The sequence below is a fragment of the Mycobacterium sp. E3305 genome, assembly GCF_001666785.1.
Classification (GTDB): Bacteria; Actinomycetota; Actinomycetes; order Mycobacteriales; family Mycobacteriaceae; genus Mycobacterium.
Window position 1 is genome coordinate 1 of sequence record NZ_LZJA01000298.1, and the last position, 49,120, is coordinate 49,120.

A 49,120-nucleotide genomic window follows, 5' to 3' on the forward strand; every position below is an offset into this window, starting at 1 on the left:
GGGTGTACCGGCTGGCTTACCGCCTCTCGGGCAATCAGCATGACGCGGAAGACCTGACGCAGGAGACCTTCATCCGGGTTTTCCGATCGGTGCAGAACTACCAGCCGGGAACGTTCGAAGGCTGGCTGCACCGCATCACCACCAACCTTTTCCTCGACATGGTGCGCCGGCGCGCCCGCATCCGGATGAAGGTCTCCTGCGTCAGGTCTTCCGCGTCATGCTGATTGCCCGAGAGGCGGTAAGCCAGCCGGTACACCCGGTCGGCGTGCTGACGGACCAACTCGTCCCACGAGGGCATCGTGGACTTGTCCCCGGTCGCGTCGAAAACCGCGGTGCCCTGCAGGCCGTCGGAAGGCTCCACCCACTCGTCGGCGGGGCAGTCCTGCGGGTGCGACATGCTGGTCGGGCCCAAAAGCGTGGTGATGATCGAATCCTCCGAATCCGTCCTGTCACAAAGCGACAAGTCGTCATCGACGGCAACACGTGGCCGCCAATCCGTATTCCCGGTCCCACCCGCTCCGCGATCCATAGGGACACCGTCGCGTATGGGCGTATGTGCGATATATGAACAGTCTGAGCTCAGCCTGAGAAACCTTTTCGTTACCAGCGCTGTGCTGGACATATCCGTCGCGGGGTGAGGTTAAACGCACCGGCTTTCCCGGGCGTGTCGTGGCGGCGCGGCTTAGGCGTGCCATGCCGGGGCGCGCACCGGAGTGGAATACGCTGCGGGCATGGACGGCACCGACGCAGACACCCCCGGCCAGCCGGCGCCCAGTCGAGCCGAATCCCTCTTCGCGCACGCCGAGGGGTCGATCTCCGAGGACGCGCTGCTGGCGGCCGCCCGCGAGCGCGCCGTGGACATCGGTGCGGGCGCGGTCACGCCCGCGGTCGGCGCGCTGCTGAGCCTGCTGGTCAAGCTCAGCGGCGGCAAGGCCGTGGCGGAGGTGGGCACCGGCGCCGGTGTCAGCGGACTTTGGTTGCTATCCGGCATGAGCGACGACGGCGTCCTGACGACGATCGACATCGAACCCGAGTACCTGCGGCTCGCCAAGCAGGCCTTCTCCGAGGCCGGGATCGGCCCCTCGCGCACCCGGTTGATCAGCGGCCGGGCCCAGGAGGTCCTCACCCGCCTGGCCGACGAGTCCTACGACCTGGTGTTCGTCGACGCCGACCCGGTCGACCAGCCCGACTACGTCATGGAGGGCGTGCGGCTGCTGCGGTCCGGCGGCGTCATCGTGGTGCACCGGGCCGCTCTCGGCGGGCGCGCCGGCGACCCCGCCGCCCGCGACGCCGAGGTGGCCGCGGTGCGGGAAGCGGCACGGCTTATCGCCGAGGACGAGCGGCTCACGCCCGCCCTGGTGCCGCTGGGCGACGGCATCTTGGCCGCGGTTCGCGACTGACCCGCGCGGCGACCCGCCGCGCCCGGCCGCGCCGCGCTTGCGATCGCCACTGGTTCGACGGTGGCGACCCGCTACGCCCGGCCGCGCCGCGCTTGCGATCGCCACTGGTCCGATGTTTACGAATTCTTGACGCGATACCACCTTGACTCGCGACTGAACGGCCGTTTAACGTACTGAACATGCGTTCAGCCGACCTGACCGCAACCGCTCGAATCCGCGACGCGGCCATCGAGCAGTTCGGACAGCACGGCTTCGGCGTGGGACTGAGGGCCATCGCCGAAGCCGCGGGGGTGAGCGCCGCGCTCGTCATTCACCACTTCGGTTCCAAGGAAGGCCTGCGAAAGGCCTGCGACGACTACGTCGCCGAAGAGATCCGCAGTTCCAAATCGGAGGCGATGCGGTCCAACGACCCCGCCACCTGGTTCGCGCAGCTCGCCGAGATCGAGGAATTCGCGCCGCTGACGGCCTACCTCCTGCGCAGCATGCAGACGGGCGGCGACCTGGCGAAGATGTTGTGGCAGAGGATGATCGACAACGCCGAAGAGTACATGGAAGAGGGTGTGCGGGCCGGGACGATAAAGCCCAGCCGTGACCCGAAGGCCAGGGCCAAGTATCTCGGCATCACGGGAGGCGGCGGCCTCCTGCTCTATCTGCAAATGCACGACACGCCAACGGATTTGCGTGCGGTCCTGCGCGATTACGCCAGGGACATGATCCTGCCGGCTCTCGAGATCTACAGCGAGGGCCTGATGGTGGACCGCACCATGTACGACGCATTCCTGGCCGCCGAAGATCAAGGAGGATCACATGCCAGCTGACAGTGTCGCACCCATCGAAATACGCGGGCTGACCAAGAACTTCGGAGCTGTGCGTGCGCTGGACGGCCTCGACCTGGCGGTGCGCGAAGGTGAAGTCCACGGCTTCCTCGGCCCGAACGGCGCCGGGAAGTCGACGACCATCCGCATCCTGCTGGGCCTGGTCAAGGCGGACGGCGGTAGCGTTCGGATGCTGGGCGGCGACCCGTGGGCCGACGCGGTCGCACTGCACCGTCAGATCGCCTATGTGCCAGGCGATGTCACGCTGTGGCCGACATTGACCGGGGGCGAGACCATCGACATGCTGGCCCGCATGCGCGGTGGAATCGATGAAAGGCGGCGCGCCGAGTTGGTCGAGCGCTTCGACCTCGACCCACACAAGAAGGCGCGGACTTACTCGAAGGGCAACCGGCAGAAAGTCTCGCTGATCTCCGCGTTCTCGTCGCGCGCCCGCCTGCTGCTCCTGGACGAGCCAAGCAGCGGCCTGGACCCGTTGATGGAGAACGTCTTTCAGCAATGCGTCGCCGAGGCTCGCGATCGCGGCGCGACCATCCTGCTGTCCAGTCACATCCTGGCCGAAACCGAAGCGCTGTGCGAACGGGTGACCATCATCCGGGCCGGCAAGACCGTCGAGAGCGGCTCGCTGGACTCGATGCGGCATCTCAGCCGCACCTCGATCAGGGCCGAAATGACCGGCGACCCCGGCGACCTCACGCGCATCAAGGGCGTCGAGGACGTCAGCGTCGAAGGCAACACCGTGCGTGCCCAGGTCGACGGCGAAAGCCTCGGAGAACTGATCCGGGCACTTGGCGACGCGGGCGTGCGCACCCTCGTCAGCCAGCCGCCAACACTCGAGGAACTCTTCCTGCGCCACTACGACACGGCGGACAGGGTGTCCGCATCATGAGCACCGCAACCTTGGATCGGTCACGCCGCCCCGCCCACCCCGCACCGCAACGGCGGCCGAACTTCGCGGGGACGCTTGGCATGCTGCGGCTCTACCTACGGCGCGACCGGGTTTCGTTGCCGCTGTGGGTGTTGCTGCTGTCGGTGCCGCTGGCAACGGTGTACGTCGGCAGCATCGAGAAGGTCTACCCCACCGAGGCGGCGCGCGCCGGCTTCGCGGCTTCCATCATGGCGAGCCCGGCGCAGCGTGCCCTCTACGGGCAGGTCTACAACGACAGCCTTGGCGCGGTGGGCATTTGGAAGGCCGGGATGTTCCACCTGCTCATCTCGGTGGCCGTCATCCTGACCGTCATCCGGCACACCCGCGCTGACGAGGAGGCCGGCCGGACCGAGCTCGTGGACTCGACCGCGGTCGGGCGCTACGCCAGCCTCAGCGCCGCCCTGCTGTTGTCCTTCGGGGCCAGCCTCGCCACGGGCATGATCGGCGCGGCGGGTCTGCTCACCACCGATGTCGCCCCGGGCGGGTCCCTCGCCTTCGGTGCGGCGCTGGCCTGCTCCGGCCTGGTGTTCACCGCCGTCGCCGCGGTGGCCGCGCAGTTGTCGCCGAGCGCGCGGTCCGCCCGCGGCGCCGCGTTCGCGGTCCTGGCGGCGGCCTTCACACTGCGCGCCCTCGGCGACGCCGGTTCGGGCGCGCTGTCCTGGCTCTCGCCGCTGGGGTGGTCGCTGCAGGTCCGACCGTACGCGGGCGACCACTGGCCGGTTCTGCTGTTGCACCTGGCGACGACCATCGTCCTCACCGCGGTGGCCTATCGGCTCCTCGCGAGCCGCGACGTGGGTGCCGGGCTGTTCGCCGAACGCCCCGGCCCCGCCTCCGCCGCCCCGGCGCTGGGCAACGTGTTCGGGCTGGCATGGCGGCTGGACCGCGGTGCGCTCGTGTTGTGGACCGTGGGCCTGTGCCTCTACGGCATCTTGATGGGCAGCGTGGTGCACGGCATCGGCGACGAGCTCGGCGGCAGCAACGCGGCGCGCGACATCGTTCTCCGGATGGGCGGGACCAACGCCTTGGCGGAGGCTTTCATCGCCGTCGCGTTCACCATGCTGGGCATGGCCGCGGCCGCGTTCGCGATCTCGCTGACGCTGCGGCTACACCAGGAGGAATCGGCGCAACGGGCCGAGACGACGCTGGCCGGTGCGGTGTCGCGAACCCGTTGGCTCGCCAGCCACGTGCTGGCCGCACTGCTCGGATCCACGGTCGCGATGCTGCTCAGCGGGCTGACCGGGGGGCTGGTCTACGGAGCCGCGGCCGGTGACGTCGGCGGCAAGGTGGCCGTCGTGGTGGCAAGCGCGGCGGTACAGCTGCCCGCCGTCTGGTTGTTGTGCGCCGTGACCGTCGCCGTGTTCGGGCTTGCGCCGCGATTCACACCCGTGGCGTGGGGTGTTCTGGTCGGGTTCATCGCCCTGTACCTGATCGGCTCCCTGGCCGGGTTCTCCCAGTGGCTGCTCGACCTGGAGCCGTTCGCCCACATCCCGCGCGTCGGCGGCGATTTCACGGCCACACCACTGTTGTGGTTGCTCGCCATAGATGCCACACTGATCGCCCTGGGAGCCGTGGCTTTTCGACGACGCGATCTGCGAGTTTAGGAGCGTCATGAAGATCGGTGTTCGACTGGCGGCATCATCGATTCTCGGAATCGCCGCCTATGCTCTGGTCCTGTTCTTGCCGGCCGGCACCTTCCGCTATTGGCAGGGCTGGGTTTTCATCGCCCTGTTCACGGTGGTATCGATCGTCCCCACAATCTATCTGGCGCGCAAACATCCGGCGGCCCTGCAACGGCGCATGCATGCGGGACCGCAGGCGGAAACCCGCACGGCCCAGAAGGTCATCAGTGCCGGCGCCTTCGGAACCCTCTTCGTGGTCATGGCGTTCAGCGCGTTCGACCATCGGATGGGCTGGTCGACCGTGCCCGTGTGGCTGTGCGTGGTGGGTGACGTCCTGATGGCGACCGGCCTGGCCGTCGCCATGCGCGTGATCATCGAGAACAGTTATGCCGCTGCGACCGTGACGGTGGAGAGCGGCCAGAAGGTCGCCTCCGACGGGCTCTACAGGTTCGTCAGGCACCCGATGTACGCGGGGAACGTGATCATGATGGTGGGAATGCCCCTGGCGCTCGGCTCGTACTGGGCACTTCTCCTCGTCGTTCCCGGCGTCGCGATCCTGGTGCTGCGCATTCTCGACGAGGAGAAGCTGCTCAAGACGGAGCTCCCGGGATATCGCGAATATGCGCAACGCGTCCGCTATCGGCTGCTGCCGAGCGTGTGGTAGCCGTTTAATCTGATCCCGTGGTCCGCACTCCCGCGCCCACCAGGGATCGGCCGTGGCGTCGCCCGGGCGTCCTTCGCTACGCGCTGAGCCGGATACGCGGCTTCGCCAAGCCGCCGGTCACTGTGACCGACCCACCGGCCGAGATCGCCGTCGACCGTGACGTTGCCGTGCCCACCCGCGACGGAACGACGTTGCGGATCAACGTCTTCCGGCATGCCGGCGCCGGGGCCGGGCCGGTCATTCTGAGCATTCACCCGTACGGCAAGGACAATCTGCCGAAGCGCCGCGGCAACAGGTGGACGTTCTCCATCCAATACCGGGTACTGCGCCAGCCCCGGCCGGTGACCTTCTCGGCGCTGACCGGTTGGGAGGCGCCCGATCCCGCGTGGTGGAGCGTGCAGGGCTTCGTCGTGGTGAACGCCGACTCGCGGGGCTGTGGCCACTCCGGGGGCACCGGAAAGCTGTTGTCGCGGCGAGAGGCCGAGGACACCTACGACCTGGTGCAGTGGATCGCCAGTCAGCCGTGGAGTGACGGGCGGGTCGTCATGCTCGGGGTGTCGTACCTGGCCATCAGCCAGTACGCGGCCGCGGCCCTACGGCCGCCGGCACTGCGGGCGATCTGCCCATGGGAAGGGTTCACCGACGCCTACCGCGACCTCACCTATCCCGGCGGGGTCCGCGAACGAGGCTTCACCCGGGTGTGGTCGCGCAACGTGCGGCGCGACACCCGCCAGGCCTACGACCTGGAGCGGATGCAGGATGCCCATCCACTGCGTGACGAGTTCTGGCGCTCGCTGGTGCCGGACCTCGCCGCGATCGACGTGCCGATGCTGGTGTGCGGCAGCTTCTCCGACAACAACCTGCACGGCCGCGGCTCCATCCGCGCGTTCACGCACGCGAGTTCCGGCCACGCCCGCCTCTACACCCACCGGGCCGGTAAGTGGGCGACGTTCTACTCCGAGCCCGCGCTGGCCGAGCAGCTGAAATTCTTCCGGGCGGCGCTGGACGGGGCGCCCGGTTCCCGCAGCGTCCGCTTGGAGGTCCGCGAAGACCGCGACACCGTCGTCGCGGTGCGCGAAGAGGCCGACTGGCCGCTGGGGCGAACCCATTGGCGGCCAATGTATTTGGCCGCGGGCGGACTGCTGACCGCTTCGCGGCCGTCGGCAGAGGGTGGCATCTCGTTCGAAACCCGCTCCGGCGCAGCCGCTTTCAGCTGGACAGTGCCGGAGGATGTCGAGTTGACCGGCCCGATGGCGGCGCGGTTGTGGATCGAGCTGGCCGGCTGCGACGACGCCAACCTGTTCGTCGGCGTGGAGAAATGGCGCGACGGGCGGTTCGTCGGGTTCGAGGGTTCGTACGGTTACGGCCGCGACCGGGTGAGCACCGGGTGGCAACGGGTCTCGCTGCGGGCGCTGGATCGCGAGCTCTCGCGGCCGTGGGAACCCGTCGCGGCGTGCACCGACCCACAGCCCGTCCCCGCGCACGAGGCCGTCGAGGTCAATGTCGCGCTCGGCCCGTCGGCGACGCTGTTCCGCGCCGGCGAGCAGCTGCGGCTGGTGGTCGCCGGGCGCTGGTTGTGCCCGAGAAACCCGCTTACCGGCCAGCTCCCCGCGGCCTACACCGGCTCCCCCCGCGGGCGCATCAGGCTGCGTTGGGGGCCGCGCTACGACGCGCACCTGCTGATCCCGGAGATCCCCTAACCCGAGGGTGGCGACCCGCTTCGCCCGGCTACGCCGCGCTCGCGATCGCCACTAGATCCAAACGCCCTTGCCGACCGCGACGACGCCGCCGGCGCTGATCGCGAACCGCTCCCGGTCCTTCTCCAGGTCCACGCCCACCATCTCGCCGGGGCCGACGACCACGTTCTTGTCCAATATGGCGTGGCGCACCACGGCGCCCCGACCGACCCGGGCGCCCGGCATGATCACGCTGCCCTCCACGATCGCGCCGTCGTCGACCACGACGTTGGACGACAGCACCGAGTTGCGCACCGAGGCGGCCGAGATGATGCTGCCGGCGCCGACGACCGACTCCTGCGCCGATCCGCCATTGACGAACTTGGCCGGCGCCAGGTTCTCCGATTCCCCCCGGATCGGCCAGCGCTTGTTGTACAGGTTGAACACCGGGTGCACCGACACCAGGTCCATGTGGGCGTCGTAGAAGGCGTCCAGCGTCCCCACGTCCCGCCAGTAGGCCCGGTCGCGGTCGGTGGCACCGGGCACCTCGTTGTCGTTGAAGTCGTACACCGCAGCCATTCCGTCGCCGACCAGCCGCGGGATGATGTCACCGCCCATGTCGTGATCGGAGTGGTCGTCGTCGGCGTCCGCGCGGATGGCGTCGATGAGGACCTTGGTGGTGAAGATGTAGTTGCCCATCGACACGAACGTCGAATCGGGGTCGTCCGGGACGCTCGGCGGGTCCAGGGGCTTCTCCACGAAATCGCGGATGCGGCCGGAGTCGTCGGCGTCGATGCAGCCGAAAGCGCTGGCCTCGGCGCGCGGCACCCGGATGCCGGCCACGGTTGCCCCTGCCCCACTTTCTATGTGGAACTGGACCATCTGCTCGGGGTCCATCCGGTAGACGTGGTCGGCGCCGAAAACGACTATGTAATCGGGGTCTTCGTCGTAGATCAGATTGAGCGACTGGTAGATCGCGTCGGCGGAGCCGGTGTACCAGCGCGGGCCCAGGCGCTGCTGGGCGGGCACCGGCGTGATGTATTCACCGGCCAGACCGGACAACCGCCAGTTCTGCGAAATATGACGGTCAAGTGAATGCGACTTGTACTGAGTGAGAACGCAGATCCGCAAATAGCGGGCATTGACGAGGTTGGACAGCACGAAGTCGATCAGTCGGTAGGCGCCGCCGAAGGGGACCGCGGGCTTGGCCCGATCCGCGGTCAGCGGATACAGCCGCTTGCCCTCACCCCCGGCCAGGACAATGCCCAGCACGTGTGGCGCTTCCCTCATGGGTCAAACCTATCGGCCGTCGCGAACCGCTGCCAGAGGGATCGCTCTATTGGCGATCTGCTGCGCGGCTGTCCGTCAAGGTCTTTGGTTTCCTCTCCGATTGTCCAGCCCGACTCGCGGGCCTCGCCAACGCCGAACTACCGTGCGGGTATGCGGGTGGCGATGATGACTCGGGAGTACCCACCGGAGGTCTACGGGGGAGCCGGTGTACACGTCACCGAACTGGTCGCCCAACTGCGCCGGCTATGCGCGGTCGACGTGCACTGCATGGGCGCGCCGCGGCCGAACGCCTTCGTGCACCAGCCCGATCCGCGCCTGCAGGGCGCCAACGCGGCGCTGTCGACGTTGTCCTCGGACCTGTTGATGGCCAACGCCGCGTCGGCGGCCAGCGTCGTGCATTCGCACACCTGGTACACCGGCATGGCCGGTCATCTGGCCGCCCTGCTCTACGACATCCCCCACGTACTGACCGCCCACTCCCTCGAGCCGCTGCGGCCGTGGAAAGCCGAGCAGCTCGGCGGCGGCTACCGCGTGTCGACCTGGGTGGAGCACACCGCCGTACAGGCCTCGGACGCCGTCATCGCGGTGAGCTCCGCGATGCGCGAAGACATCCTGCGCGTCTATCCCGCCCTGGACCCCAGCGTGGTGCACGTCATCCGCAACGGGGTCGACACCGACGTCTGGCATCCGGCCGGGCCGACGCAAACCGGGTCGCTGCTGGCGGAGCTCGGGGTCGACCCGGACCGTCCCATCGTGGCGTTCGTCGGCCGGATCACCCGGCAGAAGGGCGTCGCCCACCTGGTGGCGGCGGCGCACCACTTCGACCCCGAAGCGCAGGTGGTGCTGTGCGCGGGCGCCCCCGACACCCCGGAGATCGCCGACGAGATGCGGTCCGCGGTGGCGCGGCTGTCCGACCACCGGCGGGGCGTGTTCTGGATCCGAGAGATGTTGCCCATCGGCGAATTGCGCGAAATTCTCTCGGCGGCAACCGTATTCGTGTGCCCCTCGGTGTACGAGCCACTGGGGATCGTGAACCTGGAGGCCATGGCATGCGCGACGGCGGTGGTGGCGTCCGACGTCGGCGGGATACCGGAGGTGGTCGCCGACGGGGTGACCGGCTCGCTGGTGCATTACGACCCCAGCGATCCGGCCGGTTACCAGGCCAGGCTGGCCGAAGCGGTCAATGCGCTCATCGCCGATCCCGAGAAGGCGAAGCGCTACGGCGAGGCGGGACGGCAGCGCTGCGTCGAGGACTTCTCCTGGGCCCACGTCGCCGAGCAGACCCTGGACATCTACCGAAAGGTGTGTGCGTAGCGCAGCCGTCCGTCGGCGCGCGTTCAGCTGGAGCTCGTGACACCCTTGAGTTCGTCACCGAGGGCGGCGGCTTCGTCGGGCGTCAGCTCAACGACCAGTCGACCGCCTCCCTCAAGTGGTACCCGCATCACGATGCCGCGCCCCTCCTTGGTTGCTTCCAGAGGACCGTCGCCGGTCCGGGGCTTCATCGCCGCCATCGAGTGCTCCCTCCAGGTTCGAGCTGGCCCGCCTTTGCGGACCTGGTCGGCGCCGAGCATGCCCCGCCAGCGATTTTCCAGCCATACCCGACATCGAACTGCCAAATCACGCCTCTATTGTTCCCTATCCAGGTCACGAGTTGAACAAAGACCCGGTTCTCCGGCCTTAGCGGGCCGGTCACGGCCCGCGCCGTCAACGGGGGGAAGGCACCCAACAACCCCGGATATGGTCGTCGACCATCCCGGTCGCCTGCATCAGCGCATAGGCGGTGGTCGGCCCGACGAACCGGAACCCGCGCCGCTTGAGGTCGCGCGCCATCGCCTTAGATTCCTCAGTGGCCGAGGGGATTTGGGAGCCGTCCGCGGGCCGGGGGCGCGGCTCTGGCGCGAACGACCACAGCAGCTTCGACAGGTCCGCGGGGGTTCCCAGCTCAGCGGCGGCGCGGGCGTTCGCGATCGTCGCGTCGATCTTGGCGCGGTTGCGCACGATTCCGGTGTCCGCCATCAGCCGCTGCACGTCGGCGTCGCTGTACCCGGCGACCTGCTCGAAGTCGAAGCCGGCGAAGGCCCGCCGGAAGTTCTCCCGTTTGCGGAGGATGATCAGCCACGACAGCCCGCTCTGGAAGGCCTCCAGGCTCATCCGCTCGAAGAGTGCCACCCCGTCGTGCACCGGGCGGCCCCACTCCTGGTCGTGGTAGTCGCGGTACATCTCGAAATCGGGTCCCGGCCGGATGGCCGCCCAGCTACACCGCACCAGCCCGTCATCGCTCACATCTAGTCCTGACGATCCTCGGCCTCCCCGGGTTCCACGTCCCCGGGGTCGTCGTGGGCCTCCGCGGGGGCGTGCACCGCGGCCAGCTGGCCGCGCAGCGCCTCGAGCTCGCGGGCGAGCCGGTCCAGCACCCAGTCCACCTCGCTGGTCTTGTATCCGCGCAGCACCTGGGTGAACTTGACGGCATCGACGTCCGCGCCGGTCATACCGTAGGCGGGCAAGACCGTCGCGGTCGTGCCCCGCGGCAGGGGCGGCAACTGCTCGCCCCGTCCGAACAGCAGGCTCGCCGCGCCGAACAGCACGACCGCCACCAGCACCAGCACCAGCAGGTAGAGCAACACCAACGCCACGTCGTCGATATTGCCCTATGCCACCGACACCGCGATGACGCAGCGGGGCCTTAGCGCGGCCGCAGCACCTTCATCGGCGGCCGGTCCGCCAGCGACACCGGCGACGTGTGCTGGGTGAAGTCCTGAAAGTCGGAACCTTCGGTGTCGTCGACGAAGAACTGCGTCAGCCCGATGCCGGAGTCGGGCACCCCGCACCGGGAGAGCAGGGTCGCGATGACCTGGCGGCTCATGGCGCCCAACTCGGCCAGCGGCCGGTTGCGATGCGCGCGCACACCGAGGTTGACCTGGGCGATCGCCCCCAATCCCAGCCGGTCGAAGGTGTCCAGCAGCAGGCCGATCTCCACGCCGTAGCCCGGCGCGAACGGCACCGACGTCAGCAGTTCGCGGGTGGCCGCGTACTCCCCGCCGAGCGGTTGCAGGATGCCGCCCAGCTCCGGGCGCAGCGCGGCGAGCAGCGGCCGGGCCACCAACTCGGTGACCCGTCCGCCTCCGGTCGCGCCCGCCACGTCGCCCACGCGCAGGGGGCGCCGGTAGAAGCTCTTGACCAGGTGGATGCCGTCGCCGGTGAGCAGCGGGCCGACCAGCCACGGCACGAACATCGGGTGCGGGTTGATCAGGTCGGAGTCGACGAACACGACGATGTCGCCGCTGCTCGCCGCGAGCGAGCGCCACAGCGCCTCGCCCTTGCCCGGCCGGATCGGCACCTCGGGCAACGCCTGCTCCCGGCTGACGACGCGGGCGCCGGCGGCGACGGCGCGGATCTCGGTGTCGTCGGTGGAGCCGGAGTCCAGCACGATCAGCTCGTCGACCAGCCCGTCGACCAGCGGTGAGATGCTGTCGATCACCGATTCGATGGTCTCTTCTTCGTCGAGGGCCGGCAGCACCACCGAGATGGTGCGGCCCGCCTTGGCGGCCTCGAGTTCGGCGACGGTCCAGCCCGGGCGGTTCCAGCTGCGGTCGGCCAGCCAGGTGTCGCCGGGGCGGGCGGCCAGCACCGCGTCGTGGGTGAGGTCGCCGGCGAACAGGTCGGATGCCGTCATGCCAGCCCCCTTACCGTGCGCGCGGGCGGGCGTATGCCCTGGATCGAGGCCACCATTTCGAGCACCCGGCGGGTCGCGGCGACCTCGTGGACGCGAAACATCCGCGCACCGGCGGCAGCCGCCAGCGCGGTGGCCGCCAACGTGCCCTCGAGCCGCTCGGTCAATTCCACCCCCAGAGTCTCCCCGACGAAGTCCTTGTTACTCAAAGCCATGAGCACGGGCCATCCGGTATTAACAAGATCGCTGAGGTGGCGCAACAGCAGCAGGCCGTGGAACGTGTTCTTGCCGAAGTCGTGGGCCGGGTCGATCAGCACGCGGTCGCGGGCCACCCCGCGGGCGACCGCGCGCTCGGCGGCGGCCGTGACCTGGCGAATGACGTCGTCGACCACCCCGCGGGTGGTGGTTCCGTAGCGCACCCGGAACGGACGCGTGCGGGGCAGCGCCCCGCCGGTGTGCGAGCACACCAGGCCCGCCCCGAACTCCGCGGCGACCCCGGCAAGGTCCGGGTCGATGCCGCCCCAGGTGTCGTTGATCAGGTCCGCCCCGGCGGCGCAGGCCACCCTGGCCACCTCGGAGCGCCAGGTGTCGACGCTGATCAGCTGGTCGGGGAACGCGTCGCGCAGCCATTCGATGAACGGGATCAACCGGGCGATCTCGGTGTCCGCGTCGACGTCCTGGCCCGGGCCGGCTTTGACGCCGCCGACGTCGATGACGTCGGCACCTTCGGCGACGGCCCGGTGTGCGGCGGACCGGGCGGCCTCGTCGCTGAAGGTCGCGCCCTTGTCGTAGAACGAATCGGGGGTGCGGTTGACGATCGCCATGATCAGCGGCCGATCGCCGGCGACCGGGCGGCCGCACCAGGTCGATCCGGCTGACGCCGACGGTGTCGATTGCACACGTCCATGGTGCCCGGTCGGGCCCGCGAGTGTGCGGCCAGCCGCACGGTGGACGCCGAATGTGCGGCTGGGCGCACACTCAGCGCGCAATCAGCCCTTCGGCCGCTTACCGTCGGCCACCTCGTCGGGGTACTCGTCGTAGTACGGCACGTAGCCCTCGTCGCGGCCGGCCAGCACGTAGAGCGGGTCCTTGATGTCCGGCCCGTAGGCCTGGTCGCGCAGTTCCACCTTGCGGCTCTTGAACGTCGTGGTGTGCTCGAGCGACTCGACCACCCGCACGAACAGCGGCAGCGCGTAGGCGGGCAGCTGGCCGTACACCGCGTTCGCCAGCGACTTGCCGTCGAACTCCGCGCCGTCGCGCAGCTTGACCGCGGCCATCCCGGCGCGGCCGCCGGTGCGCGGGATCTCGACTCCGAAGACCGTGCACTCCTCGACGTGCTCGTCGGACGCCAGCGCGGCCTCCACCTGGGTGGTGGCGACGTTCTCGCCCTTCCACCGGAACGTGTCGCCGAGACGGTCGACGAAGGCGGCGTGCCCCATGCCCTGCGGGCTCATCACGTCACCGGAGTTGAACCACACGTCACCCTCGCGGAAGGCGTTGCGCACCAACTTCTTCTCGCTCGACTCCTTGTCGGTGTAGCCGTCGAACGGCTGCAACCGGTTGACCGGGCTGAGCAGCAGGCCGGGCTCACCCGGCGGCACCCGGCGCACCCGCCCGTTGTCGTCCCGCAGCGGGGCACCGGTGTCGGGGTCGTACTCCACGTAGGCCAACGGCATGGGGAAGACGCCGGTGGTCCGCGGCACGTTGAAGATGTTGATGAACGCCGTGTTGCCCTCGCTCGAGGCGTAGAACTCGCAGACCCGGGCGATGTCGAACCGATTCGTGAACTCGTCCCAGATCTCCGGCCGCAACCCGTTGCCGGCGATCACCCGCACCCGGTGCGCACGATCGGTGACCTTGCGCGGCTGGTTGAGCAGATAGCGGCAGATCTCGCCGATGTAGATGAAGGCCGTCGCCTCCGCGGCGATGACCTCGTCCCAGAATTTCGACGCCGAGAACGACTTGCCCAGCGCCAGCGTGGCCCCGGAGTTGATCACCGACGACAACGCGACCGTCAGCGCGTTGTTGTGATACAGCGGCAGGCAGCTGTACAGCGTGTCGGAGCTCTTCAGCCGCAGCCCGATGCCGCCGAACGCCGCGAGTGCCTTCAGCCACCGCAGGTGGGTCATCACGCTGGCCTTGGGGAATCCCGTTGTGCCCGAGGTGAAGATGTAGAACGCGGTGTCCTTGGCCTGCACGGCCGACGCCGACGGCGGGTTGGTGGCCGGGGCGCTGACGGCGAACCGCTCCAGGTCCTCCACGGTCATCGTCTCGTTGTCGCCGGCGCCGCCGCACTCGGCCACCGCGCTGACCAGGTCGGTCTCCGCGATCAACACCTTGGCCTTGAGCAGGCCCAGGCTGTGCGCCAGCACCTCGCCGCGCTGGTGGTAGTTCAGCATCCCGGCGACGGCGCCGCACTTGACGGCGGCCAGCATCGTCAGCACCGCGTTGGGCGAGTTGCGCAGCATGATCGCGACGACGTCGCCGCGGCCGACACCGCGCGAGGCCAGCACCGCCGCGTACCTGTTGGCGGCGGCGTTGGCGTCGCGGTAGCTCAGTTGCTGGTCGCCGAACCGCAGGAAGATCCGGTCGCCGTAGCGGGCGGCGCGGTCGGCGAACACCGTGCCGATCGACTTCTTCGAACCCGGCTGGGCCAGCAGTCCGGTCATCGCCCCGCGAACGATCACCGGCATATCGGCCAGCAACCTGGGCGCCCGAGACGCGAGATCGGTCAGCTTGACCGCCGTGCGCGCTCCCCCGTCGTGATTCGACACGTCATCCCTCAATTCTTCGTGAACAACCCGGCGCACAGCCTAGTAGGGCTGGCCGGAGTGCCGGCGCCCTCAATCCGGCGCGCACGCCTCCACGGCGGCGCTCACCTTGTCGACCAGCAACAACCGGTCCATCGCCGGCTGCGAGATGTAGCCGCTGTCGAGCAGCCCGCACAGCCAGAGCCACAGGCCTTCGTAATGGCCCAGCGGGTCGAGCATCACGATGGGTTTGCCGTGCAGGCCGAGATAGCCCGTGGTCCACGAGTCGAGCAACTCGTCCAGGGTGCCGACGCCGCCGGGAAGCACGACGAACGCGTCGGCACGCTCCTCCATGACCTGCTTGCGCTCATGCATGGTGTCGGTGACGATCAGCTCGTCGGCGTCGGTGTCGGCAATCTCGCGGCGCATCAGGATTTGGGGGATGACGCCGACGGTCCGGCCCCCGCGGGCGCGCGCCGCGGTCGCCACCGCGCCCATCGCCGACACCCGGCCGCCGCCCCACACCAGGGTCCAGCCACGCTCGGCGATCGCCTCGCCGAGTTCGGCAGCGACCGCGAGCAATTCGGGATGTTCCGGGCCGGACGCGCAGTACACACAGATCGCCCAGTCGCGCATACAACGAAAGGTAGACCAAGCTTGCTGCGGGCCGCATACCGCGCGCAATAAAATCCGGCGATGCCGATTCGATGGAACGTCCCCCAGCACGCCTCGGCCCTGGAGCGGCTGGCCGCGGCGCTCGCGACGGGGAGGGGTGCGGTCGTCCTCGGCCCGGACGGTTGCGGCAAGTCCACCTTGGCCCAGATGGCCGCCGAGGACTTCGGCCGCGACCACCCGGACACCCGCGTCCGCTGGGTCACCGGCACCCCGACCGAGCGGGCGGTGCCGTTCGGCGCCTTCGGCCACCTGGTCGAGATCGCCGACATCGGCAAGCCGGCCGCGCTGTTGCGCGCCGCCCGGGCGTCACTGGACGGCACCGGGCACGGGGATCTTCTGCTCGTCGTCGATGACGCCCACGACCTGGACATCCTGTCGGCGACCCTGGTGTACCAGCTGGCGCTGGCCGGCAGGGCCAGGCTGATCGTCACCGGCCGCGCCGCGTCGTCTCCCGAGGCCATCGCGGCGCTGTGGACCGATCGCGTGCTTCCGAGAATCGACATCGAACCGACCGGCGGGATGACCACGGCTGCCGAGGTCGACGCGTTCCTCGCCGAAATCCCCGCGGCGGCCCGGGCGGTGCTGGACTACCTCGCCGTCTCGGAGCCGCTGTCGCTCGCCGACCTGGGCGCCCTGACCGGCGCGGACGCGGTCCGCGAGGCCACCGACTGCGGGGCGGTGGAGACGCGGGCGCGCGGCGGGGAGTCGGACGAGCCGGTGGTGTACACGGCCCACCCGCTGTTCGCCGAGCGGGCGCGCGCCGCGCCCGGCGGCGACGCCGCGCGGCAACGGCGCACCGAGTTGGTGCGGCTGCTGACGCAGCACTCGCCGGACCACCTCAGCGACCGGCTGCGGTTGGCGTCACTGGCCCTGGACAGCGACGCCCCCCAGCCGACCGCCGAGGTGGTGGCCGCCGCGCAGCAGGCGCTGCGGCTGGGCGACCTGGCCCTGGGCGAACGGCTGGCCTCCTCGGCGCTGGAGCGCTCCGGCGGGCTGGCCGCACGGCTGGCGCTGGCGCACGCCCTGGGGTGGCAGGGCCGCGGCCGCGAGGCCGACGCGGTGCTGGGCGGGCTGGACCCCGCCGCGCTGACCGAAGCCGCGCTCATGGACTGGGCGCTGCTGCGCGCGGCCAACCAGTTCTGGATGCTCGGTGAGCCCGAGCGGGCCACCGCGTTTCTGCGCACCGTCCGCAATCGCGTCGCGGACGCTGGCGCCCGTACCACCCTGGACGCGCTGAGCGCCACATTCGCGATGAACGCGGGCAACGTCGGGCACGCCGTGAAGGTCGCCGGCGAGGTGCTGGCCGCGCCGGACGCCGACGACCAGGCGGTGGCCTGGGCGGCCAGCGCGGCGGCGCTGTGCGCGGCGCGGCAGGGGCGTTTCGACGACGTCGAGCCGCTAGCCCAGCGCGCCCTGGCCGCCGAACATCCCGGGTTGCTGCGTTTCACCATCGGGTTGGGGCAGACCACCGCGCTGTTGATGGCGGGCCGGCTCGAGGCGGCCCGCGAACTCGCCCAGCAGTTCACCGATTTCGCCGAGTTGCAGCAGCCGGGCCGCGCGATCGGCGAGGTGCTGCTAGCCCATGTGTTGCTCGCCGACGGTGAATTCGCCCGGGCCGCCGCGCTATTGGGCCCGGCGGCCGCGACGCTGGAACGCACCGGCTATTCGTGGGGGCCGCTCTCGCTGACGTTGTTGGCCACCGCCCTGGCCCAGCAGGGTGATATCGCGGCCGCGGGAAAAACGTTGGGAAGGGCCGAATCCCGGCACGGTACCAAGTCGGCGCTGTTCGCGCCGGAGCTCGGCGTCGCCCGGGCGTGGCGGCTGGCCTCGATGCGTGACGCACACGGTGCGGTGGCCGCCGCCCGCGATGCCGCCCGCATGGCCGAGCGCGGCGGTCAGCGGGCGGTGGCGATGCGCGTGTGGCACGAGGCCGTGCGGCTCGGCGACACCCGCGCGGCCGATCCGTTGGGCCGGCTGTGTGACGAGATCGACTGCGCGGCAGGCAAACTCGCGCTCGCCCACGCGCAGGCGCTGGCGGCTGGCGATGGTGCGGCGCTGCTGGCGGCGTCGGACGACCTGGCCGCGGTGGGAATGCGCGCGGCGGCCGCCGACGCGGCCGCGCAGGCGCGGCGGTGCGCGGGCTGACTAGCCGCCGAGGTAGCCGCGCAGCATGTCCACCGCGGCGGTGATGTTGGCGACCGGGACGCTCTCGTCGCGCCGGTGCGCGAGGTTGGGATCGCCCGGGCCGAAGTTGACGGCCGGGATGCCCAGCGCGGCGAACCGCGCGACGTCGGTCCACCCGTACTTCGCCCGGACGTGTCCCCCGGCGGCCTCGACCAGCGCCTTGGCCGCGGGCTGCGACAGCCCGGGCAGCGCGCCCGCGGCGGCGTCGGTCTGCTCGATCCGCACGTCGAGCCCGTCGAACACCTCGTGCACGTGCTGCAGCGCCGCGGCCACCGACCGGTCGGGCGCAAAGCGGAAGTTGACCGTGACCGCGGCCGCGTCGGGGATGACGTTGCCCGCCACGCCGCCGTCGATGCGTACGGCGGACAGGCCCTCGCGGTATTCGCATCCGTCGATGTCCACGGTGCGCGCGGAGTAGGCAGCGAGCCGGTCCACGACGGCGCCGAGCTTGTGAATGGCGTTGTCGCCCAACCACGGCCGCGCCGAGTGGGCGCGCGTTCCGGTGGCGCTGATGACGACGCGCAGCGTGCCCTGGCAGCCGGCCTCGATGTAGCCGCCGGTGGGCTCGCCCAGGATGGCCACGTCCGCGGACAGCCAGTCGGGCAGCTCGCGCTCGATGCGGCCCAAACCGTTTGCCGCCGCTTCGATTTCCTCGCAGTCGTAGAACACCAGGGTCAGGTCGTGGACCGGTTCGGCCACCGTCGCGGCCAGATGAAGGAAGACCGCGTCACCCGACTTCATGTCGGCGGCGCCGCACCCGTACAGGTCGCCGTTCTCGAGGCGGCTGGGCAGGTTGCCCGCGACCGGGACGGTGTCGAGATGTCCGGCCAGCAGGACTCGCGACGGCCGCCGGCGGCGGGTGCGCGCCAGCACGGCGTTGCCGTTGCGGACGATCTCGAAACCGGACGTCTGGGCGCGCAGCGCGGCCTCCACCTCGTCGGCCAGGCGCGCCTCGTCTCGTGATTCGCTGGGGATGTCGACCAACGCCGCGGTCAGCTCGATCGGATCCCCACGCAAGTCCAGCACGGGTCCAAGGTTATCCGCTGCCGGGCGGCAAGTAACCTGACCGCCGTGACTGGAGCTGTGGGCATCGGACTGGCGACGCTGGCCGCCGACGGATCGATCCTCGACACGTGGTTTCCCGCACCGGAACTGACCGAATCGGGCACCGGCGGCACGTCTCGGCTGGCGTTGTCGGACATCCCGCCGGAGCTGGTGGCGCTGGTCGGCCGGGACGACGACCGCGGCACCGAGACCGTCGCGGTGCGGACGGTCATCGGCTCGCTCGACGACGTGGCCGCCGACGCCTACGACGCCTACCTGCGGCTGCATCTGTTGTCGCACCGGTTGGTGACGCCGCACGGGCTGAACACCGGCGGGCTGTTCGGGGTATTGACCAATGTCGTGTGGACTAACCGCGGTCCGTGTGCGGTCGACGGGTTCGAGGCCGTCCGGGCGCGGCTTCGCCGGCACGGGCCCGTGACCGTCTACGGCATCGACAAGTTCCCGCGGATGGTCGACTACGTCGTGCCGACCGGGGTGCGCATCGCCGACGCCGACCGGGTGCGCCTCGGCGCCCACCTGGCGCCCGGTACGACGGTGATGCACGAGGGCTTCGTCAACTACAACGCCGGCACCCTGGGCGCGTCGATGGTGGAGGGCCGCATCTCGGCCGGCGTGGTGGTGGGCGACGGTTCCGACATCGGCGGTGGGGCGTCCATCATGGGCACGCTGTCCGGCGGTGGTACCGAGGTCATCTCGATCGGCAAGCGGTGCCTGCTCGGCGCCAACGCGGGGCTGGGCATCTCGCTGGGCGACGACTGCGTCGTCGAAGCCGGCCTCTACGTGACCGCGGGCACCAAGGTCGCCACGCCCGACGGCCAGCTGCTGAAGGCCCTGGAGCTGTCCGGCGGCAACAACCTGCTGTTTCGGCGCAACTCGGTCAGCGGGGCCGTCGAGGTGGTGGCCCGCGGCGGTCAGGGCATCGCCCTCAACGAGGACCTGCACGCCAACTGAGCGCGGCTAGACGTCCGCGGCGACCTTCTCCGCGGCGGGGACGGCGCCCAGCGTCGTTCCCCTGGTTTCGGGCAGCAGATAGACGGACGCGAAACTGGCCACCACAAGCGTGGCCATCATGAGCCCGATCGCCCAGCTGCCGTAGGTCGCCAGCAGGGTGCCGGCCATCAGCGGCGGCACGGCCGCCCCGAGGACGCCGGCCAGGTTCATCGCCACCGCCGCGCCGCTGTAGCGGTAGCGGGTGGCGAACAGTTCGGGCACGAACGCCGCCGTGGGACCGTTGGCCACCGCCGCCGCGCCGAACATGCCGACGATGGCGACGACGTACAACACCGGCCTGCGGGTGTCCAGCAGCGGGACGACCGCGAACGCCCACGGCAGGCACGCCACCAGCCCGCACAGCATCACCCGACGCCGCCCGACCCGGTCGGAGATCCACGCCGAGAACGCGACGAACACCATGCTGGTGAGCCCGCCCAGCGCGCCGACGCCCCAGATGAAGCTCCGCGAGTAGCCCAGATGGTTGTGGGCGTACATGACGAGGAAGGTGTTGCCCAGGTAGACGAAGCCCATGCCGCCCAGGAAGCTGCCCGCGACGAGGACGATCTCCCGCCGCTGTAACCGCAGCAGCTCCGCGAGCGGCGCCTTGGGTATCAGGTCGCGGGCCTTCTCCTCGACGAAGAGCGGAGTCTCTTCGATGTTCAGCCGCACGTACAACGCGATGCCGATCAGCCCGCTGCTGATCAGGAACGGGACCCGCCATCCCCACGCCATGAACGCCGGGCTGTTCTCCCCCATGGTGACGTTTACGGCCAGAAACGTCAGGCTGGCGAGGATTCCGGCGGTGCCGCCGCCGAGCAGGGTGAACATGCCGTACCAGCCGCGCTTGCCGGTCGGGGCGTACTCGGCGCTCAGCAGGGCCGATCCCGCCCACTCGCCGCCGACCGCGAACCCCTGCAACAGCCGCAACACGATCAGGATCAGCGGCGCCGCGATGCCGATCGACGCCGTGCTGGGGACCATGCCGACGCTCACCGTCGAGGCGCCCATGATCAGCAGCGTGGCCACCAGCGTCTTCTTGCGGCCGAGCCGGTCCCCGAAGTAGCCGAAGACGGCCGCCCCCAGCGGGCGGGACAGGAACGCCGTTGCGAACGTCGCCATGGCGGCGACGGTGGCCAGCGTCGGACCGAGCGCCGGGAAGAACACCGTGGGAAACACCAGCGCCGCCGCGGTCCCGTAGATCAGGAAGTCGTAGAACTCGATGGCCGAGCCGACGAGGCAGGCGGCGGCAATCCGCCGCATGGGGGTGGTAGGCCGGTGCACGGTTACGACGGTAGGTGAAGCTTGCCGGTCACGCTCGGCGCTGAAGCTGGCAACTTGCTGCGTGTCAGCCGTCGGCCAGCAGCTGTTTTTTCAGCACCTTGCCCATCGCGTTGCGGGGCAGCGCGTCCACCAGCCGCACCTCGCGCGGCCGCTTGTGCACGGAAAGCTCTTGGGCGACGTGGTTGATCAGGTCGTCGGCGTCCAGACCTTCCGCGCCGACGATGAACGCGACGATCCGCTGGCCGAGGTCTTGGTCCGGCATTCCGACGACCGCGGCCTCCCGCACCCCGGGATGGCCGAGCAACGCGGTCTCGATCTCGCCGGCGCCGATCCGGTAGCCGCCGGACTTGATCAGGTCCACCGACTCGCGGCCCACGATGCGGTGCATGCCGCCGCCGTCGATGACGGCCACGTCACCGGTGCGGTACCAGCCGTCGGCGTCGAACGCCTCGGCGGTGGCCTCCGGTCGGTTCAGGTAGCCGTCGAACATCATTGGGCCCCGAACCTCAAGGCGCCCAACGGTTTCCCCGTCGTGCGGCACCGGGGCGCCATTCTCGTCGAGCAGTCTGGTCTGCACGCCGGTGATTGGCAGACCCACCCAGCCGGCGCGTCGCTCGCCGTCCGCGCGGGTGGACAGCGTGATCAGCGATTCGGAGGCTCCGTAGCGTTCGACCGGCTCATGGCCGGTCAGCCGGGCCAGCCGGTCGAACACCGGCACCGGCAGCGGTGCGCTCCCGGACACCAGCAGCCGCGCCGGGCGCAGCGCCCGGGCGGCGGCCTCGTCTCCGGCCACCCGCGACCACACCGTCGGCACCCCGAAAAACAGCGTGCCGCCCACGTCCGAACAGGCCCGCGCGTAATTCGCCGGTGTCGGTTTTCCGGTGTGCACGAAGCGGTTTCCCATCCGCAGCGATCCGAGCAATCCCAGTACCAGCCCGTGCACGTGAAACAACGGCAGGCCGTGCACCAGCACGTCGTCCGGTGTCCACTGCCAGGCCTCCGCCAGGGCGTCGAGGTCGGCGGCGATCGCGCGCCGGCTCAACACCACGCCCTTGGGCAGCCCGGTGGTCCCGGAGGTGTAGATGATCATCGCGGTGGCGTCGGGCGACGGCTCGGGGTAGCGGTGCCAGGACCGGGCGTGCAGCCGAACCGGGATGTGCGGCAGCCCCTCCGACTCGTCGGGGACGGGGCCGAGCCAGGCCCGCACCCCGGAATCGGTGAGCATGTGGCGGCGCTCGGACGCGCCGACGTCGGCGGGCACCGGGACGAACGGCACGCCGGCGATCAGGCAGCCGGTGACCGCCAGCACCGTCGACGCGGTCGGCGTGGCCAGGATCGCGACCCGCTGTGCCCCGGCGACCCGCTCGGCCACCGAGGTGGCGGCGCCGACCAGGTCGCTGCGGCTCAGCACGGCGCCGTCGATGCGCACCGCGTCGGCGATGTCGGTGGCGTTGACCGCCGCGGGATTCAGGGACGCCAGCAGCACTTCAGCAGGCTACCCGGCGGCGGGGAGGGTCAGCCTTGCTCGTCCCAGATCTTGGTCAGGGTGGACAGGATCTCCTCGCCGCGGCCCAGGCCGCCGAGGTGGCTCTCGCCCGGCAGCACGATCAGCTCGCAGTCGGGCAGCAGGGACACGACGTGCTCGCCGTGCGCGAACGGCACGATGTGGTCACTGTCGCCGTGCCACCAGCGGACCGGGACCTTGACCTCGTCGAGCCGGAATCCCCAGTCCTGGGTGAACAGGATGATGTCGTTGAACGGGGCCGCCAGTTGCTTGCGGCTGCCGTTGAGCAGGTCGTCGAGGAACATGGCGCCGAACTCGGGCCGGGTCAACAGGCGCCGGTCGCCCTCGGGCGATATCGCGGCGTAGAGAAGCAGCCCGGGGTTCGCGACCGGTCGAATCATCCGGATGACCAGGCTCGCGCCGATCCGCAGGGGATCGCCGCCCAGCTTCAGCAGGGGCGCCATCCGCTTGCCCAGGTTCATCAGCCCGCTGGTGATGCCCTCGTCGCCGAGGAAGGGCGCGACGCCGCCGAGGATGCCGGCCGCCACGACGCGATCGGAGAGCACGGCGGCGGCCGCCAGCGCGTAGGGGCCGCCGCCGGACAGGCCGATGACGGCCATCTTGTCGATGCCCAGCGTGTCGGCGATGGTGCCCAGGTCGTCGGCGAAGGCCCGGATATTCGGATAGCGGTGGGGCGTCGAGGAGCCGGTTCCGGGACGGTCCAAGCCGATCAGGCGGATGTGATGGTTCTCGGCGTAGACGCGCGCCTCTACCGGGATCTGCCGACGGGCGCCGGGCGTTCCGTGGAACCAGAACATCGCGCGCCCCTGCGGGTCGCCGAATTCGGCGAAGCCGATCTGGCGGTCCTCGCCGACGGCAATGTTTCCTTCGAGCTTCGGGCGGGCGATCTCGATGACCATGCCAGCAGCCTCGCATGTGTCGGGCCGTTTACGAAATGCTCACGGCTCCGGCGTTGAGCGGCCGCTAAGCGCGGCGGCCGGAGCGGGCGTCGATCCAGTCGGAGTATCGGGTGGCAAAGATCGTGGCGTTCTCGTCGGGTGCGAGGGTGCGATCGTCGATAAGGGCTCCGAAGTATGGCGCCCGGACGCCAGTCACGACCCTACGGTGATCACCAATTGCCGCAAGGCCCGCGCGGACGAAGTCGTCCATCCCCATCGCTTCTGGTCCCGCGATCTCCCGCACACCGTTGAGGGGTGGCCCGGCAGCGACGTCGGCCACGGCGGTGGCGACATCGTCGGCCGCGATAGGACGGAACAAGGCGGGTGGCAGCCTGACGATGTCTCCGTCCGTCGCGGAATCGGCTAAGCCAACCGCGAATTCGTAGAACGGCGTTGCCCGCACGATCGAATAGGGCCGGCCCGAATCCTTGATCAGATTTTCCTGAGCCGCTTTCGCGGTGTTGTAGCCGCTATCCGGCATGATCTGCGCGCCTACTACGGACAACGCGACATGGTGTTCCACTCCCGCGTCATGTTCAGCGGCAAGAAGATTCGTCGTCGTGGTTGTGAAGAAATGCATCACGGGCTCATCGTCGAACAGCGGTGAATCGGCGACGTCGACCACGACGTCCGCACCGGCGACCGCGTTGGCGAGGCCTTCACCGGTGAGCGAGTCGACACCCGATCGGCGTGAGGCGGCGAGCACGTCGTGCCCCTGCGCGCTGAGCTTCGACGCCACTTTCGAGCCGATCAGCCCACGCCCTCCAATGACTACGATCTTCATGATGAACCTTTCAGTCGTCTGACTTGTCGGGTGCTCGAGGGCGCAGAAGCGCCGGTGATGACTTTCTTGGCCTCAAATGCATTCGTGGCGCCTTGCTGGTTCTCCAGGGAGCGATAATCCCGCCCGGTTGTGGACGTACCTGATCATGAAGCGGTCCGGGGTGAGTTGTCATCGCCCCAACCACTCTTTCACCCGGGTGAGTAGCGCGCCGCCGTGAACCGACGCGTGGATTGCGTTGATCGGGTGGACGATTACTGAGGCGGAGGTGACTCGGTCGCGGCCGAGGGGCTACCGGGCAGCGCGGGTTGCACCCCCGGCCGGTCACGGCACAGCGCCGCGATGTCGCAGGGCACCGGTTGGCTTCCGGCAACGGGGTTGGTGATCCACAGTGCGGAGCACAACGCGCCCAGGGCGAACAGCGCTGCGCTCACCTGTAACACGTGGGCGAATCCGGAGGCGCTCGCCGTCCCGACGCTGATCAGACCGATAGTCCCGATCGACATCAGCGCGGCCAGCCGTGAGACGCCGTTGTTGATGGCTGACGCCAGGCCACTGTGTTCGATTGGCACCGAGGCCAGCGTCAGCGCCGTCAATGGCGTGATCGTCGCGACCAGCCCGAGGGCCAGCACGATCATCCCGGGAAGCAGGTCGGTAATCGCATGGAATCCATCAGGTTTCGGGCGGATCAGCAGCAGCCCGATCCCCGCCAGGGCGGGCCCTGCAATCAGGAATGCGCGTGGTCCCACCCGTGCGGCGATGCGGCCGACATGACGGGCGAATACGAACGACAACACCGGGATCGGCAGGGTGGCCAGGCCGGCGGCGGTGGCTGAGTAGCGGCCGATTTCTTGGGTGTAGAGCGTGATGGCCAGCGACCCCAGCGTCAACGCACCGTAAACGAACGCGGTGACGAGGTTGGCGGCGGCGAAGTTGCGAAAGGCGAACAGCGGCAACGGAAGCATCGGGCGCCTACTGCGGCGTTGCCAACCCACGAAGCCAGCCAGTGCGGTAATCCCGACCACGGTCGGTGCGATCACCGACGGGTCGGACCAGCCGTCACGTTGCGATTCGATCAACGCATAGACGGTGGCGCCCAACCCTAGCGACGATAGGACCACCCCGGCGGTATCTACCTGAGCGCCTTCGACGCGCCCCGACATCGGGCACAGCCAGAAGGTCAGCGCATACCCGACCGCCATGGGGATCGCTGACAACACGAAAATCCAACGCCAGCCCAGCCAATCGACGCACATTCCGCCCAGCAGCGGGCCCAACGCGAAGGCGATTCCCGTCCACCCGGTCCAGACACCGATCGCTGCGGACTGGTGTGCTTTGTCGAACACCGTGTTGATCAGCGCCACCGAGCCCGGAACGAGAAATGCCGCACCCAGACCCTGGATGAGGCGCGCGGTGATCAGCATCGCCGGTGAGGTGGCAGCCGCCGCCAACACCGAGCCCGCCCCGAACGCCAACAGCCCGAACCTCATCACCCGAACGCGGCCGAACATGTCCGAAATGGACCCGCCGGGGAGGATCGCGGCCGCCGTGGCCAATAGGTAGCCATCGACGATCCACTGCTGCAACACCAAGCCGCCGCCGAGGTCGTGTTCGATGGCCGGCAATGCCAGGTTTATCACCGTGGAGTCGAGGAAGGCGACCATCGAAACCATCACCGCGACCACCATCGCACGGCTGGTCGGTGCCGCGTCGCGCAACGTCACTGTCGGCGCCGTCCGGGTTGTGACGATGAGTGGTGATCCGGGATGTTAGTAAGGCTTGCACCGTCGTAATCGCCGTTCATGGTTGTCCTCCTTCACCTTTCGTTCCCGCCCATTCGTGCCGGTTCAACACGCGGGGGGAAGACGTTTGCGAAAGCGGGTGCTGGTCAGCAATGCGCCGGTGGAGAGGCCGGGTTATCGCTCACGCCGGCAGGATGGCGATGACTTCGACTTCCACGCGGATGTTGGGCCACACCAACCCGTCGATGATGGCGAACATGGCGGCGGGTTCGTGGCGAATGATCTCTTTGCTCACCGCCAGGTATGCAGACGCGTTGTCACGGCAGGTAATCCATTGGCGCATGTAGACGATGTCGGTGAGCTTGGCGCCGGCCTTGCCGAGCGCACTTTCGACGTTGGCCCAGCACTGCCGGGCTTCGTCGATGAAGTCCTCGGGCAGAGTGCCGTCTTCGCGCACCCCGGGCGTACCGGAGACGAAAATCTGCGTGCCGCCACCGGATACGGTGAGAGCATCGGCGTATTCGCCGATGTGATCGGCCACTCCGGTGCGGATCCGGGCAATGGTGGTCATCTCGCGACTCCTTCTTCGTGTGAGGTCTTTTCGGCTGACTGGTTAGACGTCGGGCGTGATGACCACTCCGCTGCACTCGCGCCCGGCGACAACATGTGCAAGTGCGTCCGCGGCCTGATCCAGGGGGATGGAACGCGGGCTCGGCATGTTCAACCGGTGGGAACCGAGCAACGCGGTCAGGCGATCGAGTTGAGCGCCGTCGGAACGGACGTAAACCGCGATGACCTTGATGCCACGGGTCGACGCGGGCGGGCCGGGGGTGATAGTGGCCAGCCGGCCACCGTCGGCAAGCGCGGACATCGCCGCAGCAGCACCCGCGGGGGCAGCGTTGGCGACGGCGGCGATGGAGCCTTTCGCCAATGCCCTGGCTCGCTCTGGCCACGTCGGGTCGCGGTAGTCGATCACTTCGCGGGCGCCGTACCCGCGAACGCGGTCCGCGCTGCCGGGGCCGGCGGTGGCTAGCACGTCGACCCCACGCAGGGCTGCCAGCTGGACGATGAGCCCGCCGGTGATTCCACCCGCGCCGTTGACGAGCAACGTCTCCCCACTGTGCACGGCCAACGCCTCGCTGACCACCTGTTCGGCCGTCAACGCCGGCACCGGAAAGATCGCCGCGGTCTCCCATGAAACCTCGGGCGGTTTGTGCGCGAGCGATCCAACGGGTGCGATCACAAGCGGCGCCCACGTGCCTTGGTCGCGTAGCGGCACGGGATGGCACAGCACCGCATCGCCCACACTGAATCCGCCCGGGTCCGCGCCAACGGCCTTGACGATTCCGGCAGCCTCGACGCCGAGCGCTAGCGGAGGACGCGTGGCAACGTCCCAGCCACCGGTGCGAACGATGTTGTCCCAGTTGCCAACACCGGCACCGCGAACGTAGATGAGTACTTCGTCGGCTGACAACGGCCGCGGCTCCTCCACCTCGAACGTCTCCACGTTGCCACCGAACGCGCGCACCCCGGCTACGAGCATGGTCACGGCGAAACGACCGGCCGGGCGTAGGTCATTGTGTCTCCCTCAACAATCGTCGTCTCAACCGCTCTGATGAATAAGGCGTCTCGCGTGGCCACTGTTCTGCATTCGTGGCGACCCACTTGCCGGTAACGGGGCAAGTTCGGACTCTTGGGCCAGCAACAGATCCCAGACCTGATTGATCGTCGGGTGTGGCGCGACGGCGTGGCGCAGCAGGCCTACCGGAATCTTCGCGACGATAGCCAGGGTGGCCGCTTGAACCAGTTCCGAGAATTCCGGGCCGACAAATGTCGCTCCGAGCAGTGTGTCGGTCTCGGCATCGATGACCAATTTCGCCCATCCTTGGAAGCCATCTCTGAATAGGGTCAGGAATGACAGTGCACCTGGGTACCGGGCAGTTCGCGTCCGCACCACGAATCCTTCTGCGAGGGATTGGCTTTCGGTGCGCCCCGCCTTGACCACTTGAGGCTCGGTGAAGATGACTTGTGCAAGGCTTCCCGCATCGCGGGAAGCCAGCTCGTCGGCCCCCAGTTCGCGGCCCGCGGCCCGGGCCGCGATGATCTCTGCCACGAGATGGCCGTGGTAGGTGGAGATGTGTGACAGCCGAGCGCGCCCGGTGGTGTCGCCCAGGGCGTAGAGCCAGTCGCCTGTGACGCCGACCGCCTGGAGATGGTCGTCAACGGATACGAATCCGCCCCGTGGCAGGCCAACGGTTTCCAGTCCGATGTCCTCGGTGTTGCTGCGCCGTCCGGCGGCCAGGACGACCTCGTCTACCTCGATGGTCTGGCGGCCGTAGGTTGCGGTGACGGGGCCACCGGACCGCGGGCGGGCTACCGCCGACAACTCCGTCTCAAAGTGAACCGTCACGCCTTTGCTTCGCAGTGACTGCGCAACCAAGTCGCGGGCTTCTGGTTCGCAGCCGGGCAGCAGAGCGTTTCCACGTACCAGAAGTGTTACCGCAGAGCCCAAACCGGTCAGGATAGTCGCGAACTCCACACCGACGGGCCCACCACCCACCACCAGTGCGCGGGGTGGCACTTCTGTCATGGTGGTCAAGTCCCGATTCGTCCATGGGCGTGCTTGGGTCAGCCCAGGTATCCCCGGCACGTTGGGACGAGTGCCGGTGGCCAGAACGACCGCGTGGCGTGCCTCCAAGACGGCTTCGGTGTTATCGGCACGCGCTACGCGCACAGTTCGTTGGCCGCTCAGCCGGCCGAATCCATGGAACACCGATACACCGGCTTGCCGCAGTGAGGCCACTCGGTCTTGGTCCGAGAGGTGCTCGATGATCGCGTCGCGTTTCGCGAAAACGGCAGCAACGTCCGGTCGATCGCCCGAAACAATCTCGCGCACGCCAGGAACCGCCTTTGCGAGGTTCAGCACCTCGATCGGGCGAAGCAGTGTTTTGCTCGGGTTGCACCCCCAGTAATGGCACTCCCCAGCGACCAGACGATCCTCGACGAGCGCTACCGAAAGGCCCGTGGAAGCAAGCTTCCGGACCGCGGCCACACCGCCGACCCCGCCACCCACCACGATCACGTCGAAGTCCGTGCCGGCCTTCATCTGCCGCCACTTCCGATGATCGGCGGCGTTGGCCGGCCGGGGCGCAACTCGTCGGCATGCTTCGAGTTGGCGGATTCGCTACGGCGCCCGCGGTGTGTGCGGTCGGTGCGTGGGCGCGAAGCCGGGCCAAGTATCGCGTAGGCTGCGGCAGCGCTCGCGGCGGAGAAGACACTGTAGCTGAGCGGTGATTCCAGGCCGAGGGAGATGGCCATCGTGGTTCCAAATATTACGAGCAGCAGGCACGTTGCGGCGCCGACGAGGTTCGGCCGCCAGCCGGCCAGAAGCAAGATTCCGAGCGCCGTTTCGGCGGCGGTTGCGGCCCACACGATCACGGTCAATAGCCAGCCGGATGCAAACGGAACAAGCTGATGGGCGTAGTCACCGAAAGCACTCATGCTTCCCCAGCTACCCTGCCCCAACGGCTCCCACCAACCGAATCGGTCGGCAACAGCGGACAGGAAGGCCGCGGCAAGCGACAAGCGCAGTGCCATCCGGACAACCCGGATAGCGCTTGGCGTGGGCACCGACGGCTCGCGTTCAATCGTAATCTGCTCCAAAATAATGTCTTTCAATTCGTCGGTGACATCGCTACCGCGGCGGCTCGCTTTCGGTGGTGTCATCCGTCGTGAGCGGGCCGTCTCCGGTATCGACCAGGAAAACTGCGAGCAATTCGGCAGGTTCGGTGGCGCTGGCATTTTCGCTGACCGTGTGGTGCGCGCCCGGGAGTTCCCGCCAGGTCTCACCGGCGTGATACACACGAGCGGGTTCACCTTCGACTTGGCTGCGGATCTCTCCGGAGATCACGTAGGCCATGATGAACGCCGATTTCGCGTGGTGGTGCGCGCCGCTTTTTGCGCCCGGCGGATAGCTGACGGTCACTGCTTCAAGAGACTTGCCGGGAACATTTGTAGGCTGGTTGAAAACTGTTTGCACAACCGGGTTCTGGCCCGAACTCTCCTGTCCAGGCCCGGCTTGGGCCGCAGGCGCGAGCGTCACCGCAACCGACAGTCCGGCGAGTGCTACCTTCAGAGCCATTCTTGGCCGCCTTCCTTTGGGATGTCCCAAGTGCATGCGAAGTCTGCTGTGCACCAACGGGTTGTACGAATCGAAGCGGTAGGCAAACCGTCCCCCGGTAGCCAGCGAAGATACGAGATGAAGTGCGCCTGCAGGTCGACCGATCACCGGAGGTTCCTCAGTCTTCCGCGACCCGCAGGACCGTCTTGCCAGGGATGCGCTTGTCGTTCGCGAATGCGGCGGCGGCTTCGGCGAGCGGTAGCACGGCACCCACTACGGGTTTGAGGCGTCCGTCCCGTACTCGCGCGGCAAGCGCGGCGAGCTGAGCTCGATCGGCTTCGACGAGGAAGAATACTCCCCGCCCATCGCGCGGCAGGATCTTTGGCGGCTCGGCGACGGTGACGAGCGTTCCGCCGGCCCGCACCAGAGCCGCCGAGCGGGCCAGAATGTCGCCACCGATCACGTCGAACACCACGTCGACTTCACCCGCGACCTCTAGGTTTTCGGAGTCCAGGTCGAGGAAGGTGTGGACTCCGAGATCCGCCGCGCGGCCTCGATCTGCGGTCCGGCCGGTGCCGATGACGCGGGCACCGACCTCGCGAGCGAGCTGAACCGCGATCGACCCGACCCCACCCGCTGCGCCGTGGATCAGAACCGTTTGGCCGGCGACCAGGCGGCCGTGGTCGAACAGGCCCTGCCAGGCGGCCAAGCCAGAGATCGGCAGCGCAGCGGCCACCGTATGGTCGATGTCGATGGGCAGCGGAGCGAGGTTGCGGGCTTCCACGGCGGTGTACTCGGCCAGCGAGCCGTTGCGGGCCCAGTCGGCAAGCCCGAAGACCCGCTGACCGACGCTCAAAAGAGTGGTGCCGTAGCCTAACTCGACCACTACGCCCGACAACTCGTGTCCCGGCACGCTTGGTGTCCGGTCATGACCCGCGCGGTCGATCCAAGTGTGCGGCCAGTCGAGCTCCCCGCGTGTGAAACCGGCTGCGTGCACCCGCACGACGACGTCGTTGTCGGCCGCCTGAGGGTAGGGAAGGTCCGTTAGCGCCAGACCCCCGACACCGGCATCACGATCTCGAACAGCGATGGCTTGCATTACATTTCCTTTCTGATTTCGGTTGGTGTCGTCAGGTCAGCCGCTGGTTGCGGTTGTACGCTCACGAGCTCAAGCCCTAGGTCACGGACCCGGTCGAGGAGCCCGAAAAGCTGTGACTGATCGTGGATTTCACCAGTGAACACGGAGTCGGTCGCGCCGGCCTCGAGGCGCATCCCGTCTAACGCGGACCCCAGTCGCTCGGTCACGCGACCGCGGATGCAGATCCGGTACATCGTCCGCTGCACTGAACCCTCCGCTCGTCAGCTGCTGAAGAATCAGCGTTCACCGACGCAGGGTGAGCCGTCATCACCCGGCGAGCTGATTCACCCGGGTGAGCACCGAGGCGTCATCGGGAGGCGGCGACACAGCTCTGGTCCTCGTCGGCGTCCCCGAGGGCAGCATCGCCGACACCGCGTAGCGCCCTAGTCGCCAACAGCTTCGATAACCTCGGCGTCGCCCGGTCATCCGGTCGCTGCGCGGACATAGTCGCCGATTTGGCGCAGCGAGCGCGTCGCTTCGGGAATCATCGGCGCGGCGAATTGGAACACGTGGATTTGGCCCGGCCATACCTTTACCTCCGCGGGCACGCCGGCGGTGGCTAGTCGTTGCGCAGCCACCTGCGCGTCGTGCAGCAACACCTCGGAACCGGATACATGGATCAACATGGGCGGCAGCCCGGGTTGGATGTGATCAAGCGGCTCGTATAGGCAGTCGGCACGCCCGTCGGCGTCGCGGCGTCCTGCGGCGCGGGTGATCAAACCATGGAAGGCGTCGAACGCTCTGGGGGGGAACATCGCATCCGAACCAATGTTGGGGTGGCGCGCTTTGGGCTTTGCGGTCAGCTGCAGCAGCGGTGACATCGTTACCAGCGCCGCCGGCCGCTCACCGCATTCCAGCAGGCGTTGAGCCAGCGTTAGCGCCAGATAGCCGCCGGCGGAATCGCCCGCCAGCACGATCTGGCTGGGCGCAAAACCTTTTCGGCGCAGCCAACGGTAGCCGTCGTGGCAGTCGTCGACCGCATCGCTGATCGAGTGCTTGGGAAGCTTCCGGTAGTTGGGCACCAGCATAGGCGCGTCGGCGAACCTCGACAGCGTGCTCACCAATCGGCCGTGCGAGTGGGCACCGCAGGTGAGGAACGCCCCTCCATGCAGATAGAGCACGACCCGGCGGGTGCCGTCGGCCGGGGGCACACCCCCGGCGCGGATAAGCTGCGCGGTGCAGTCCGCCAGCGCGACGCCGGCGCGCACCGTGCCAAGTGGCGGCGCGATGCCGCGAGCGGCGAATTCGACGGCGCCCCAGGGCCATGGCGCCGAGGGCAGATGGCTGCCCACGCTCAAGGTCGGCCGGATCGTCAGCCGGGCGCTCAACGAAGCGATGCGCGCGGGCACGCTAGGACCGTCCTGGATGACGTCCACGACGGCGTTCGCGCGGACCGGCAGCCGTCGAGCTTTGTGTGCCCGGGCTGCTCCCAGGCCGGGGGATGCTGGGTCTGACGCGGCGGCGGGTGCGCTCATGTGAATTGTTCCGCGCGCTCACCCGGTTGAACCGGCGCCGAGCCGGGTCCCGGGTTGGTCGTGCCGAGTCTGGTTGACGCTCGATGAGCATGTTGGGCATAAGTGCGCACCCTGGCGGTCAGCGAATCTGGGTGATTCGCTTAAGTTTTGGCCTGCGCCTCCGCATAACGGACATTGTTGGCCGGCGGTAGCCGCCTGATGGTCACGGCGCGCCCATACGGCCGCTCGTCCCAGCGCCAACGCCTTGCGGCGCCGCCTACCCCCGTAGGCGATCGTCGCGGCCGCGACCGAGGATCCCGCGCAAACCACGGCGGCGACGCCGAAATCCAGCAGCTGACCATTGATGAGCATGAGGACCGCGTAATCTCCGGCCGCAAAAGCCACAAACAGGGCGGCACTGCGTAATCGGGTCATGGCGCCAGCCCGTCGAGTCCGATCGAGCGGACGGCAAAGATGCTGCGCAGGTATCCGGTAGGACGCCCGCATGTGGTGCAAATCGGATGGGTGCCGCACCGGGATGCCACCTCGCGTTTGTCGCCGACGTACGTCGCCATCGCCCATTGCACGGTGGCCAGGCAGGCTTGACAAAGCGTCTCGATGAGGTCGCCGTCTGGGGTTAGCCCCAGCTGGTCACATCCATCGACGGCGTGTATCTCGGCGACTGCCACCGCCGGCGCACCGCACGCGATGCCGGTCGACACCCCCTGGGCACTGCAGATGGGCTGCAGCGCGTGAAGTTGATCTTCGATCGCCGGTACGGTGTCCATCGCGGCATCTGCCTTCCGATGCGCCCACCGCCGGGCGGACGCGGCGGCGTCCCGGATTCGGTGCGGCAGCCACGGTGCTCGCGCGGCGCCGGAGGCGTATTGAGCACGCGGCCGTTTGAATTGGCGATGGTTCATCTGGCTTTCTCCAATTCGGCGATGGGTTTCGCGGTGGCCAACGCAGCAAGGCGGTCGTCCGCCGTCGCGACCCGTTTCGCGCTTGTGCGGCTTCGAACGCAGATCGGATAAATTGCCTGTTCCACGGATCCCCGGCTGCGATCTGTTAGGCCAGCATTCATTGAGGTGGGATGAGTGGACATCACCCCGCAAACTGATTCACCCGGGCGATTCGGTGAGTATCGCGAGCGGCGAACGCATAATCGATTTCGCGATTGCGCCAGTGGTGATTACGAAAGAAGAGCCCGAAAACGGGTCGTGGCCGTTTCAGTCATTATCAGAAATACGAAATATGTTGCAGTGTAACACGATAATAACCGCGCGGGGGCGCTCGGCTGTGTGATCAGCGAGCGCTCGGGCGCGTCCGACTACCTGGGTGCGCGCCGTCCCACTGCGCATCGATGCGGGTCACCCGGCGGTCCTCAATGACGAGCCACAGCGCTCCGGCGGCCGCGCCGAGGACGGCGATGAGCACCGTGGTGGAAAGCCATTCGTAATGTCGATAGGCGGCCGCTGCCGCCGTGCCGATCAGACCGAACATCGCTACGACCAGCAGGATCAACCCCGGCCAGAAGAAGTTGTCCTTCATCGCGATACCCGCGTGCGGTTGTGTGGTCCGGGAGTGATCCGTCGGATCGTCATGCGTGTCTCCCATCACGGCTCCCTCCATAGTCGGACGAGATCGAAATATTTGGTCAGGTCGAAGCGGCGCCGTCGCGGATGAGCAGCTCGGGCAGCGTAATGGCCCCGATCGTTGTCACCAGCCACACCACGACCGTCGTGGCCAGCCAGGATGCCACGCCGGCAATGGTGAGCCCGTGCGTCACGACCGACCCGATGAACAACGCGAAGATCGTCAATGCCAATCCGGTGCCACCAAGAAACAGGGACGCATAAGGGTGGGGCAACTTCAACATCCACAGGGACAGGACCGCCTGCGATACCGCGAACACCACTACGGCGCCGACGAACCCCGATGCCGACAACGAAACCGCGGGAACGATCCAGGCCGCAATCAACAATCCGGTCGCCCACGATGCCAGCAGCACCACTGCCCGCAGCAGGACTTGCCTCATGGCGTTACTCGTAGGTCGAAAGGCTCTGACTGGGCGAACAACGACGATGACGCCGGCCGAACACACTGCCAGCAACCGGGATCGATATCGGGACCGTCGTCAACTCTTGTTGCCATGGGGCACATCCTGGCGATAGGCAGGGTGAGTTGTCATCGTCCGGGCCGCGATTCACCCGGGTGATCCCTATGCGATGCCGTAGTCGTTTATCTTGCGGTAGATCGTCGCCCGCGACATTCCCAGGGCGCGGGCCGCCTCCTGCTTGTTGTTGCCGTTGTCCTGCAGGCTACGGACGATCGCGTCGCGCTCGAGGGCTTCCATCTGGGTCAGCTTCCGCCGGGTGACCGAGCGGCACTCCGGCGGCAACTTGTCGGCGCCGACAACGCCCGAGCGCTGGCGGGCAACGGTCTCGGTCAGAACTCGTCGCAGCTGCGCGACATTGCCCGGCCACGGCAGCCTGCTGAGGTGGCGCATAGCGTCGGGGGCAAGCTCCACATCAGCGCCCCGGGTGATCTCGCGCAACAACAACGGCACGAGTTCTCCCAAGTCGTCAATCCTGTGTCGCAGTGCCGGCACCGAGACGCTCTGGGGGAACAGCGGCAGCAGCTGCTTGACGGGTGCCGAAGGCGGTGCGGAACTTCGGGTCGCCGCGATCCATCCCCGGCCTGCGCGCGTGGCCAGGATCGAGATGATCGATTCGAGTGTGTCAGTGTCGACCTCGTCCACATCGGCGATGACCACTGCGAAGTCCTCATCGCCGGACTCAGCCGCCAGCTCGGCGACGAAGCGCGCTGCGCTCCGAAATTCCCCCGCACGCATCACCCGGACGATTCGACCGGGTTTCACATGCTCTCCCACCGCCTGGGCCAGCCGCGCCCGGCCGGATCCTTTCTCGCCTTCGACCAACACCCAGTCTCCGTCGCGGCAGCACTGCTCCACCTGCTGGCAGCAGCGCAGCCAGGCGCCATCGTGCCCGGCCAACCCAGGGATGTGCGTGCCCGCCGAACGGGCGATCTGCGGGCGCTGGGCGCTTGTCTGGGACGAAAGGTCAACGTGGAAAACGACATTGGTCCGGCCACCGTGTACCGTCGAGCGGTCGGCGGCAGTGATTTTTGCGATGCGCCCGCTTGGCAGAACGGCCAGCGCCGTACCGGACAGCATGGAGCTGAGCATGTCCGACGCGTGTTCGAGTAGCGTCGTCTGCTCGTTGCCGTCCAGCGCCCGGCGCAGATACGGGTTCATCAACACCACATCGCCACCAATCGCGAGCACACCGCTCGAAGATCGCCGTGTCTGCTGCAGATACGCCTCCAACAGCGCGGTCTCACCCTCGTGAGCCACCACCCGCATGCGATCCTCGATTTGACGACCGGCACTGGTAGCCAGCGCGAGCAACAGTGGACGCGATTCGTCGGCCAGACAACTCAGATTGACGGCTCCGATTACCCTGCGCGTTATCGGATCCCGGATCGGCGACCCCGCGCACGCGAAACCGCTGAACATGGCGACGTAGTGCTCGCCACCGCGGATGAAGACGGGCCGCCCGGTCTCCAGCGCAGTGCCGATCCCGTTGGTGCCCGCCACCTCTTCCGCCAAGCTATAGCCCGGTATGAGGCTCACCGCGTCCAATGCGTTGAGGATGGACACTTCTGGGGCGGCCCGTTCGACCACCACCCCGTCGGTTGAAGTCAGGACGACGCTCACGGCTTGCGCAGCCAGGTCGTCGGTGACGCGCCGCAGAACCGGCGCGGCCGCACGCACCAACCGCGAGCCCGTATCGGGTTCACGCACATACGGGAGCTCGACCCGGTCGGGGTGCACGCGGAGGGTCTGCGACCGACGCCAGGAATCCAGAACGCTTGGGGGCAAGGTCTCCCCCTCCAAGGACCCCTCACACAAAAATCGTTCCCGCATCCGGCGAACGTCGGTTTGTACGTCGCCCCACAAGCTCATCGACGCATGGACCTCGCTCCCCGACCGAGAGGTACAGCCGCCCCCAATATCGGTGTCTCAGTTTGAGACGCGCAACCCTGCTCGGATTGAGACGCTCAGTATACGCCCGCGCCGGTGTCATGGATCACGTCAGCTAATGCATCGGACGGATCGGAAGAGTGACGGTGAAGCACCAACGGCACGCGGGCGTCGAACGCGACGGCGGCCCGGTCGTCAGGTGATCCACGCCTGCGATTCCCTCCCGATCCAGCGAAAAGGCGTGGAGAAATGACTATCTATCAGCTAACCGATCGCCTGCACGACGGCCGCACCGTACGCGTCCAGGCAGACCAAATCTCCGAGACGGTGGCCTCATGGCTGGCCGAGTTGGGCGCCTGCAGTCCATTGGTGGAGTTGCTCAGCGCAGCCGTGCACAACGGCGACTGGCCCGCAACGCACGAGATTGCCGATTACCTTTCGGTCGAAGTTCAGGTGGCAGCATGAGATCGGGCCGGGAGGCAGGGCGGGCTTTCGAGACCCACAATCCCGATCGCGGCCAGTCACAGCGGATGGCGCGCAATAACACGTCTACACTGGTTACCAGCGCTAATGGTGGCGACAACTGTGGATACAACGGGGAGGTCTTCCGCCCACCCGCTTCCCGCTGGGGGGCGGCGGTTGGTGTGAGCATCGCCAGGGCGTCGGGGAACGTGCGCATACCGCCGATTCGTGGTCGTGCGGGCGAGCTGAAGGTGATCGACGCCCTAGTCGCGGCGCTGGCCCGGGGGCGCGGGGGCGTTCTGGTCATCGAGGGGCCGCCGGGCATCGGGAAGAGCCGCTTGTTGACCGAGGTCCTGGCGCTCGGCGAAAAGGCCGGGGTTCGGGCACTATTCGGCGAAGCGTTTGAATACCAGCAGACGGTGCCGTTTTTCTCGCTGTTCATGGCGACCCTGCGCGCGGATCCACCTGTCGGTGATGCGGAGGCGTTGCGTCGCTTGGGCACGTCGGCCGATCTCCGCTACTGGGTGGTGCGCGATCTGCAAGCCGCCATACATACCGCGGCGTCCCGAATACCCTTGGCCATCGTCCTCGAGGACATCCACTGGGCAGACAACGCGACCCTGCTGGCGCTGCGGTCGCTGGCCGCGACACGACCCGATGCGCCCGTGCTGTGGGTGCTCACCGCGCGAACCGGCGCCGGCGGACCGGCCGTTCGCGAGACGCTGAGCGTGCTGGAACGCGAGGATGCCGCGTTCCTGCGGTTGACGCCCGTCACACCGAGCGCGGTAGCCGACATTGTGCAAGACGCCGTGCGAGCCAACGCGGATACGTCACTACTCAATCTGGCCGACAAGGCGCACGGCAATCCGTTCCTGCTCACGGAGCTGCTGCGGGGACTGGACGAGGACGGCCGGCTCGATGTCAGCGGCGGCCGCGCGGTTGCCGCCGGAGACACGCTGCCCCGCAGGCTCAGCGACACCATGCAGCAACGGCTCGACCAGCTCTCCACCGCTGCGAGCCAAGTGGTACAGGTAGCCGCGGCGCTGCCGGACCGGTTCTCGGCCCGGCTGCTCGCCGCGATGCTGGAACGCCGACCCACCGCCCTGGTATCGGCGATTGAAGAGGCCGTCCGGGCCGATCTACTCGTCGAAGACGGCGATCAGATGAGGTTTCGTCACGATCTGCTGCGCGAAGCGACACGGCAATCTTTGCCCCAGTCGCTGCGCCGGGCGATGGAGCGACAATCGGCAACCATCATGCTGGAGATGGGAGCGGCGCCCGAGGAGGTCGCAACCCAGCTCGCCCGCAGCGCCGAGGTGGGCGATCAAGCCGCGATCGTCGCCCTGCGCCAGGCCGCACAGTCGGTGGCCAACAGCGATCCGGGCGCCGCGTCGGATTTGAGCATGCGCGCGTTGGAGCTCCAGCCCCCCCAAGACCCCGAACGTGAGCCACTCGTGACAGAAACGATCGTGCTGCTTAATCGGGCCACCCGCTACGAGGAGGCACAACGGTTGGCCAGCACCACCCTGTCCGCCGCGCTGACGCCGGAAGAAGAGGCCAAGATTCGCCTCCGGCTCCCGACGGTAACCACAGAAGCGACAACGCGACACATCGAAGAGAATCTCCGCGCGCTTCAGCTGCCCGACCTCAGCGACGTCACCCAGGCACGACATCGGGGATGGCTGGCGTACAACCTGGCAATGTACGGCCAACACGGACAAGACACCGCGGCAGCCAACGACGCGGCGGCCGCCGCCGCGGCCGCCGGCGATCCCGAATCGAGCATTCTGTCCGGAGTGGCACTTGCCTGCCTCGAGTGCGCGAACGGATACGCGGGCCGCGCTTTACACCGCGTCGAGGAACTTCAAGCCCTGACCCCCGCCGGCGATATGACCGCTCATCACCTCGCGGCAATCCACCTGGCAAACCTGCTTGCCGTGGTCGGACGGTTGGATGATGCCTCGGCGCTGGTGGCGAGCCGCACGGAGAAATCCCGGAAGGAACGCGACGGCATGGGGCTGCACATCTGGGCCCTGACGGCGGGACAGGTACACGTCGCGGCGGGCCGGTTGTCGGATGCCCGCGCCGCCCTCGAGGGGCTGCCAGCGCCGGAGCGAACGGGGTCGACCTTCGTCGACGCGAGGCGCATGTTGATCCTTGCGGAAGTGGCGGCGCGCACCGATGACCGAACGTTGTTGCTGGAGACGGTGAGCTATGCGCGCGACGCGTACTCCAACGGTTCAGTCGCCGTACGTCGAGGGGCCGCGGGGGTGCTAGGGCTACTGGCGTGGCAGCGCGACGACGTTCATGAGGCGGTGCGCTGGCTCGGCGGCGATATCTCGATACTCGTGACACCGTTCTTGCCTACCGTCTTGGATCAGCTGGCCTTGACCGCGCGAGCAGCGTCAGCCGCCGGTGACGCCGGCCTGCGAGCGCGTCTCCTGGACGCTGTCGACGTGCTCGAACGCGAGCGGCCCGGGGTCCGGGTGTTCTCCATAGTCGCCCAACACATCCGGGGGATCCTCGAGCGCGATGCCGATGCCCTGGTGACGGCGGCCGGCGCGCTCCACTCCTGTTCGCGGCCGTTGCTTTACGCAAGCGCGGCCGAGGACGCCGGTGCCGAGCTGAGTCGCGCACAGCGTAACGCTGAGGCGCTCGACCAGCTGAACGCGGCATTCGACACCTACATCGCGTGCGAAGCGATTGTCGATGCCCGCCGGGTCGGCCGCGCGCTGCGCCGGCTGGGCGTGGAACGCCGCATCGTCGCCCAGACTCGGGCGAAAACGGGCTGGGACAGCCTCACCGACTCCGAACTCAAGGTCGTCAACCTCATCGCACAGGGCGCGACCAACCGCTCCGTCGCGCAGCAAATCCACCTGTCCCCCCACACGGTCAAGACCCACGTCCACAACGCATTCGCCAAACTGGGCATCACCTCGCGCGCCCAATTGGCGCAGCTCATGCGCGGCGCCGATTGATCGACAGCAAACCGGGCAGCTGATGCGCGGGCCTACAATGACGTGCACTGCAATGACAGTCCGGTAAACGGTAGACAGGACGCCCCATGGGGCCTTCAACCGGCCTTTCTGATGTCGGCGGTCAGCCGCTGGTCACTCCGCCGATCCGGGGGCGGGCGGCCGAGCTGGAACTGATCCGCGCGCTGGTCACCGCGGCGGCCCAGGGAACCGGGGGTGTGCTGGTCATCGAGGGACCGCCCGGCATCGGCAAGAGTCGGTTGCTCACCGAAGTGTTCGCGCTGGCCGACGGGTGCGGGGCGCGCACCTTGTTCGGGGAGGCGTTCGAGTATCAGCAGGCGGTGCCGTTTTTCTCGCTGTTCATGGCCACGTTGAACGCCGATCCCCCGGTCGGCGATCTAGAGGCGCTGCGCCGGCTGGGCAGCTCGGCCGACCTGCGCTACTGGGTGGTGCACGATCTGGCCGAAGCGATTCATGCGGCGGCCGCGGAGACCCCCCTGGTGATCGTGTTGGAGGACATCCACTGGGCCGACAACGGCACGGCGTTGGCGCTGCGGTCGCTCGCCACAGGACACCCGGAAATGCCCGTCTTGTGGGTATTGACCGCCCGCACCGGGGCGGGCGGGCCCGCGGTACAGGAAACCTTGTCGGTGCTGGGCCGCGCGAACGCCACATTCCTGCGATTGGCGGCCATGACGCCGGACGCCGTCGCCGACATGGTGTGTGATGCGGTGCGGGCGAGGGCGGCGGCGCCGCTATTGGAGCTGGCCGCCAAGGCGCACGGAAATCCGTTTCTGGTCACCGAGCTGGTCGGGGGACTGGGCGAGGAGGGCCGGCTCAATCTCTCCGGTGGCCGCGCGATGGTCACCGGCGACGGACTGCCGCGGCGTCTGGGCGCAACCATGCACCAGCGGCTGGAGATGCTCTCCGACGACGCTTCCGAGCTTGTGCGAGTGGCCGCGGTGCTGCCCGACCGGTTTTCGGCTGCCCTGCTGGCCGCGATGCTGGAACGGTCGCCGGCGTCGCTGCTGTCGGCGGTGGAGGAGGCGGTGCGCGCGGATCTGCTCGTGGAAGATGGTGAGCGGCTGAGGTTTCGGCATGACCTGCTGCGTGAGGCCACCCGGCAGTCGTTGCCGCAGTCGCTGCGGCGGGCAATGGAGCGCCAATCGGCGTCGGTCATGCTGGGCATGGGAGCGGCCCCCGCCGAGGTGGCCACCCAAATCGCGAGAAGCGCGGAGCCCGGGGACAAGGAGGCGGTTGGCGCGCTGCGCCAGGCCGCTCAGTCGGTGGGCCGCGGCGATGCGAGTGCGGCCGCGGACCTGTGCAAGCGTGCGTTGGAGCTGTTGTCCGCCGACGACTCTGAGCACGGGTCGCTGGTTGCCGAAACGGTGGAGCTGCTCAACCGGGCCAGCCGCTACGACGAGGCCGAAGAAGTGGCCGTGACGGCGCTCTCGGCGGCGGCGTCGCCGGAAGAGGAGGCCGAGATTCGCCTCCGCCTCCCGACGATCAATACGCACAGTGCCCAGCGGCGGGTGGAGGAGAATCGGCGAGCGCTGCAGCTCGGCGGCATCAGCGAGGTCACCAGGGCGCGACATCTGGCCTCGCTGGCCTACAACCTGCTGTTCGATCAGCGGGGGCAACAGCGCGCGGCCGCCGACGAGGCCGCCGCGGCCGCGGCGGCGACCGGTGATCTCGAGTCGAAGATCGTGGCCGATGTGACCCTCGCCTGTCTCGACTGTGGGGACGGGTATGCGGGCCGTGCCCTGCGCCACCTCGAGGAGGCGTGCACGCTCGCCCGCGCGAGTGATGCGACGGCGGCCCACGACTTGCTCGCAGCGCACCACGCCAACCTGCTGGCGGTGGCCGGTCGGTTGGACGACGCGGCAGCCAAGATCGCCGACGGAATAGAGCAAGCCACCCGGGAGCGCAACGCGATGGCCCTCGATATTTGGGCCGATATCGACGCGTGGGTCCATCTCGCCGCGGGCCGGTTGTCCGCAGCTCGCGCCGCGGCTGAATCCGTGCCGCGCCGACAGCCGACAGGCGCGACCGACCTGGGTATGGTCCGCGTGGCGCTTCTGGCCGCAGTGGCGGTGCATACCGATGACCGAAACTTGTTGCAACAGACGGCCAATGATGCGCGTGACGCGTACCCCACCGGCGCATCGATGGTTCGTCGGGCGGCGGCGCAGGTGCTCGCGCTCGCGGCGTGGCAGCGCGACGATGTCCACGACGCGATGCGTTGGCTCGGCGATATCGCGCTACTCGGGACGCCACTCACGCCTGAGGTCCTAGATCTGGTGATCTTGGGTGCGCGGGTGGCGTCGGCGGCCGGTGATGCCGGCTTGCGCGCGAGGGTCCTGCAAGCCACCGAGGCGCTGGAGCGTGAGCGACCACCGGTGCCGGTCTTCGCGGGGGTCGCCGGATACGTCCGCGGGATCCTCGAGCGTGATGCCGACGCACTGGTGGCTGCCGCGGAATTGCTTCGCTCGTCTTCGCGGCCGCTTCTCTACGCGGGCGCGGCCGAGGACGCCGGGGCCGAGCTGAGTCGCGCACAGCGCGACGCGGAGGCGCTCGACCAGCTGAACGCGGCATTCGACACCTACATCGCGTGCGAAGCGATTGTCGATGCCCGCCGGGTCGGCCGCGCGCTGCGCCGGCTGGGCGTGGAACGCCGCATCGTCGCCCAGACTCGGGCCAAAACGGGCTGGGACAGCCTCACCGACTCCGAACTCAAGGTCGTCAACCTCATCGCACAGGGCGCGACCAACCGCTCCGTCGCGCAGCAACTCCACCTGTCCCCCCACACGGTCAAGACCCACGTCCACAACGCATTCGCCAAACTGGGCATCACCTCGCGCGCCCAATTGGCGCAGCTCATGCGCGGCACTGATTGACCCATACGTCAAATACGGGCCCCGCCTGGCCTATTCGTCACCCGTCGCCTGCACCGGCCTAGTACTAGCCCCATCCGGCCCTAAACATCAATCCTCGGGCGATGGTTTTGCGCCGCCCCCGCGACGACCGTAGTAATCGACAACTATCAGGCTTCACCCGAGGGAAAGAGCGAACCATGTTGAACGCGGCGCTAGGAATCCTGGCGATGGTGCCAGTGGCGTTCGGCCTCGCTGGGTACGCGATGGTGTCCCGATGACCTATGGTCACGTGAGCTCGCCGAACAGCAAGCGGGACTCTACATCTCGATGCGCATGCAAGCCGCGCTAGCTGACGGGCGACGTCGATCGCCGGCCCCCAACCGCACAGTTACGACGAGCGATTGCACCGGCGCCATCAACTCCGCCATCGCCGTCGGCGGCCCGGCTCTCGCGGCTGGGAGCCAGGTGAGTCGGCTGGCAGCGTCCGACGCCGTTGCCGGGGGCACCGACCATGGCCGTTCTGGAGCGTGCGGCCCCGGCGCGTCGGCGCCGCCGGAAAATCCGCTGGGCGACGAGTTTCGCTTCGGCCGTAGCGATCCGGCTTCTCTCGCGTCACCCGTCGACATCGAGGAGCGAGCGTCGTGACCCGGCTTGGCACCGGAACCGCCCTGCCCAAAGGCTTCGCGGGCGGTTACGCGTCGTCGGCTATATGACCGTTCGGCGGGCTGGGGCTGCGCGAGGGCGTCCCGGCCCGCCGAATTCCATGTGCACACGATGTTCCTTTGACACCCGAGAGTTCCTGGCCGGCAATGACTCTGGCCGTGCCAACCGCTGCGATCTTGCTGCAACTCGTTCGCCAAGGCGGCATCCGCCCCCTGCCCAGTCGGCGCAGCTCATCCGCCGCCCGCATTGACCAGTCGGTCAATTATCACGGTCACTAGCTATACACCGACCCTGCCCTAAACATCACCCGCCGGGTGATGGTGACGGCGTCTTCGCGCTGCCAACGTAGTGATTGGAAACGGCAACGGAAAGCAATGACACAGAGGAATTGCGAAAAGCGGTGATGAGCAAGGTCTTGGCATGTTGATGGCGATCCCGGTGGTGTTCAACGTCGGTGGCTGGGTGTTGTGAACCGAGGGCCATGTGCGTGTGACCGACGTCGACGGGCCGCCACGGCGTCTCACTTTGAGACGCTCGATCACCTCACGTTGAGACGCTCACCATCCGCTCGCCGCGGTGTCATGAGTTGCGGGAGCCACCCGACCGATGGGAATAGAGGGGAAATACGGTGAGCGGGCAGAGCGTGAGCACGGCACATGCGAACATCCTTGAGCCGCTGGCGGCACGGGCATCCGCCAGCACAAACGGGCACCGCCGGCGTGCGCCGGAGGTAATCGAGGGGAGCGAATCTGATTCAATAAGGTCACCGCGAATGCCGGACCGAACGAGCCCGCCCGAACCTGCAGAGAACAACTGGGATGCCCAGACGCCAGCGCCCGGCCACGGCGCTTCACCGCCGAGTTTTCCTGCCCGGCTGCTGGGTTCAACGCATGCTCGGAGTTCGGGCGTGACCGGCTCAGCTGGACCCAGCGACAACAGCGTCGGAGAAGCCGCCGCGCGAGCGGTGCTGCTCGCCACCAAGCTGCACGTCCCCGCCATCGGAGCCCAGCTTGTTCACCGAGCCGCCCTGTTGGACATGCTGTCGACGGAACGCCGCAAGCTGACCCTATTGAGCGCGCCGGCCGGCTGGGGCAAGACGACAATTCTGGCGCAGTGGGCACTGGCTGCGGGTAAGGATCAGCGGTTCGGCTGGCTGTCGCTCGATGCCTCCGACAACGACCCGGTGTGGTTTTGGATGTACGTGATCGCCGCGCTGCAGAAGGTCAGTCCCGGCGTGGGGGTTCGCGCGGTCGAACTCCTCGCGATGGGCGCCGACCCAGTGCAGGTCGTACTGCCCACCCTGCTCAACGATCTCGACACGATTGACGGCTCGATGGTGCTCATTCTGGATGACTACCACCTGGTCGTGAGTCGACCGGTTCATGAGCAGCTGGCATTCTTCATCAGCCGGTTGCCGGCGAATCTGCACTTGGTGCTGGCCACCCGATCGGATCCCTTGCTGCCGTTGGCGCGTCTCAGGGCCTGCGGGGACCTTGCCGAGCTGCGAACCGAGGATTTACGTTTCGGCGCCAGTGAGGCGGACCATCTGCTGAACGACGTCCTGGGTCTGGGCTTGGCCCACGCCGATATTCAGCTGTTGCACCGGCGCACCGAGGGGTGGGCGGCCGGTCTATACCTCGCCGGCCTCTCGCTTGCCGGACGCGCCGATACCGCCGCGTTCATCAAGACGTTCGCCGGGGATAACCGTCATATCGTCGACTACTTGATGGCCGAGGTGCTCGATGGTCAGCCGCCGCAGATGCGCAGTTTTCTGCTACGCACCTCGGTCTTGGGACGGCTCAACGGTGCGCTGTGCGACGCGCTGCTCGAAACGTCCGGCTCGGCCTCGGTCTTGGAGACGATCGAACGCGAAAACCTCTTTTTGGTTCCGCTGGACACGGCGCGTCACTGGTATCGCTATCACCAGTTGTTCGCAGAGCTGCTGCGCACCGAGTTGCGGCGCAGCGAGCCCGATCTCGTCGCCGATCTGCACCGGCGAGCCGCGGCCTGGTTCGAGACCGAGGGACTCATCGATGAGGCGGTGCGCCACTTGGTCGCCGGCGGCGACATCGAGCGCAGCGCCGATCTCATCGCCGCGGACTGGGTCGACGAAATCAACGGGGGCGGCGTGTCGACCGTGTCCGGCTTGCTTGATCTGCTCCCTGAGGAGACCGTTTTGCGGGATCCGCGTCTGAGCCTGGCTCGCGCCTGGATCGCCCTGAGCGTTGGTCAACTCGATGACGCGGCCGAGTGGATCGAGGCCGTCGAAACCCGAGCCACGGTCGACACCACAGACCCTGGCGTGGTCGGCGCTCAAGTCGTCGTGTTGCGCGCGGTTCACGCCTTCAAGACGGCAGAGGTCGCCACGGCGCTCGAGATGTCTCGCCGGGCGATCACCCTCGATCTCGCCGAAGCGCCGATAGGCCGATCGAGCGCCTATTGCACTTATGGAGCGGCGCTGTATTTCTCGGGCAGCATCAAAGAAGCACAGGCCGCCTTCGAGCGGGCGGTGAAGCTGGCCGAGAAATTGGGCGATCGTCGCGCCCGTGTCGACGCGTTGGGCTACCTGGCGCTGATTTCGGCCGAACAGGGTCACATCGCAGACGCCGAACGGCAGATCCGCCGGGCTTCCGGCAGCTCACGCGACCTGGCGGATGCGGAACACCTCGTGAACGTGATGGTGTCGCTTGCGACGGCCGAGGTCCTCCGCATGCGCGGTGACGCGGTTGCGGCGGTGGCCGCCGCCGACATGGCCGTCATGTCGGCCCGCCAAGGCGGAGCAATCCTGGAGGTGGCCAAGGCACTGTTGGCCAGAGCGGAGATCTTCAGAGATCACGGCGACCACCAGATGGCAGAGGCCATCCTCGACGAGGTCGGTACCCTGCTGCGCGATTGCGCGGACGCCGGCGTCGGCTCGGCGTTGCTCGCGTCAGGCGGGCGAAGTGCCGGCGCCCCAGCGGCTTCGCGCAACGAGGGGCACACGGTCGACGAGGAACTGACCCCCAAGGAGCTCGAGGTTCTTCGGCTGCTCGCCACCCGGTTATCGCGACGTGAGATCGGTGCGCGGCTTTACGTTTCGCTCAATACCGTGAAGACCCACCAGCGCGCCCTGTACCGCAAGCTCCGCGTCGAGCACCGCAGCGCGGCGGTCAGCCGGGCGCGAGAACTCGGCCTCCTGTAGCACGAATCGTCGTATCTGAGAACGCCTCGCGTTAATCACCCGGGCGAACCGGCGGTTGGGTGATGACGGCTCACCCCACGCGGGCGCAGCCTCATAGAGGAGCAAAGGTCGGGTCAGATGGCCTTGCCGACCCGACGCGTTCGAAAGGTGGGCGATGACTGAGGCTTACGTTTTGGGGGGCGTACGAACGCCGTTCACCCGCTATGGCGGCACACTGTCGGGCATTCGCGCCGATGACTTGCTGGGTATGACCATGAAGGGCGCCTGCGAGCGGGTGGGTGTGCCGCTCGACGCGGTGGAAGACATCGTGGCGGGTTGCGTGAACCCCGCTCACGAGGGCATGGGCGACGTCGCCCGATGGGCGGCGTTGGCGGCCGGATTTCCCGACACCGCGGCCGGGTCCACCGTGAACAGATTTTGTGGATCGTCACTGAGCGCGGCGGTGACCATCAGCCACGCGATCAAGGCCGGCGACCTCGGGTTGGGTATCGCCTGTGGAGTCGAGTCGATGTCCCGATCGGGGTGGGCGCTGATGAAGGGCGATGCCGCGTTCAGTCCCCGAGGTCCGGTTCTGATGCTTGACACCATGTGGAGCGGCGCTGGAGGTCCGCCCAACCCGGTGCTGCTGGCCCGCAACGCCTACATCAGCATGATCGAGACCGCGCAGAATGTCGCCGACCGCTACTCGCTGAACCGCGAGGAGATCGACGCGTTCGCAGTGCGATCCCAGCAACGCGCGAAGGCCGCCCGGGATCGGGGTCGGCTGGCCAAAGAGATTATGCCCGTGACGATTCCGGCGACCAAGAAGACACCCGCCCGGCTGGCGGAACACGATGAGTTCATCCGCGACGACACGGCCGCCGCGGCGCTCGCGGCCTTACCGGCCCAGCCGGGCACGACCCAAATGACGGCGGCGAACTCCTCGCCGTTAAGTGATGGCGCCAGTGCCGTCGTCATCGCTTCCGGACAGCGAGCCAGCGAACTGGGCATCGAGCCCTTAGCCAGAGTGGCATCCAGTGCGGTCTACGGCATCGACCCCCTCATCATGGGCGTGGCACCTGCCTGGGCGATCCCGGCCGCGATCCGCCGGGCGGGACTTTCTCCCGACCAGATCGACGTGTGGGAGGTGCACGAGGCGTTTAGCGCCCAGGCGCTCGGCGTACTGCGCGAATTGCCAAACCAGCTGGATGGTTTCGTGGTCCCCGACGACAAGCTGACGCCCAATGGTGGCGCTGTCGCCATCGGACATCCCTTCGGGGCCACAGGAACTCGCTATTTGCTGACGCTGGCGATCGAATTGCGTGAGCGAGGCGCCCGTTATGGGGTTATCGGTGTCTGTATCGGCTCGGGCCAGGCGGTAGCAGTCGTTCTCGAAAATGTTGACGCGGAGTAGAAGACGGATTGCGCGTGACACAGCGGCGGTCAGCGTACGGAGCCGGTGCCGCACGCCGATTGTCCACAACAGATTTCTAGGCCACCCCAATCGCGAGAGCACGCCACCGCCACTCGGCGATATCGCCGGTCGTCTTCACCCGGGTGAATCGGTTTCGAGGGTGATGCCATCTCACCCGCCCCGGCAGCAGGCTCATAGTCGACGAAGCGTTGCGGATCCTTTCCGCGCAGACGCCCGCCCACCAGCAGAGCTGCTGCGTCTCGCCGGCGGGGTCGCAGGACACGTGGGCTAACCAGAACCACGACGGACAACCAAGAAGGGGCACTGACCGGTGAACCCCAGAACAGCACGGCTGCTTTGCGGTGGACAGTTGCCGCGTCCGCGGCTCGCGAGTCTGGCCGCCCTTCACGTCGACGCCAGGGCTCAAGCCCGATCATTTCTCGACTTCGATCGGGTACCGATCTCGCTGGGCCTATACCCGTTGGTTCGCGATCACGGGCACCGCATCATCCTCACCGGTATAGGCGCATCGCAATTGGCGGCCCTGGCGAGCTGGCGGCGGCTCGGTGCGGCCGGCAGGGCCGCGTGGTGGATCGATACGGAACATCTTCTAGAGAATCCGCGGCCGGTCACCTCCGACTCGCTGCTGGTCGTCACATCGCCGTCGGGGTCGAGCAGGCATGCACGCGCTTTGACCAACGAGCTCGGCCGGACCGTGAGACCAGCAGCGATGATCGCGATCACCGATGACCCGGCCAGTCCCCTTGCCGCGGTTGCCGACTGTGAGGTTCTGCTGCGTAGCGGTGCATCGAGCAGCCCGAAAGGGTTTCTGAACGCT

At 68.0% G+C, this 49,120-nt stretch carries 40 protein-coding genes and 2 pseudogenes; 16 read left to right on the forward strand and 26 right to left on the reverse strand.

Annotation, left to right across the window (positions count from 1 at the left end):
• Positions 1-191: pseudogene (locus A5701_RS27805) on the forward strand (sigma-70 family RNA polymerase sigma factor); the annotation flags it as partial.
• Here the strand turns inward: A5701_RS27805 and A5701_RS25870 are convergent.
• Positions 179-529 (reverse strand): annotated as a pseudogene (locus A5701_RS25870) (sigma factor); the annotation flags it as partial. The pseudogenes A5701_RS27805 and A5701_RS25870 overlap by 13 nt on opposite strands.
• A 202-nt stretch (positions 530-731) precedes the next feature.
• Here A5701_RS25870 and A5701_RS25875 point away from each other — a divergent pair.
• The 6 genes from A5701_RS25875 to A5701_RS25900 all read left to right on the forward strand — a co-directional run bounded on the left by A5701_RS25875 (position 732) and on the right by A5701_RS25900 (position 7,144).
• Positions 732-1,400 carry an O-methyltransferase gene (locus A5701_RS25875; protein WP_067760920.1) on the forward strand — a complete coding sequence of 223 codons (669 nt, stop codon included), beginning with the start codon at positions 732-734 and terminating at the stop codon, positions 1,398-1,400.
• Positions 1,401-1,579: 179 nt separating this feature from the next.
• Positions 1,580-2,218: a TetR/AcrR family transcriptional regulator gene (locus A5701_RS25880; RefSeq protein ID WP_067760922.1), complete on the forward strand. Its 639-nt coding sequence runs from the start codon at positions 1,580-1,582 to the stop codon at positions 2,216-2,218.
• The gene (locus A5701_RS25885; protein WP_067760924.1) at positions 2,208-3,122 is read left to right on the forward strand and encodes an ABC transporter ATP-binding protein; all 915 of its coding nucleotides are present in this window, start codon (positions 2,208-2,210) and stop codon (positions 3,120-3,122) included. The genes A5701_RS25880 and A5701_RS25885 overlap by 11 nt, the downstream gene beginning before the upstream one ends.
• A complete protein-coding gene (locus A5701_RS25890) occupies positions 3,119-4,762 on the forward strand; it encodes an ABC transporter permease (RefSeq protein ID WP_156670270.1) in 1,644 nt (547 codons plus the stop codon). Before A5701_RS25885 ends, A5701_RS25890 begins: the two co-directional genes overlap by 4 nt.
• A gap of 7 nt (positions 4,763-4,769) precedes the next feature.
• The gene (locus A5701_RS25895; protein ID WP_067760928.1) at positions 4,770-5,444 is read left to right on the forward strand and encodes an isoprenylcysteine carboxylmethyltransferase family protein; all 675 of its coding nucleotides are present in this window, start codon (positions 4,770-4,772) and stop codon (positions 5,442-5,444) included.
• A gap of 17 nt (positions 5,445-5,461) precedes the next feature.
• Positions 5,462-7,144 (forward strand): CocE/NonD family hydrolase, encoded by a 1,683-nt coding sequence (locus A5701_RS25900; protein WP_067760930.1) that lies wholly within the window; start codon positions 5,462-5,464, stop codon positions 7,142-7,144.
• Between the two features lie 51 nt (positions 7,145-7,195).
• On the opposite strand, the gene glgC is transcribed toward A5701_RS25900, so the two are convergent.
• Positions 7,196-8,410, reverse strand: a complete 1,215-nt coding sequence (glgC, locus tag A5701_RS25905) for a glucose-1-phosphate adenylyltransferase (RefSeq protein WP_067760932.1) — start codon at positions 8,408-8,410, stop codon at positions 7,196-7,198.
• 150 nt (positions 8,411-8,560) lie between these two features.
• Here glgC and glgA point away from each other — a divergent pair, with 150 nt between their 5' ends.
• Positions 8,561-9,724: a glycogen synthase gene (glgA, locus tag A5701_RS25910; RefSeq protein WP_067760934.1), complete on the forward strand. Its 1,164-nt coding sequence runs from the start codon at positions 8,561-8,563 to the stop codon at positions 9,722-9,724.
• Positions 9,725-9,747: 23 nt separating this feature from the next.
• On the opposite strand, the gene A5701_RS25915 is transcribed toward glgA, so the two are convergent.
• From A5701_RS25915 to A5701_RS25945, 7 genes are all read right to left on the reverse strand, one after another.
• Positions 9,748-9,921: a DUF3117 domain-containing protein gene (locus A5701_RS25915; RefSeq protein WP_003878471.1), complete on the reverse strand. Its 174-nt coding sequence runs from the start codon at positions 9,919-9,921 to the stop codon at positions 9,748-9,750.
• A 193-nt stretch (positions 9,922-10,114) separates the two neighbouring features.
• On the reverse strand, positions 10,115-10,693 hold the full coding sequence (locus tag A5701_RS25920; RefSeq protein WP_067760936.1) for a DNA-3-methyladenine glycosylase I: 579 nt from the start codon (positions 10,691-10,693) through the stop codon (positions 10,115-10,117).
• Between the two features lie 2 nt (positions 10,694-10,695).
• Complete coding sequence (locus A5701_RS25925; protein WP_067760939.1) at positions 10,696-11,043, reverse strand: DivIVA domain-containing protein; 348 nt, start codon at positions 11,041-11,043, stop codon at positions 10,696-10,698.
• Between the two features lie 50 nt (positions 11,044-11,093).
• Entirely contained in the window at positions 11,094-12,083 is a 990-nt protein-coding gene (locus A5701_RS25930) for a glucosyl-3-phosphoglycerate synthase (protein WP_067760941.1), read from the reverse strand.
• On the reverse strand, positions 12,080-12,904 hold the full coding sequence (folP, locus tag A5701_RS25935) for a dihydropteroate synthase (protein WP_067760996.1): 825 nt from the start codon (positions 12,902-12,904) through the stop codon (positions 12,080-12,082). The genes A5701_RS25930 and folP overlap by 4 nt, the downstream gene beginning before the upstream one ends.
• Positions 12,905-13,069: 165 nt before the next feature.
• Complete coding sequence (fadD6, locus tag A5701_RS25940; RefSeq protein ID WP_067760943.1) at positions 13,070-14,854, reverse strand: long-chain-acyl-CoA synthetase FadD6; 1,785 nt, start codon at positions 14,852-14,854, stop codon at positions 13,070-13,072.
• A 69-nt stretch (positions 14,855-14,923) separates the two neighbouring features.
• A complete protein-coding gene (locus A5701_RS25945) occupies positions 14,924-15,466 on the reverse strand; it encodes a TIGR00730 family Rossman fold protein (protein WP_067760945.1) in 543 nt (180 codons plus the stop codon).
• Positions 15,467-15,526: 60 nt separating this feature from the next.
• Here A5701_RS25945 and A5701_RS25950 point away from each other — a divergent pair, with 60 nt between their 5' ends.
• Positions 15,527-17,650: an AAA family ATPase gene (locus tag A5701_RS25950; RefSeq protein WP_067760947.1), complete on the forward strand. Its 2,124-nt coding sequence runs from the start codon at positions 15,527-15,529 to the stop codon at positions 17,648-17,650.
• Here A5701_RS25950 and dapE read toward each other — a convergent pair whose 3' ends face one another.
• A complete protein-coding gene (gene dapE / locus A5701_RS25955; protein ID WP_067760949.1) occupies positions 17,651-18,715 on the reverse strand; it encodes a succinyl-diaminopimelate desuccinylase in 1,065 nt (354 codons plus the stop codon). It lies immediately after the preceding gene.
• A 36-nt stretch (positions 18,716-18,751) separates the two neighbouring features.
• Between dapE and dapD the strand changes: the two genes are divergently transcribed.
• On the forward strand, positions 18,752-19,705 hold the full coding sequence (gene dapD, locus A5701_RS25960; RefSeq protein ID WP_156670272.1) for a 2,3,4,5-tetrahydropyridine-2,6-dicarboxylate N-succinyltransferase: 954 nt from the start codon (positions 18,752-18,754) through the stop codon (positions 19,703-19,705).
• Between the two features lie 6 nt (positions 19,706-19,711).
• Here dapD and A5701_RS25965 read toward each other — a convergent pair whose 3' ends face one another.
• The 16 genes from A5701_RS25965 to A5701_RS26045 all read right to left on the reverse strand — a co-directional run bounded on the left by A5701_RS25965 (position 19,712) and on the right by A5701_RS26045 (position 36,582).
• A complete protein-coding gene (locus A5701_RS25965) occupies positions 19,712-21,007 on the reverse strand; it encodes an MFS transporter (RefSeq protein ID WP_067760953.1) in 1,296 nt (431 codons plus the stop codon).
• 85 nt (positions 21,008-21,092) lie between these two features.
• A complete protein-coding gene (locus tag A5701_RS25970) occupies positions 21,093-22,514 on the reverse strand; it encodes an acyl-CoA synthetase (RefSeq protein WP_067760955.1) in 1,422 nt (473 codons plus the stop codon).
• A gap of 29 nt (positions 22,515-22,543) precedes the next feature.
• Positions 22,544-23,452: an alpha/beta fold hydrolase gene (locus A5701_RS25975; RefSeq protein WP_067760957.1), complete on the reverse strand. Its 909-nt coding sequence runs from the start codon at positions 23,450-23,452 to the stop codon at positions 22,544-22,546.
• A gap of 64 nt (positions 23,453-23,516) precedes the next feature.
• Positions 23,517-24,275 (reverse strand): SDR family oxidoreductase, encoded by a 759-nt coding sequence (locus A5701_RS25980; RefSeq protein WP_067760959.1) that lies wholly within the window; start codon positions 24,273-24,275, stop codon positions 23,517-23,519.
• A gap of 251 nt (positions 24,276-24,526) precedes the next feature.
• The gene (locus A5701_RS25985; RefSeq protein WP_231972883.1) at positions 24,527-25,996 is read right to left on the reverse strand and encodes an MFS transporter; all 1,470 of its coding nucleotides are present in this window, start codon (positions 25,994-25,996) and stop codon (positions 24,527-24,529) included.
• Positions 25,997-26,195: 199 nt separating this feature from the next.
• Positions 26,196-26,585: a RidA family protein gene (locus A5701_RS25990; protein ID WP_067760961.1), complete on the reverse strand. Its 390-nt coding sequence runs from the start codon at positions 26,583-26,585 to the stop codon at positions 26,196-26,198.
• Between the two features lie 42 nt (positions 26,586-26,627).
• Positions 26,628-27,557: an NADP-dependent oxidoreductase gene (locus tag A5701_RS25995; RefSeq protein ID WP_231972885.1), complete on the reverse strand. Its 930-nt coding sequence runs from the start codon at positions 27,555-27,557 to the stop codon at positions 26,628-26,630.
• Positions 27,558-27,617: 60 nt separating this feature from the next.
• Positions 27,618-29,120: an NAD(P)/FAD-dependent oxidoreductase gene (locus A5701_RS26000; RefSeq protein WP_067760966.1), complete on the reverse strand. Its 1,503-nt coding sequence runs from the start codon at positions 29,118-29,120 to the stop codon at positions 27,618-27,620.
• Positions 29,117-29,611, reverse strand: coding sequence for a hypothetical protein (locus A5701_RS26005; protein WP_231972886.1), 495 nt, complete (start codon positions 29,609-29,611; stop codon positions 29,117-29,119). The genes A5701_RS26000 and A5701_RS26005 overlap by 4 nt, the downstream gene beginning before the upstream one ends.
• 97 nt (positions 29,612-29,708) lie before the next feature.
• On the reverse strand, positions 29,709-30,155 hold the full coding sequence (locus A5701_RS26010; RefSeq protein ID WP_067760968.1) for a cupin domain-containing protein: 447 nt from the start codon (positions 30,153-30,155) through the stop codon (positions 29,709-29,711).
• 157 nt (positions 30,156-30,312) lie between these two features.
• Positions 30,313-31,233 carry an NADP-dependent oxidoreductase gene (locus A5701_RS26015; protein WP_067760970.1) on the reverse strand — a complete coding sequence of 307 codons (921 nt, stop codon included), beginning with the start codon at positions 31,231-31,233 and terminating at the stop codon, positions 30,313-30,315.
• Between the two features lie 461 nt (positions 31,234-31,694).
• Positions 31,695-32,747: an alpha/beta hydrolase gene (locus A5701_RS26025; protein ID WP_067760976.1), complete on the reverse strand. Its 1,053-nt coding sequence runs from the start codon at positions 32,745-32,747 to the stop codon at positions 31,695-31,697.
• Between the two features lie 410 nt (positions 32,748-33,157).
• Positions 33,158-33,514: a phosphoenolpyruvate carboxylase gene (locus A5701_RS26030; RefSeq protein ID WP_231968947.1), complete on the reverse strand. Its 357-nt coding sequence runs from the start codon at positions 33,512-33,514 to the stop codon at positions 33,158-33,160.
• Between the two features lie 517 nt (positions 33,515-34,031).
• Complete coding sequence (usfY, locus tag A5701_RS26035; protein ID WP_369807452.1) at positions 34,032-34,358, reverse strand: protein UsfY; 327 nt, start codon at positions 34,356-34,358, stop codon at positions 34,032-34,034.
• 25 nt (positions 34,359-34,383) lie between these two features.
• A complete protein-coding gene (locus tag A5701_RS26040) occupies positions 34,384-34,764 on the reverse strand; it encodes a hypothetical protein (RefSeq protein ID WP_067760981.1) in 381 nt (126 codons plus the stop codon).
• A 183-nt stretch (positions 34,765-34,947) separates the two neighbouring features.
• A complete protein-coding gene (locus A5701_RS26045; RefSeq protein WP_304442278.1) occupies positions 34,948-36,582 on the reverse strand; it encodes a sigma-54-dependent Fis family transcriptional regulator in 1,635 nt (544 codons plus the stop codon).
• Positions 36,583-36,981: 399 nt separating this feature from the next.
• On the opposite strand from A5701_RS26045, the gene A5701_RS26050 reads away from it, so the two are divergent.
• From A5701_RS26050 to A5701_RS27810, 6 genes are all read left to right on the forward strand, one after another.
• Positions 36,982-37,197 (forward strand): hypothetical protein, encoded by a 216-nt coding sequence (locus A5701_RS26050; protein WP_067760986.1) that lies wholly within the window; start codon positions 36,982-36,984, stop codon positions 37,195-37,197.
• Positions 37,198-37,376: 179 nt separating this feature from the next.
• A complete protein-coding gene (locus A5701_RS26055) occupies positions 37,377-40,172 on the forward strand; it encodes an AAA family ATPase (protein ID WP_067760988.1) in 2,796 nt (931 codons plus the stop codon).
• A gap of 86 nt (positions 40,173-40,258) precedes the next feature.
• Positions 40,259-43,066, forward strand: coding sequence for a LuxR family transcriptional regulator (locus A5701_RS26060; protein WP_067760990.1), 2,808 nt, complete (start codon positions 40,259-40,261; stop codon positions 43,064-43,066).
• 1,549 nt (positions 43,067-44,615) lie between these two features.
• Positions 44,616-46,889 (forward strand): LuxR C-terminal-related transcriptional regulator, encoded by a 2,274-nt coding sequence (locus A5701_RS26065; protein ID WP_067760992.1) that lies wholly within the window; start codon positions 44,616-44,618, stop codon positions 46,887-46,889.
• Between the two features lie 154 nt (positions 46,890-47,043).
• On the forward strand, positions 47,044-48,282 hold the full coding sequence (locus A5701_RS26070) for a thiolase family protein (RefSeq protein WP_067760994.1): 1,239 nt from the start codon (positions 47,044-47,046) through the stop codon (positions 48,280-48,282).
• A gap of 331 nt (positions 48,283-48,613) precedes the next feature.
• Positions 48,614-49,120, forward strand: a 507-nt coding sequence (locus tag A5701_RS27810) for an SIS domain-containing protein (protein WP_156670274.1), incomplete at its 3' end; no start/stop codon positions are given.

Excerpts from the sequence above, each read along its gene's own strand:
- A5701_RS25875 (WP_067760920.1), top strand. The coding sequence starts at position 732 with ATGGACGGCACCGACGCAGACACCCCCGGCCAGCCGGCGCCCAGTCGA.
- A5701_RS25880 (WP_067760922.1), top strand. The coding sequence starts at position 1,580 with ATGCGTTCAGCCGACCTGACCGCAACCGCTCGAATCCGCGACGCGGCC.
- A5701_RS25885 (WP_067760924.1), top strand. The coding sequence starts at position 2,208 with ATGCCAGCTGACAGTGTCGCACCCATCGAAATACGCGGGCTGACCAAG.
- A5701_RS25890 (WP_156670270.1), top strand. The coding sequence starts at position 3,119 with ATGAGCACCGCAACCTTGGATCGGTCACGCCGCCCCGCCCACCCCGCA.
- A5701_RS25895 (WP_067760928.1), top strand. The coding sequence starts at position 4,770 with ATGAAGATCGGTGTTCGACTGGCGGCATCATCGATTCTCGGAATCGCC.
- glgC (WP_067760932.1), bottom strand. The coding sequence starts at position 8,410 with ATGAGGGAAGCGCCACACGTGCTGGGCATTGTCCTGGCCGGGGGTGAG.
- glgA (WP_067760934.1), top strand. The coding sequence starts at position 8,561 with ATGCGGGTGGCGATGATGACTCGGGAGTACCCACCGGAGGTCTACGGG.
- A5701_RS25915 (WP_003878471.1), bottom strand. The coding sequence starts at position 9,921 with ATGGCGGCGATGAAGCCCCGGACCGGCGACGGTCCTCTGGAAGCAACC.
- A5701_RS25930 (WP_067760941.1), bottom strand. The coding sequence starts at position 12,083 with ATGACGGCATCCGACCTGTTCGCCGGCGACCTCACCCACGACGCGGTG.
- folP (WP_067760996.1), bottom strand. The coding sequence starts at position 12,904 with ATGGCGATCGTCAACCGCACCCCCGATTCGTTCTACGACAAGGGCGCG.
- A5701_RS25945 (WP_067760945.1), bottom strand. The coding sequence starts at position 15,466 with ATGCGCGACTGGGCGATCTGTGTGTACTGCGCGTCCGGCCCGGAACAT.
- A5701_RS25950 (WP_067760947.1), top strand. The coding sequence starts at position 15,527 with ATGCCGATTCGATGGAACGTCCCCCAGCACGCCTCGGCCCTGGAGCGG.
- A5701_RS25965 (WP_067760953.1), bottom strand. The coding sequence starts at position 21,007 with ATGCGGCGGATTGCCGCCGCCTGCCTCGTCGGCTCGGCCATCGAGTTC.
- A5701_RS25975 (WP_067760957.1), bottom strand. The coding sequence starts at position 23,452 with ATGGTCATCGAGATCGCCCGCCCGAAGCTCGAAGGAAACATTGCCGTC.
- A5701_RS25980 (WP_067760959.1), bottom strand. The coding sequence starts at position 24,275 with ATGAAGATCGTAGTCATTGGAGGGCGTGGGCTGATCGGCTCGAAAGTG.
- A5701_RS25990 (WP_067760961.1), bottom strand. The coding sequence starts at position 26,585 with ATGACCACCATTGCCCGGATCCGCACCGGAGTGGCCGATCACATCGGC.
- A5701_RS25995 (WP_231972885.1), bottom strand. The coding sequence starts at position 27,557 with ATGCTCGTAGCCGGGGTGCGCGCGTTCGGTGGCAACGTGGAGACGTTC.
- A5701_RS26000 (WP_067760966.1), bottom strand. The coding sequence starts at position 29,120 with ATGAAGGCCGGCACGGACTTCGACGTGATCGTGGTGGGTGGCGGGGTC.
- A5701_RS26005 (WP_231972886.1), bottom strand. The coding sequence starts at position 29,611 with ATGGCACTGCGCTTGTCGCTTGCCGCGGCCTTCCTGTCCGCTGTTGCC.
- A5701_RS26010 (WP_067760968.1), bottom strand. The coding sequence starts at position 30,155 with ATGGCTCTGAAGGTAGCACTCGCCGGACTGTCGGTTGCGGTGACGCTC.
- A5701_RS26015 (WP_067760970.1), bottom strand. The coding sequence starts at position 31,233 with ATGCAAGCCATCGCTGTTCGAGATCGTGATGCCGGTGTCGGGGGTCTG.
- A5701_RS26025 (WP_067760976.1), bottom strand. The coding sequence starts at position 32,747 with ATGAGCGCACCCGCCGCCGCGTCAGACCCAGCATCCCCCGGCCTGGGA.
- A5701_RS26030 (WP_231968947.1), bottom strand. The coding sequence starts at position 33,514 with ATGGACACCGTACCGGCGATCGAAGATCAACTTCACGCGCTGCAGCCC.
- usfY (WP_369807452.1), bottom strand. The coding sequence starts at position 34,358 with ATGGAGGGAGCCGTGATGGGAGACACGCATGACGATCCGACGGATCAC.
- A5701_RS26040 (WP_067760981.1), bottom strand. The coding sequence starts at position 34,764 with ATGAGGCAAGTCCTGCTGCGGGCAGTGGTGCTGCTGGCATCGTGGGCG.
- A5701_RS26050 (WP_067760986.1), top strand. The coding sequence starts at position 36,982 with ATGACTATCTATCAGCTAACCGATCGCCTGCACGACGGCCGCACCGTA.
- A5701_RS26060 (WP_067760990.1), top strand. The coding sequence starts at position 40,259 with ATGGGGCCTTCAACCGGCCTTTCTGATGTCGGCGGTCAGCCGCTGGTC.
- A5701_RS26070 (WP_067760994.1), top strand. The coding sequence starts at position 47,044 with ATGACTGAGGCTTACGTTTTGGGGGGCGTACGAACGCCGTTCACCCGC.